At 70.5% G+C, this 45,130-nt stretch carries 41 protein-coding genes and 1 tRNA gene; 18 read left to right on the forward strand and 24 right to left on the reverse strand.

Features of this window, described 5'->3' with window-relative positions; all coding sequences use genetic code 11:
- Window positions 1-108: 108 nt before the first annotated feature.
- The 6 genes from AC4NMM_RS12540 to AC4NMM_RS12565 form a co-directional block, all read right to left on the reverse strand.
- Window positions 109-1,263 carry a multicopper oxidase domain-containing protein gene (locus AC4NMM_RS12540; protein WP_491924401.1) on the reverse strand — a complete coding sequence of 385 codons (1,155 nt, stop codon included), beginning with the start codon at window positions 1,261-1,263 and terminating at the stop codon, window positions 109-111.
- A 121-nt stretch (window positions 1,264-1,384) separates the two neighbouring features.
- Window positions 1,385-2,455: an ABC transporter ATP-binding protein gene (locus AC4NMM_RS12545; RefSeq protein ID WP_096393959.1), complete on the reverse strand. Its 1,071-nt coding sequence runs from the start codon at window positions 2,453-2,455 to the stop codon at window positions 1,385-1,387.
- A complete protein-coding gene (locus AC4NMM_RS12550) occupies window positions 2,452-3,795 on the reverse strand; it encodes an ABC transporter ATP-binding protein (protein WP_491924402.1) in 1,344 nt (447 codons plus the stop codon). The genes AC4NMM_RS12545 and AC4NMM_RS12550 overlap by 4 nt, the downstream gene beginning before the upstream one ends.
- The gene (locus AC4NMM_RS12555; protein WP_096393958.1) at window positions 3,792-4,811 is read right to left on the reverse strand and encodes an ABC transporter permease; all 1,020 of its coding nucleotides are present in this window, start codon (window positions 4,809-4,811) and stop codon (window positions 3,792-3,794) included. The genes AC4NMM_RS12550 and AC4NMM_RS12555 overlap by 4 nt, the downstream gene beginning before the upstream one ends.
- A gap of 1 nt (window position 4,812) precedes the next feature.
- A complete protein-coding gene (locus AC4NMM_RS12560) occupies window positions 4,813-5,805 on the reverse strand; it encodes an ABC transporter permease (RefSeq protein ID WP_096393957.1) in 993 nt (330 codons plus the stop codon).
- 36 nt (window positions 5,806-5,841) lie between these two features.
- Complete coding sequence (locus tag AC4NMM_RS12565; RefSeq protein ID WP_096393956.1) at window positions 5,842-7,479, reverse strand: ABC transporter substrate-binding protein; 1,638 nt, start codon at window positions 7,477-7,479, stop codon at window positions 5,842-5,844.
- A 180-nt stretch (window positions 7,480-7,659) separates the two neighbouring features.
- Between AC4NMM_RS12565 and AC4NMM_RS12570 the strand changes: the two genes are divergently transcribed.
- The 7 genes from AC4NMM_RS12570 to AC4NMM_RS12600 all read left to right on the forward strand — a co-directional run bounded on the left by AC4NMM_RS12570 (window position 7,660) and on the right by AC4NMM_RS12600 (window position 15,024).
- Window positions 7,660-8,115 carry a DUF7529 family protein gene (locus AC4NMM_RS12570; protein ID WP_096393955.1) on the forward strand — a complete coding sequence of 152 codons (456 nt, stop codon included), beginning with the start codon at window positions 7,660-7,662 and terminating at the stop codon, window positions 8,113-8,115.
- A gap of 132 nt (window positions 8,116-8,247) precedes the next feature.
- The gene (locus AC4NMM_RS12575; RefSeq protein WP_007344990.1) at window positions 8,248-8,961 is read left to right on the forward strand and encodes a phosphoribosyltransferase family protein; all 714 of its coding nucleotides are present in this window, start codon (window positions 8,248-8,250) and stop codon (window positions 8,959-8,961) included.
- A gap of 126 nt (window positions 8,962-9,087) precedes the next feature.
- Window positions 9,088-10,467 (forward strand): NCS2 family permease, encoded by a 1,380-nt coding sequence (locus AC4NMM_RS12580; RefSeq protein WP_096393954.1) that lies wholly within the window; start codon window positions 9,088-9,090, stop codon window positions 10,465-10,467.
- Window positions 10,468-10,957: 490 nt separating this feature from the next.
- A complete protein-coding gene (locus AC4NMM_RS12585; RefSeq protein WP_491924403.1) occupies window positions 10,958-12,487 on the forward strand; it encodes a glycerate kinase type-2 family protein in 1,530 nt (509 codons plus the stop codon).
- A 20-nt stretch (window positions 12,488-12,507) separates the two neighbouring features.
- Window positions 12,508-13,566 carry an ornithine cyclodeaminase family protein gene (locus tag AC4NMM_RS12590; protein WP_491924404.1) on the forward strand — a complete coding sequence of 353 codons (1,059 nt, stop codon included), beginning with the start codon at window positions 12,508-12,510 and terminating at the stop codon, window positions 13,564-13,566.
- Window positions 13,567-13,739: 173 nt separating this feature from the next.
- The gene (locus tag AC4NMM_RS12595; protein ID WP_491924405.1) at window positions 13,740-14,273 is read left to right on the forward strand and encodes a hypothetical protein; all 534 of its coding nucleotides are present in this window, start codon (window positions 13,740-13,742) and stop codon (window positions 14,271-14,273) included.
- Window positions 14,274-14,427: 154 nt separating this feature from the next.
- Window positions 14,428-15,024, forward strand: a complete 597-nt coding sequence (locus tag AC4NMM_RS12600; protein WP_491924406.1) for a dihydrofolate reductase — start codon at window positions 14,428-14,430, stop codon at window positions 15,022-15,024.
- A gap of 61 nt (window positions 15,025-15,085) precedes the next feature.
- Here AC4NMM_RS12600 and AC4NMM_RS12605 read toward each other — a convergent pair whose 3' ends face one another.
- From AC4NMM_RS12605 to gatB, 6 genes are all read right to left on the reverse strand, one after another.
- On the reverse strand, window positions 15,086-17,674 hold the full coding sequence (locus AC4NMM_RS12605; RefSeq protein WP_491924407.1) for a methyl-accepting chemotaxis protein: 2,589 nt from the start codon (window positions 17,672-17,674) through the stop codon (window positions 15,086-15,088).
- 143 nt (window positions 17,675-17,817) lie between these two features.
- Window positions 17,818-18,609 (reverse strand): SAM-dependent methyltransferase, encoded by a 792-nt coding sequence (locus tag AC4NMM_RS12610; RefSeq protein WP_491924408.1) that lies wholly within the window; start codon window positions 18,607-18,609, stop codon window positions 17,818-17,820.
- 153 nt (window positions 18,610-18,762) lie between these two features.
- A complete protein-coding gene (locus AC4NMM_RS12615) occupies window positions 18,763-19,212 on the reverse strand; it encodes a hypothetical protein (protein ID WP_096393948.1) in 450 nt (149 codons plus the stop codon).
- Window positions 19,213-19,292: 80 nt separating this feature from the next.
- Window positions 19,293-19,781: a GNAT family N-acetyltransferase gene (locus AC4NMM_RS12620; RefSeq protein WP_096393947.1), complete on the reverse strand. Its 489-nt coding sequence runs from the start codon at window positions 19,779-19,781 to the stop codon at window positions 19,293-19,295.
- Window positions 19,778-20,011: a ubiquitin-like small modifier protein SAMP2 gene (samp2, locus tag AC4NMM_RS12625; RefSeq protein ID WP_096393946.1), complete on the reverse strand. Its 234-nt coding sequence runs from the start codon at window positions 20,009-20,011 to the stop codon at window positions 19,778-19,780. The genes AC4NMM_RS12620 and samp2 overlap by 4 nt, the downstream gene beginning before the upstream one ends.
- A gap of 563 nt (window positions 20,012-20,574) precedes the next feature.
- The gene (gene gatB, locus AC4NMM_RS12630) at window positions 20,575-22,062 is read right to left on the reverse strand and encodes an Asp-tRNA(Asn)/Glu-tRNA(Gln) amidotransferase subunit GatB (protein WP_491924409.1); all 1,488 of its coding nucleotides are present in this window, start codon (window positions 22,060-22,062) and stop codon (window positions 20,575-20,577) included.
- A gap of 290 nt (window positions 22,063-22,352) precedes the next feature.
- Between gatB and AC4NMM_RS12635 the strand changes: the two genes are divergently transcribed.
- Complete coding sequence (locus AC4NMM_RS12635; RefSeq protein ID WP_491924410.1) at window positions 22,353-25,703, forward strand: PAS domain-containing protein; 3,351 nt, start codon at window positions 22,353-22,355, stop codon at window positions 25,701-25,703.
- A gap of 61 nt (window positions 25,704-25,764) precedes the next feature.
- Window positions 25,765-26,313: an orotate phosphoribosyltransferase gene (pyrE, locus tag AC4NMM_RS12640; RefSeq protein WP_491924411.1), complete on the forward strand. Its 549-nt coding sequence runs from the start codon at window positions 25,765-25,767 to the stop codon at window positions 26,311-26,313.
- A gap of 634 nt (window positions 26,314-26,947) precedes the next feature.
- Here pyrE and AC4NMM_RS12645 read toward each other — a convergent pair.
- Window positions 26,948-27,910 (reverse strand): AAA family ATPase, encoded by a 963-nt coding sequence (locus tag AC4NMM_RS12645; protein WP_096393942.1) that lies wholly within the window; start codon window positions 27,908-27,910, stop codon window positions 26,948-26,950.
- 172 nt (window positions 27,911-28,082) lie between these two features.
- Here AC4NMM_RS12645 and AC4NMM_RS12650 point away from each other — a divergent pair.
- Window positions 28,083-28,167: transfer RNA gene (locus tag AC4NMM_RS12650), tRNA-Ser, on the forward strand.
- 59 nt (window positions 28,168-28,226) lie between these two features.
- Here AC4NMM_RS12650 and AC4NMM_RS12655 read toward each other — a convergent pair.
- Genes AC4NMM_RS12655 through AC4NMM_RS12665 form a run of 3 tightly spaced genes read right to left on the reverse strand, consistent with a single transcriptional unit; the run spans window position 28,227 to window position 31,499 of the window.
- On the reverse strand, window positions 28,227-28,850 hold the full coding sequence (locus AC4NMM_RS12655; RefSeq protein ID WP_491924412.1) for a dolichol kinase: 624 nt from the start codon (window positions 28,848-28,850) through the stop codon (window positions 28,227-28,229).
- A gap of 3 nt (window positions 28,851-28,853) precedes the next feature.
- Window positions 28,854-30,650, reverse strand: a complete 1,797-nt coding sequence (gene glyS / locus AC4NMM_RS12660; protein ID WP_096393940.1) for a glycine--tRNA ligase — start codon at window positions 30,648-30,650, stop codon at window positions 28,854-28,856.
- Window positions 30,651-31,499, reverse strand: a complete 849-nt coding sequence (locus AC4NMM_RS12665; protein ID WP_096393939.1) for a CBS domain-containing protein — start codon at window positions 31,497-31,499, stop codon at window positions 30,651-30,653. It abuts the gene before it with no gap.
- A gap of 300 nt (window positions 31,500-31,799) precedes the next feature.
- Here AC4NMM_RS12665 and AC4NMM_RS12670 point away from each other — a divergent pair, with 300 nt between their 5' ends.
- On the forward strand, window positions 31,800-32,021 hold the full coding sequence (locus AC4NMM_RS12670) for a DUF7556 family protein (protein ID WP_096393938.1): 222 nt from the start codon (window positions 31,800-31,802) through the stop codon (window positions 32,019-32,021).
- Window positions 32,022-32,084: 63 nt separating this feature from the next.
- Here the strand turns inward: AC4NMM_RS12670 and AC4NMM_RS12675 are convergent, their stop codons facing one another.
- The 3 genes from AC4NMM_RS12675 to AC4NMM_RS12685 all read right to left on the reverse strand — a co-directional run bounded on the left by AC4NMM_RS12675 (window position 32,085) and on the right by AC4NMM_RS12685 (window position 35,255).
- Window positions 32,085-32,981 (reverse strand): ketopantoate reductase family protein, encoded by an 897-nt coding sequence (locus AC4NMM_RS12675; RefSeq protein WP_491924413.1) that lies wholly within the window; start codon window positions 32,979-32,981, stop codon window positions 32,085-32,087.
- A gap of 82 nt (window positions 32,982-33,063) precedes the next feature.
- Complete coding sequence (locus AC4NMM_RS12680; RefSeq protein ID WP_096393936.1) at window positions 33,064-34,299, reverse strand: pyridoxal-phosphate dependent enzyme; 1,236 nt, start codon at window positions 34,297-34,299, stop codon at window positions 33,064-33,066.
- A complete protein-coding gene (locus AC4NMM_RS12685; RefSeq protein ID WP_096393935.1) occupies window positions 34,299-35,255 on the reverse strand; it encodes a succinylglutamate desuccinylase/aspartoacylase family protein in 957 nt (318 codons plus the stop codon). Before AC4NMM_RS12685 ends, AC4NMM_RS12680 begins: the two co-directional genes overlap by 1 nt.
- 151 nt (window positions 35,256-35,406) lie before the next feature.
- On the opposite strand from AC4NMM_RS12685, the gene AC4NMM_RS12690 reads away from it, so the two are divergent.
- Window positions 35,407-37,566, forward strand: a complete 2,160-nt coding sequence (locus AC4NMM_RS12690; protein ID WP_491924414.1) for a caspase family protein — start codon at window positions 35,407-35,409, stop codon at window positions 37,564-37,566.
- On the opposite strand, the gene AC4NMM_RS12695 is transcribed toward AC4NMM_RS12690, so the two are convergent.
- The gene (locus AC4NMM_RS12695) at window positions 37,563-37,694 is read right to left on the reverse strand and encodes a DUF7503 family protein (RefSeq protein WP_491924415.1); all 132 of its coding nucleotides are present in this window, start codon (window positions 37,692-37,694) and stop codon (window positions 37,563-37,565) included. The genes AC4NMM_RS12690 and AC4NMM_RS12695 overlap by 4 nt on opposite strands.
- Before the next feature lie 217 nt (window positions 37,695-37,911).
- On the opposite strand from AC4NMM_RS12695, the gene AC4NMM_RS12700 reads away from it, so the two are divergent.
- Together AC4NMM_RS12700 and AC4NMM_RS12705 are read left to right on the forward strand one after the other, a co-directional pair.
- The gene (locus tag AC4NMM_RS12700) at window positions 37,912-38,160 is read left to right on the forward strand and encodes a hypothetical protein (RefSeq protein ID WP_096393933.1); all 249 of its coding nucleotides are present in this window, start codon (window positions 37,912-37,914) and stop codon (window positions 38,158-38,160) included.
- A 94-nt stretch (window positions 38,161-38,254) separates the two neighbouring features.
- The gene (locus AC4NMM_RS12705) at window positions 38,255-39,052 is read left to right on the forward strand and encodes a helix-turn-helix transcriptional regulator (protein ID WP_096393932.1); all 798 of its coding nucleotides are present in this window, start codon (window positions 38,255-38,257) and stop codon (window positions 39,050-39,052) included.
- Window positions 39,053-39,070: 18 nt separating this feature from the next.
- Here AC4NMM_RS12705 and AC4NMM_RS12710 read toward each other — a convergent pair whose 3' ends face one another.
- On the reverse strand, window positions 39,071-39,199 hold the full coding sequence (locus AC4NMM_RS12710; protein ID WP_269459582.1) for a hypothetical protein: 129 nt from the start codon (window positions 39,197-39,199) through the stop codon (window positions 39,071-39,073).
- A 97-nt stretch (window positions 39,200-39,296) separates the two neighbouring features.
- Window positions 39,297-39,830, reverse strand: a complete 534-nt coding sequence (locus tag AC4NMM_RS12715) for an inorganic diphosphatase (RefSeq protein WP_096393931.1) — start codon at window positions 39,828-39,830, stop codon at window positions 39,297-39,299.
- Between the two features lie 354 nt (window positions 39,831-40,184).
- Here AC4NMM_RS12715 and AC4NMM_RS12720 point away from each other — a divergent pair, with 354 nt between their 5' ends.
- Window positions 40,185-40,535: a PadR family transcriptional regulator gene (locus AC4NMM_RS12720; protein WP_096393930.1), complete on the forward strand. Its 351-nt coding sequence runs from the start codon at window positions 40,185-40,187 to the stop codon at window positions 40,533-40,535.
- Window positions 40,536-40,630: 95 nt separating this feature from the next.
- On the opposite strand, the gene AC4NMM_RS12725 is transcribed toward AC4NMM_RS12720, so the two are convergent.
- Together AC4NMM_RS12725 and rnhA are read right to left on the reverse strand one after the other, a co-directional pair.
- Window positions 40,631-41,401, reverse strand: coding sequence for a DUF7108 family protein (locus tag AC4NMM_RS12725; protein WP_096393929.1), 771 nt, complete (start codon window positions 41,399-41,401; stop codon window positions 40,631-40,633).
- Window positions 41,388-41,984 carry a ribonuclease HI gene (gene rnhA, locus AC4NMM_RS12730; protein ID WP_096393928.1) on the reverse strand — a complete coding sequence of 199 codons (597 nt, stop codon included), beginning with the start codon at window positions 41,982-41,984 and terminating at the stop codon, window positions 41,388-41,390. Before rnhA ends, AC4NMM_RS12725 begins: the two co-directional genes overlap by 14 nt.
- Before the next feature lie 141 nt (window positions 41,985-42,125).
- On the opposite strand from rnhA, the gene AC4NMM_RS12735 reads away from it, so the two are divergent.
- The 3 genes from AC4NMM_RS12735 (at window position 42,126) to AC4NMM_RS12745 (ending at window position 44,924) form a co-directional block, all read left to right on the forward strand.
- On the forward strand, window positions 42,126-43,121 hold the full coding sequence (locus AC4NMM_RS12735; RefSeq protein ID WP_049897700.1) for a transcription initiation factor IIB: 996 nt from the start codon (window positions 42,126-42,128) through the stop codon (window positions 43,119-43,121).
- 129 nt (window positions 43,122-43,250) lie between these two features.
- On the forward strand, window positions 43,251-44,579 hold the full coding sequence (gene nreA, locus AC4NMM_RS12740; protein WP_491924416.1) for a DNA repair protein NreA: 1,329 nt from the start codon (window positions 43,251-43,253) through the stop codon (window positions 44,577-44,579).
- 60 nt (window positions 44,580-44,639) lie between these two features.
- A complete protein-coding gene (locus tag AC4NMM_RS12745; protein WP_096393926.1) occupies window positions 44,640-44,924 on the forward strand; it encodes a preprotein translocase subunit TatA in 285 nt (94 codons plus the stop codon).
- The last annotated feature ends 206 nt before the right edge of the window (window positions 44,925-45,130 follow it).

Genomic DNA, 45,130 nt, shown 5'->3' on the forward strand with positions numbered 1-45,130 from the left:
CCTGTGTCCTCGGTTGTGGATGCAAAGCGCGTCGTGGAAACAGGAAGCCCCACCCTCAAGCGCGAGGGCGTCAGCCCAAGCGGTAGGGTGGGGTAGTTCACCCGGTCCTCAAAGTTCGTATCCCGCCTTCTCCATGAGGTCCGCGAACACGTCCGTCCCCATCGCCCCCTCGTAGACGACGGCGGTGAGCATCCCGCCGGGGTAGATCCCGCCGTTCTGGACGTGGTCCACCTTGTGGCAGTGCATCGGGTAGATACCGGGGTCCGCGTTCGCCTCGAACTCGACGGTGTACCGCTCCGCGGGCGCGACGTTCACCACGTCCTCCGGTAACTGCAACACCTCGGGGTACTCGGCGCCGTCCTTCTCGACGGTGCGGAACCGGTGGTTGTGCGTGTGCATCGGGTGGGCCATGAACCCGGCGTTGACCAGGTGGAGCCGCACCGTGTCCCCTTCGCTGACGACGATCGGCGAGCCGTGGTCCGGGTTGAGCGTGTACGGCGCGACGCGCCCGTTGATCGTGAACGCGTCCGGCCGCCGGTTCTGGACGTCGTAGCTCGCGTCCTCACCGCCGTACGACCGGGAGAGCCGCGTGTCCCAGTCTTTCAGCGTCATGAACTGCTCGACGTCGGCCGCCTCGTACCCCTCGGGGTCGATCCGGAGGATCCCGTACATCCCCATGTCCATGTGCATCGGGGTGTTGAAGTGGCAGTGGTAGAGGTGGGTGCCGGGCACGTCCGCGCCGATCTCGTAGGTGTGTCTCTCGCCGGGCATCACGGTGATCCCCGTCGTCGACGGGACCCCGTCGTCCTTCCACGACTTCGAGACGCCGTGGAAGTGGAGCGTGTGGGGCATCTCCGCGTCGGTGTTGTCGAGCGTGATCGACAGGTCGTCGCCCTCGGTCGCCCGGAGGACCGGTCCGGGCACGCTCGGCGTGCCGTCGTCGGCCTGGAACGCCCACGTCACCGGTATCTCGACCGGCCCGCCCAGCGAGCTGCCGGGATGTGCCGCGTGGCGGGCGCGGACCGAGCGCAGCGTCACCTCGCGGCCGCGCTCGTCGAGGTCGACGACCTCCGGCGACCCCGTCTCCGGGAGCGCGGGCTCCTCGTCGTCGGTCTGCGTCGGCCCCGCACCGTCACCGGTCGCGGCGGTGTTGACCGTCTGGCTCATGCAGCCCGCCAGTCCGGCGACGCCCGAGAGCCCCGCCGCCTGGAGGATCGTTCGCCGCGCGAAGCCGCCGTCGGAGCCGGAGTCGCTGTGCGTCATGTCTCAAGCGAGGGGAAGCGGCGGCATAACCGGGTCGCGGCTTCTCGCCTCGGGGTAGGACTGACGAACTGGTTCGGGCCGTAGTATATAAACGAAGGGACGACCGCGGAACCGAAGGCGATCAGTCGTCCGCCGGTTCGCCGGCGTCGGGCGCTTCCTCGGCCGCCTCGTTCTGGCCGATCGGCTCGCTGTCCCAGTACGCGTGGTCGTCGTCCGCCCGGAAGCAGGTCGCCGTCCGGCCGTCGCCCACGTCGTACCCCGGCGGCGCCGACTCTCGGCAGGCCGCGCGCGCCTCCGGACAGCGCGTGTGGAACCGGCAGCCTGCGGGCGGGTTCCGCGGCGAGGGCACGTCGCCGTGGAGCGTCTCGAACTCCTCGTCGCGCGCCTCCGTGCTCGCCCGCGGGACGCTCGATAACAGCGCCTTCGTGTACGGGTGCGCGGGGTCGTCGAAGATCTCCTCGACCGGGCCGATCTCGACGATCTCCCCTAAGTACATCACCGCGACGCGGTCGCAGACGTGCCGGACCACGCCGAGGTTGTGCGCGATGAAGAGGAACGTGAGCCCGAAGTCGTCCTGGAGGTCCTCCAGCAGGTTGAGGATCTGCGCCTGAACGCTCACGTCGAGCGCCGACACCGGCTCGTCGAGGACGACGAAGTCGGGGTCCAAGGCGAGCGCCCGAGCGATCCCGATCCGCTGGCGCTGCCCGCCGGAGAACTCGTGCGGGTACCGGTCCACCTGGTCGGCGGAGAGCCCGACCCGCTCTAACAGCTCTCGGGCCGTCTCGCGGCGCCCCTGCCTGTCCTCGACGTCGTGGATCCGGAGCCCCTCCGTGACGATGTCGCCGGTGGTCATCCGCGGATCGAGACTTGAGAACGGGTCCTGGAACACGATCTGCGCGCGTCGCCGGAACTGGTTCAGCTCCGCGTCGGTCATCCCGCGGACGTCGGTCCCGTCGAAGGTGATCTCGCCCTCGGTCGGCTCGCGGAGCCGCAGCACCGTCTCGCCGGTCGTCGACTTCCCGCAGCCGGACTCGCCGACGAGCCCGAGCGTCTCGCCCTCCCGCACGTCGAAGGAGACGCCGTCGACCGCCTTCACGCTCTCCGACTCCTCCCCGAGCAGGCGGTCGATGAGCGACGGGTCGTCCGCGTAGTACTTCTTCAGTCCCTCGACGGAGAGCAGCGAGTCGCTCATTCGTCGCCACCCCCGTCGGTCGCGGCCGGGGCACCGTCGTCGGGATCGGCCGCCTCTCCGGCATCGCCGAAGTAGCCGTCCGGGAGCGCGTCTGCCGGGTCGTACTCGCGGTCGGCGAGGACGCACTTGGCGCCGTGGTCGGCGGCGGCGTCGACCGTCGCCTCGGGCGGCCTGTCGAGGCACGCGTCCATCGCCTTCGGGCACCGGTCCGCGAAGTAACACCGGTCGTCCATCTCGGCGTCGACCAGGCTCGGGACGTTGCCGGTGATCGGTTCGAGCCGCGCCCGCGGGTCGTCGACGTCGGGGATCGAGCCGAGTAACCCCTGCGTGTACGGGTGAACCGTGTCCTCGAACACCGAGTCGAGCGTGCCGCGCTCGACGACCTCGCCCGCGTACATCACACAGACGCGGTCGCACATCTCGGCGATGACGCCGAGGTCGTGAGTGATGAGCACGATGCTCATCCCGCGGTCGGCCTGGATCTCCTTCAGCAGGTTCAGGATCTGCGCCTGGATCGTCACGTCGAGCGCGGTCGTCGGCTCGTCGGCGATCAGCACGTCGGGCTCGCCGGCGAGCGCCTGCGCGATCATCGCGCGCTGGAGCATCCCGCCGGAGAACTGGCCGGGGTACTCGTCGACGCGCTCCTCGGGGTCGGGGATCCCGACCTGCCCGAGCAGGTCGACCGCGCGTTCCATGCTCTCCTCGCTCGTGTAGTCGCGGCCGGGGACGATCCCGTCGAGGAGGTACTTGCCGAGCCCGTACCCCTGCGTCCGCGAGCGCGTCGAGCGCGGGTTCGCCCGCGCCCGGCGCTGTACCTCGACCGCCTCGGCGATCTGCTCGCCGACCGTGATCGAGGGGTTGAAGCTGCTCATCGGGTCCTGGAAGATGACGCTGAACGAGGGCCCCCGCAGCGATCGCCGGACGCGCGGCGGCACCGTCCGGAGGTCGACGTGGTCGCCGTCGACCCGCACGGCGTCGTCCCCGCGGAACTCCTCGGCGAGGTCGGGGTCGCGGTACCACACCTCGCCGGCGGTGACGCGACCGGGCGTCTCGACGAGGTCGACGAGCGACAGCGCGGTCACCGACTTGCCGGAGCCGGACTCGCCGACGACGCCGAGGATCTCGTCCTCCCGGAGGTCGAACGACACCGACTCCACCGCGTTGATCTGCCCCTCCTCGGTGAAGAATCGGGTCGAGAGGTCGCGGACCGAGAGCACGTCACCGGCCGCGGGCGTCCCCGTCGGGGCCGCGTCGCCGGTGCCGAGGGCGTCGGCGGCGTCGCTCGCGCCGCCGTCGGTCGCCGCGTCGGGCTCGTCGACCGGCCGCTCGGCGTCGCTCATGCGGCACCCCCTTCGCCCTCGATACCGGGGTCTAAGGCGTCACGCAGCCAGTCGCCGAGCAGGTTGATCCCGATCACCGACAGCATGATCGCGAGCCCGGGGATGGAGGCGATCCACCACTGGCCGGAGGAGACGTAGTCGCGCCCCTGCGCGATGTCGAAGCCCCACGACAGCGTCGTCCCGGAGAAGCCGAGGAACGACAGCGAGCTCTCCAAGAGGATGATCGCCGCCACCTGCACCGTCCCGAGGACGATGATCGGCGTGATCGCGTTCGGGAGGATGTGCCGGAGGATGATCGTGTTGTCGTCCGCGCCGAGCGCGCGCGACGCCTTCACGTACTCCTGCCCGCGCAAGGAGAGCGCCTCCCCGCGGGCGACCCGGGCGAACCACACCCAGTTGACGAGGCCGACGACGATCACCACCGTTATCGGCAACACGAAGCTCTCGGGCATCTCCGGCGCGAGCCCGGCGGCGACGAACGGGTCGGGGATGTCCACCGCCGCCCGCCCCCACAGCCCGATCAGCGCGACCGCCAGCACGAGCGAGGGGAACGCGAGACTCACGTCCGCGATCCGCATCAGGACGTCGTCGACGCGCCCGCGGTGATAGCCGGCGAGCAGGCCGACCGGCACGCCGATCGACGCCGCCAGCAGCGTGCCGAGGACGCCGACGACGAGCGACGTCCGAGCGCCGTACACCACCCGCGAGAACATGTCGCGGCCGAGCCCGTCGGTGCCGAACACGTGGTCGGGGTCGGCGCTGATCTCGACCTCCTCGGTGACCGTCTGGATCTCGCCGTCGACCATCTGCGAGGTGGTCCGCTCCTCCGTCTGCGAGAAGCCGATCGGCGGCAGCTCGCTCTGGTTGAGCTGTTGGTCGGTCGGGTTGTGGGGCGCGATGAACGGGGCGAACACGGCTGTAAGCACGATTATCACCACCAGCGCCAGCCCGAGCTTCGCGAGCCCGCTCTGTCTGAACTCCTTTTTGAGGTTTCGAATGACACGTGAAGAGACCATATTAGTCGGTTATTACCTCCGGGTCGAGATACGCGTACACCACGTCGACGAGGATGTTGACGAGGACGAAGCTCGTCCCGATAACGATGAGACTGCCCTGTAGCGTCGGCCAGTCTCGGGTGTTGATACTGTCGATGACGAGCGAGCCGAGCCCCGGCCACGAGAACACCGCCTCCGTGATGACGGCGCCGCCGATCAGTGTCCCGAGCTGGAGGCCGAGGACGGTGATCACCGGGATCAGCGTGTTCCGGAGCGCGTGTTTGTACCGGATCAGGGTCTGCGGGAGCCCCTTGGCCCGCGCGGCCTGAACGTACCCCTTGCTGAGTTCGTCCAACATCCCCGAGCGCGTCAGCCGGGTGATGAGCGCCATGAAGTACGTGCCGAGGGCGATCGCGGGCAGCGTGATGTACGCGAGCCACGTCAGCAGCGTCCCGAACACCGGCTCCGGCCCGACGACCGACAGCGCGACGTCGACGACGGTGACCCCGCGACCGCTGGTGTTGAAGATGTTGAACTCCACGGCGAACACGAGGATGAGCATGATCCCGAGCCAGAAGTTCGGGGTGGAGATGCCGCCGAGCGAGAGCAGCGTCGCGCCGTAGTCGACCGGCTCGTTGCGGCGGGTCGCGCTGATCACGCCCAGCGGGATGGCGAGGACGATGGCGACGACGCTGGCGGCGAGCGCCAGCTCGACCGTCGCGGGGAGGCGACCGAACACGAGCGTCGCGACGTCCTGTCCCTTGATGTACGAGAACCCCATGTCGCCGCGCAGGAGGTCGAAGATGTACTGGCCGTACTGGACGTACAGCGGCTGGTCGAGCCCCAGCTCGGCGGCGATCGCCTGTCGCGTCTCCTGAGAGGCGTCGAGCGGTGCGACCGCGTTGATCGGGCTGCCGGGCGTGACGAACCGGAGCGCGAACACGACGGTGACGACGCCCCAGACGACGCCGATCCCTTGGAGGCTTCTTTTGAGTGCGAATCTTCCGAGTGACATTAATAACGATGTAGAGCGGTAGGGGTAGGGGTCGCGTTACTGTTGCGTTGCGGTGTCCGGGTCGATGAACTCGTCGGCCCGCGGCTCCCAAGAGATATCGCTGGAGACGCCGTAGACGCTGAACTGCTGGTGCATGAACACCCACGGCGCGAGGTCGTGGGCGAGCTGGTTCGCCTCCTGAAGGATGTCGACGCGCTCGTCGGGATCTCGGGTCGACTCCGCCTCTTCGAGGAGGCCGTCGAGCTCGTCGTTTTTCAGGATCGTGAGCGCACCCTCGGAGGAGAGCAACGGCGTCAGGGTCTGACTCCCGTCGAACTCGGCGTTCCCCCACCCGAGGAGGGTGAAGTGCGGGCGGTCCTCGATGTTCGGCGCGGTGACGTCCTGGACGAGCGAGGAGAACTCGCGCTGTTGCAGCTCACAGGAGACGTTCGACAGCGAGTCGATCTGGTTGGCCGCCGCCTGCGCGATCTCGACGTCGCGGAGGTAGCGCCCGATCGGCGTCTGAAGCGTGATCTCGACGCCCGCGTGTCCCGACTCCTCGACGAGCCGCTCGGCCTCGTCGGGGTCGTACGGGTATGGGTCGATGTCGGGGTTGTACCCGACGTGACCCTCGAGCGTCGGCTGGGCGGTGAGGTTCCCGAAGCCGTTGAGGACGTTCTCGATGATGCTCTCGACGTCGACCGCGTGGTTCATCGCCTGCCGGAACTGCTGGCTGGAGAACGGCTCCACGTCGTAGCGCATCTGGAGGAAGATGATCCGCGCGCTCGCCACGGAGTTGATCGTCGCGACGTCGGAGCTGTTCACCCGAGAGACCTCGTTCGGCGGGACGTTCGTCACGATGTCGGTCTCCTCCGCGAGAAGCTGGTTGACCCGCGTGCTCGACTCGCTGGAGGCGCTCATGGAGAGTTCGTCGACCGCCGGCGCGCCGTCCCAGTAGTCCTCGTTCGGCCCGTAGCGGACCACGTTGCCCGACTGGTACTCGGTGAGACGGAACGGTCCCGTCCCGTTCGCGTTCCGGTTGATGTAGTCGGTGCCGTTCTCCTCGACCCACGACTGCTGCATGATGTCGCCGTTCGTCGCGAACAGCTGGAACGCGATCGGGTTGTACCCCTCGAAGGAGACCGTCACCTCCCCGTCGCCGGTCGTGACCTCCGAGACCGGACCGAGGTCGTTCGTCTGCGGACTGACGATTCCGACGTCGTTGAAGACGATCCGGCGGATGCTGAACCGGACGTCCTCCGCGGTCAGGTCGTCGCCGTTGTGGAACGTGACGCCGTCGCGCAGCATGAACCGGACGCTGCCGTCGTCCGTGCGCTCCCACTCGTTGGCGAGGCCGGCGATGATGCCGCCCTCCTTGTCGCGGTCGAGCAGGCCCTCGTACATCTGGCCGGTGATGATCTCGGTGTTCGTCTCGGCGTGGTCCTGCGGGTCGAGGCCGGAGTCCATCTGGCCCATGGTGACGCCGAGTTCGAACGTGTCGTCGCCCCCGTCGGAGCCGTCCTCGCCGTCCGAGCCGTCCCCGCCGTCCATACCGTCCTCGCCGTCCGAGCCGTCCGAGCCGTCACCGCCGTCGCCGCCGTTTCCGGAACAGCCAGCGAGGCCGACCGCACCGGCCGTTCCCGCGTACTTGAGCACCGTCCGCCTGTCGACGTGATCGTCGTTGTCAGTAGGCATAGGCGATACCAAACCATAGAGCGTTATGAACCTACCGGCAGGGGTCGCTCCTTTTTCGACCGGCCGCCGGAGACCGGTTGACGAAACGACACACCGGAGTTCGGGTGTGAGGGGGAAAGCGGGAACCGACGCGAAGGGAAACCGACGCCTATGTAGGGGGGCCGGCGGTAGGCGAGCGGTATGGACGCACCCGATCCCGGACCGCGGTGGGACGCGGTCGAGGAGGACGCGGAGTCGACGGCGGCGGCGTACCGAGAGCGCGGCTGGACCGCGATCGCCGGGCATCCCGGACAGGTGAACCCGGTCGCGGACGCCGCCCGGATCGACGTACTCTTACCCGAGTCGGAGTTCGACGCGGCGCTTTCCGCGGTCGACGACGCCGCGATCGACGGCGTCGACGTGTACGCGGGCGCCGCCGACGACACCGCGTACCGGCTGGTGGTCGCGACCGACGAGGCGGCGCAGGTGGCGCTCTGCGTGCCGACGTACCTCGCGAGCGACGACCTCGCCGCGCTGCGCGCGGCCGCCGAGGCTGCGGGGGCGCTTACCGTCCGGCTGCGCCCCCTCGACGACCGCGACCACGTCGAGATCGCGATCGACGAGCCCGCCGTCTTCTTCGACGCGCCCGAGGCGTGAGGCGGTCGTGAGGATCGGCGTCGAGGTCCGTCGCCCGCCGTCCGAATCCGCGGCCGTGTGACGCACGCACGTGGGTATCCATGTCGCACTTGACTTCGACGTATTCATAGTTGTGCGATCGCGATCATCCGTATGAACCGCGCAGAGAAGGCGGCCCTCCAGCTACAGGCGGTCGCCGTGTTGCGGATGCTGAAGGAGACGCGAACGTACGAGGAGCTCTCGGAGGTGACCGGGCTGCCCGCGGGGGACCTGAACCGGTACGTGAACGGGCACGTGTTACCGGGGACCGACCGCGCGAGCGAGGTCGTCGAGTCGGTCGGCCGCGAGGCGCTCGCCGACGAGCTGGTCGCGCGCGTCGAGTTCGACGACGAGGGGTACGTCGACAACTCCGGCGTCGTCTTCGACCAGTCGTTCCTCGATCTGGTGGCGCCGGTCGCCGCGGAGACGTTCGAGTTCGAGTCGCCCGACGTGGTGCTGACGGCCGCGACCGACGGGATCACGCTGGGCGCGGCGATGGCCTCCTTCTTCGACGCGCGCCTGGCGTACGCGAAGAAGTCGAAGGAGACCGCGGTCGAGGAGTTCATCGAGTCGCGCCAGCGGCTCGCCTCCGGCATCGAGCTCACCTACTACCTCCCCGCGAGCGCGATCGACGCCGGCGACACGGTGCTGGTCGTCGACGACCTGATCCGGTCGGGCGAGACCCAGGAGCTCCTCCTCGACATCGCCCTCCAGGGCGACGCAGACGTCACCGGCGTGTTCGCGCTCATCGCGGTCGGCGACGAGGGGATGGACCGCGCGCGAGCGATCACCGACGCGCCGGTCGGGGCGCTGACGACGTTCGAGTAGCCACGTTCGCGCATACTCTCCGCGAAAAAATCCATTTGAGAGGCATTTTGATCCATATATACGGATCGTATTCCGGTTCGTTCAGCAAGGCTTATCACCCGATCCGCGGGAACACCCACCCGTTCAATGGGCCTTTCAGACACGCTGGCCGCGCGGTTCGACGTGGAGTCGCTCGGGTCGGACGTCCGCACCGAACTGGTCGCCGGGCTGACGACGTTCCTCGCGATGTCGTACATCATCGTCGTGAATCCCGCCATCCTCTCGGAGGCGATCCAGATCGAGGGGTACGGGCAGGGGGAGGTGTTCCAGATGATCGCCATCGCGACGGCGCTGTCGGCGGCGATCGCGACCCTCGTGATGGCGCTGTACGCCAACCGGCCGTTCGGGCTCGCGCCCGGGCTGGGACTCAACGCCTTCTTCGCGTACACGGTCGTGCTCGGGCTCGGCGTCCCGTGGCAGACGGCGCTGGCCGCGGTGTTCGTCGAGGGCGTCCTGTTCATGGTCCTGACCGCGGTCGGCGCGCGGGAGTACGTCATCCGGCTGTTCCCGGAGCCGGTGAAGCGGTCGGTCGGCGCCGGTATCGGGCTGTTCCTGCTGTTCATCGGCTTTCAAGAGCTCCAGATCGTCGTGCCCGACGAGGCGACGCTCGTCACGCTGGGCGGCGTGTTCGGGAACCCGTGGGCGATACTGGGACTGCTCGGGCTCGTGTTCACCTTCGGCCTCTGGGCGCGGGGGATCACGGGCTCGATCGTGATCGGGATCGTGGCGACCGCCGCCGTCGGCTGGGGGCTCACGCTCGCCGGGGTCTTCGGGCGCGGCACGGTCACGCCGGAGTCGCTCCCGAGCGCGCAGTACGACATCTCGCCGCTGGCGGGGGCGTTCGTCGACGGGCTCGGGGGGATCGACCCGCTCACGTTCGTCCTGGTCGTGTTCACCTTCTTCTTCGTCGACTTCTTCGACACCGCGGGGACGCTCATCGGCGTCTCGCAGTTCGGTGACTTCCTCGACGAGGACGGCGACCTCCCCGACATGGACAAGCCGCTGATGGCCGACGCGGTGGGGACGACCGCGGGCGCGGTCCTGGGTACCTCCACGGTGACGACGTACATCGAGTCGTCGACCGGCGTCGAGGAGGGCGGCCGGACCGGCCTGACGGCGCTGGTCGTCGCGCTGCTCTTCCTCGCGTCGCTCGTCCTGATCCCGCTCGTGGCCGCGATCCCGGCGTACGCCTCCTTCATCGCGCTGATCGTCGTCGGCGTGATGATGCTCCAGGGGCTCGTCGAGGTCGACTGGACGGACCCGGCGTGGGCCGTCTCCGCGGGGCTCACGGTCACCGTGATGCCGTTCGCCTACTCCATCGCCGACGGGCTCGCGGCCGGCATCGTCGCCTACCCGCTGATCAAGGTCGCGGTCGGCGAGTACGACGAGGTCGCGCTCGGGCAGTACGTCATCGCGGCGCTGCTCGCGGCCTACTACGTGCTCCAGACGCGCGGCGTCATCCTCTAAAACGGCCGACGAGCCGCGTGATATTTCCGCACACCGCCTTTTGAGCTTATAGATACCCACGGGCGAGCGCTGCGGCTTTTATAAAAGAGGATGCGGTGGCGCGCGCCGACGAGCGCCCGACAGGGCGCGAGTCGTCCGCGCGAGGGAGTCGCTGGCGCCGTCGGCGCCAGCGACGAGGCTGGGGAGGTGTGAGGCTGCGGTGCTGTGCGGTCGGGTGGGACTCGAAGGGGCAGTCGCGAGGCGGGCGCAGGGGACGTAAGTACCGCAGCGAAGGAGCGTCAGCGACTGAGCGAGGAACGCAACGAGCGTGCGCCCGCCTCGCGACTGGGGCTTCGGCGGTGGCCGTGTCGATCGGAGATTTATAAGTAAATACGTAGAGCCGAGCGACTGGGGCTTTGACGGTGTCGTCCGTCAGTCTGGTAGCAACTATTTATAACGCCAGAACGCTCTTGGGGCGCCGGCGCGCATCCCGACCGAGGCGACCCAACCGATGCCCGATCAGTCCGCCGACACCGCCGTGACCGTCGCCGAGCGCGAGCGACACGTAAGCGACCCGGCCCGCGAACTCGCGCTCGACTGCGTCACCGCGGGGATCGAGGCCGCGCACCCGGAACGCGTCGTCGCGGACGCCCTCTCCCTCGACGACGGCGTCCTGACGGTCACCGGCGTCGACGACGAAACCGCGACCTACGACCTCGCTACCTACGACCGCGCCCTCGTCGTCGGCGCGGGCAACGCGGCGGGCCACTTCGCGGCCGCGGTCGAGGAGCTCCTCGGCGACCGAATCGACGGCGGCGCGGTCGTCACGGACGACCCGACCGACACCGATCGCATCTCGGTCCTCCCCGGCGACCACCCCACCCCGAGCGAGGCGGGCGTCGAGAGCGCCCGAGAAGTCCGCGAGGTCGCGGCCGACGCCGGCGCGGACGACCTCGTGGTCGGGCTGCTCACCGGCGGCGGGAGCGCGCTGCTGGCCGCGCCCGCCGAGGGGATCGGACTCGCCGACCTCCGCGAGACGACCGAGGCGCTGCTGGCGAGCGGCGCGGCCATCGACGAGATCAACGCGGTCCGAAAGCACCTCTCGGCGGTGAAGGGCGGGCGGCTGGCGCGGGCGGCCGCGCCCGCCGACGTCCTCGGGCTCGCGATAAGCGACGTGACCGGCGACGACCCGGCCGTGATCGCGAGCGGCCCGCTGTCGCCCGATCCGACGACCTACGCGGACGCGCTCGCGGTCCTCGACCGATACGGGATCGACGCGCCGGCGGCCGTGACCGACCGGCTGGAACGCGGCGCCGCGGGCGACCTCGCGGAGACGCCGGGACCCGACGACTCCCCGTTCGACGGCGACGGCGTCGACGTCCGGATCGTCGCGAGCGCGCGCACCGCCCTCGGCGCCGCTCGGGAGGTCGCCGCGGCGCGCGGGCACGAGCCGCTCGTCCTCTCCTCGCGGGTGCGCGGCGAGGCGCCGGAGGCGGCGAAGACGCACGCGGCGGTCGCCGAGGAGTGCCGCGCGGCCGGTGAGCCGGTCGAACCGCCCGCGGTCCTCCTCTCGGCCGGCGAGGTGACGGTGACGCTCGGCGACGACGCCGGCGCGGGCGGCCCGAATCAGGAGTTCGCGCTGTCGGCCGCGGTCGAACTCGGCGGCGCAGGGGCGATCGGCGTGGGGACCGGCGACGCGGCCGCGGTCGCCGTCGCGAGCGTCGACACCGACGGGATCGACGGCGCCACGGACGCCGCGGGGGCGCTGGTCGACGACCGGCTCGTTGGGGGCGGCTCCGACGGCGGCGACGGTGACGGCGACACCGGGAGCCCGCTGGCCCGCGAGGCGGCCGCGGACGCCCTCGACGCGAACGACGCGTACCCGGCGCTCGACGCGGCTGGCGCGCTGCTCCGGACCGGGCCGACCGGGACGAACGTCAACGACCTGCGGGCGATCGTGGTCGCCGAGCGCGACGCCCGTTCGGCGAGTCCCGACGCCCGTTCGGAAGGCCCCGGCGCGTCTTCGGAAGACACTAAGTAGCGGCTGGCAAATTCTGCGACATGCAGACGCTGCTTCTCAACGCGGACGACGTCGACGAGAACGCCGAGATGGACCGCGTGATCGACGCGGTCCGCGGCGCGTTCACGGCCTACGAGCGCGGCGACGCCAAGATGCCGGCGAAGTCGTACATCGACCTCCCCGAGTACAACGGCGACTTCCGGTCGATGCCGGCGTACCTCGACGTGCGCGAGGAGGACGTCGCCGAGGAGACCGCGACCGGCGACGGCTGGGACGCGGCCGGGATCAAGTGGGTGAACGTTCACACCGACAACCCCGCCGACCACGACCTCCCGACGGTGATGGGGACGATGATCTACTCGGACCCGGAGACGGCGTTCCCGCTCGCGGTCCTCGACGGGACGACGCTGACGATGAAACGCACCGGCGCGGCCGCCGCGGTCGCGACCGACCACCTCGCGGTCCCCGACGCGACGAGCCTGGGGATCGTCGGCGCGGGCGTCCAGTCGTACACGCAGCTGGAGGCGATCTCGACGGTGCGAGACATCGAGGAGGTCGTCGTGAGCGACCTCGACGAGGAGCGCGTCGCCGACTTCGTCGACGCCTTCGAGGACCGGTTCGACGTGCGCGCGGGCTCGGTCGCCGAGGCCGGCCACTGCGACGTGCTCTCGACGGTGACGCCCGTCGAGGACCCGATCGTCGGCCCCGACGACGTGGGCGAACACACCCACATTAACGCGATGGGCGCGGACGCGGCGGGGAAACACGAGCTCGCGGACGAACTCCTCCTCGACGCCACCGTCGTCATCGACGACCACGAGCAGTGCACCCACTCCGGCGAGATCAACGTCCCCTACGCCGCGGGGACGCTCACCGACGACGACATCTACGGCGAGATCGGCGAGATCGTCGTCGGCCGCCGTGCGGGCCGTCCGGGCACCCCCGGGACGCCGGCCGACGCCGACGGCGTGCGCGGCGTCAGCGTCTTCGACTCGACCGGGCTCGCGATCCAGGACGTGGCGGCCGCGCGCGTCGTCTACGAGCGCGCCGACGAACTGGACAACGGCTACCCGTTCGACCTGCTCGGCCTCGACGACTGAGTGCGATCCGTTTTCGGGTCAGTCCCGTCGAGCCGGGTCTGTCCGACCCGTACGGCCACCGGTTCGCTCGCCTTCGAATAGCCGGGTCGAGATCACGACCGCCTCGGTCGTCGCTCGGCACCGTCCGAGGGTCCGGCCGGTTAGAATATGACCGGGGAGACGAATACGACGGTATGAGTACGGCTTTCGTGAGGAGCGCCGGGAGGTTCTGTAAACGCTACGGCCCGGGGCGGCTGCCCGGCGCGAGCCGACCGGCCGTCGGCGCCGGCTACGCCGCCGCCGCCGCGGCACTGGCCGCAGCGGTGGCGTTCGCCGTCGTGACTGGTATCCGGACGCTGCTCGTTTTCGGGTCACTTACGACCACGGGCGGACTCTGGTACTTCGGGCTGCTGGCGATTCCGCTTGTCGTCCCGGCCGCCTTCGTCGGCGGCGCCGCGGCGTGGCGACTGCTTCCCGGGTCGATGTCGTACCGCGGGCCCTTCACCGGCCTGTTCGCGACGGTGCTGACCTACGTCGTCGCGACGCTGCTGGTCGTCGCAGTGCTACTGGGCGTCTTTTTGCTCGACGGCGGCCCCGAACCGGTGAGGGGATCCGTGGTGGTCGGTCTGCTCTACGGCGGATTCGGATTCGCCTACACGTTCTGGCTGACCCTCCCCGTCGGCGCCGTCTGCGGCTGGATTCACCAGCGGGCGGTCACCGAGCACTGACTGTTACCGGCAGATTTCGCTGCGATCGATTCGTAGCCCTCATCGTGGCTGTTTCGGGTGAGGGTCCGTCTGAAGAACGGAGCATCGACAGCGCCGTCGAGCTCATTCGACGCCGGACGCACGGATTTTTCAGCGCAGACCCCGTATCCGGCCCGTGAGACTCGTCAGCGTCGCCGCGCTCGCGGAGAACCGGGTGATCGGGAACGAGGGGGAGGTACCGTGGCCCCACATCGAGGCGGACGTTCGGCAGTACCGCGAGCGCGTCGCGGGCTCGCCGGTAATCCTCGGCCGCCGCACCTTCGACTCGATGCGCGACGACCTCCCCGGCAGCCGGCAGATCGTCGTGAGCCGGAGCGTCGAGGCGGTGGACGCCCCGACCGCGGTCGTCGCGAGCGGCGCCGAGGCGGCGCTCGACCTGGCCCGCGACCTCGTCGGAACGGCCGCCCCGACGGCGGACGCCGAGGCGGCCGGAGCGGGCGCCGACGCGGACCGGGTCGCCGCCGAGGCGGATCCGATACCCGAGGAGTCGACGGACGCCAACGAGGCCGACGACCCCGTCTACGTCCTCGGCGGGGGCGGGATCTACGAGCTGTTCCAGCCGCACCTCGACGGGATGGTCCTCAGCCACGTCGACGGCGTCTACGAGGGGGACACGTACTACCCCGAGTGGGACGAGAGCGAGTGGGAGATCGCGGCGGAGACGGCGTACGACCGGTTCACGCTGCGCGAGTGGACGCGTCGGGAGCGCTGAACGGCCGAGCGGTCGGTTTCGGTTCCGCGGGGTCGGCAGCTTCCCCATATCGGCGGCGACGCTACGAGCCGTCGGCGCGCTCCTCGGCGTACCGTTCGAGCTGCAGGGCGGTGCTGTCGGCGAGCCGTTCGACCGCGGAGTCGACCCCGTGCTCGCGGGCGTCGACGGACGCCTCGGCGACGAGCGTCCGGACCGTATCGAACGGGCCGATCCGGGCGCCGGTCGTGGCGACCGCGTCCTCGGCGTCGAGCAACTGGTTTATCGCGGTGCGGTAACCGGGGTTCTCGTCGAACCACCCGTCGCGGTCGAGCCGGTCGACCGCGCCCTCGTGGACCGGGAAGTAGCCGGTCTCGCGGTGCCAGCGCGCCTGCCGCTCCGGCGCCGCGAGCCAGCCGAGGAACGCCGCGGCCGCGCGCTGCTCGGCCGTCGACGCGCCGTCCGCGACCCACAGCGACCCGCCGCCGACGACGACGCCGTGCCGCTCGTCCGCGACCGGGAAGTAGCCGACCCCGACGGGGAAGGAGGCCCCCTCCCGGACGTCGACCATCGCGGAGGTTGAGCCGATCAGCATCCCGGCGCGCCCCTCGTGGAACGCCTCGCGGGCCTGCCCGCGGGCCTCGATGCCGGGGTCGTGGTAGAGGCCGTCGGCCGCCATGTCGGCGATCCAGCGGTAGACCCGCTCGCCGACCGGCCCGTCGAGCCGGCTCTCGGTCGGCGTGCCGCCCCGCCCGTTGTCGGCGTCGACGAGCGGCTCGCCGGCCTCGGCGAACCACTGCTCGACGAACCACGAGTACGTCGCGAACGTGATTCCCGTCTCCGTCGCGCCGCGCTCGACGAGCCGCTCCGCGCAGCGGCGGACCTCGTCGAACGTCTCCGGCGGGTCGTCGGGGTCCAACCCGGCGCGCTCGAACGCCGCGCGGTCGTAGTACAGCACGGGCGTCGACGCGTTGAACGGCATCGAGTGGAGGACGCCGTCGGTCCGGTAGTAGTTGGCCACGGGGTCGAGCAGGTCGTCGGGCGAGAACCCCGAACCCGGGCCGCCCGCGGCGTCGGTCGGCCCGACCCCCGCGTCGGTCCCTCCGACGCTGCCGGCGCCGCCCGCGTCGAGGAGGCGCTCGACGGGCGTGAACGCCCCGCTGTCGAGCGCGCGCTGGGTGCCGATCTCGTAGAGGTGCGCGATCGCTGGCGGGTCGCCCCGGTCCGCCGCCGCGAGCGTCGCCTCGAACACGCCGCGGTAGCTCCCCTTCGAGGAGGGCCGGACCGCGATCCCGTCAGTCTCGGCGGCGAACTCGGCCGCGAACTCGTCGAGGAGCCGGGCCTTGCGGCCGCCGAACGCGTGCCAGAAGTCGAGGACGACCGCGTCGTCGGCCGCCGTGCCGTCCGCGTCGTAGGCGTCGAGCGCGTCGTCGAGGGTGCCGGTCCGGTCGGCGAGCGTCGACGCCCCGGCCGCCACCTCCGCAAGCGACGTCTTCTGCGCGTGCGCGACCGCGGTGGCGTCGCCGGCGTCGGCGGCCGTCTCCTCGGCGAGGTCGCCGACCGACTCGACCGCGTCGACAACCGCCTCGATCGAGGTCGCCTGGTCGTCGGTGGCGTCGCGGATCTCCTCGACGCCGCTCGTCGTCTCCTCGACGTCGGCGGCGAGGTCGGTGAACGCCTCCAGCGCCTCCTCGGCGGTGGTTATCCCCTCGTCGGCGCGCTCGCGCATCTCGGCCATCTCGTCGACGGTCGCGTCCGTCTCGGCGCGCACCGACCGGATCGACGACTCGATCTCGCTCGTGGCGTCCCGCGCCTCCTCGGCGAGGCTCTTGACCTCCTCGGCGACCACCTCGAAGCCGGCGCCGGCCTCGCCGGCGCGGGCGGCCTCGATCGACGCGTTGAGCGCGAGGATGTTCGTCTCGTCGGCGATGTCCTGGATCAGGTCGGTGACGTCCTCGATCGCCGCGACCTCCGACTCGAGCGTCTCGACCCGTTCGAGGGCCTCCTCGGTCCGCTCGTCGACGACGCGGAGCTCCTCGATGGCGGCAGTCGCGGCGTCGGTCCCCTCGTCGGTCCGTTCGGCGACGCCGGCCGCGGTCTCGGCCACCTCGTCCGCGGAGGCGGCGACCTCCTCGGTGGCGGCCGAGACGGTCTGGAGCTCGCTCGTCGCGGCCGCGATGTCGTCGCGCTGGCGGGTCGCGGCCGCCTCGATGTCGTCGACCGCGGCGTACACCTCGTCGCTCTGCGCCTTCGCGCGGTCGACGTTCGACCGGACGTGTTCGGTCGCGCCCGCCACCTCGTCGCCGAAGCCGTCGACGGCGGAGACGGTCTCGGCGACCCCGTCGACGAACTCGTTGAGCGTCGCCGCCAGCGCCGCCGCCTCGCCGTCCGCCTCCTCGGCCGGGAACCGCGCTCCGAGGTCGCCGTCGGTCAACCGTTCCGCGGCCTCGCGGAACGCCGAAACGGGAACGTCGCCGCCCGCGGCGGCGCTGGAGGCCGCCGCCGTCTCGTCGGACGCGACCCCGCCGTCGGTGGTCGCGTCCGCGTCCGTCGATGCCGCCGAACGGTCCGCGTCCGTCGATGCCGCCGAACGGTCCGCGTCCGTCGATGCCGTCGAGCCGTCCCCGTCGGCGGAACCGCTCTCGGACCGGGTCCTCGCGTCGTCGCTGTTCATTCGTCGTCACTCGCCCGCGGGGGTATATAAGAATCAGAGTCGAATTATCCCGGCTGATAGCGGCGCCCCCGGGCCCGGTCGGCTGGCGAGCGGTCGGGCGGCCGCGGCGCCGCCGTCGCGAGCGGTCGCCCGACCGCGACAGCTCAGTTCGACGCGTCCGAGCCGTCCCCGTCGACGGGCTCGGCGAAGCCGAACCGCGGCTTGACGTCGGTGACCTCGACCGTCAGCGTCTCGCCCACGTCGCCGTCGACGAACAGCGTGTACCCCTCGACGTAGGCGATGCCGTCGCCCTCGTCGCCCTCCTCCTCGACCGTCACCTCGACGCGGTCGCCCTCGGCGACCGGCGAGGTCGTGTACCCCTTCGCGACGAGGTACACCTCCGAGGAGGCGTCCCGCGAGGCGGGCGGCGAGACGGTCCGCACGTACTGGAACGACTCGCTCACGTCGTCGCGGAAGGCGTCGAGGTCCTCGCCCTGGAAGGCCTTCACGACGAAGTCGCCGCCGGGCGCGAGCAGCTCGTCGGCGGCGTCGAACGCCTGCCGCGCGAGGTGGATCGACCGGGCGTGGTCGAGGTTGTACTCGCCGGTCATGTTCGGCGCCATATCCGAGAGGACCGCGTCCGCGCCGCCCTCGCCGACCGCCTCGCGCAGGTAGTGGCGGGTGCGCTCCTCGGTCATGTCGCCGCGGATCGTCTCGACGTCGTGGTCGTCGAACTCGTCGATGCGCTGGAGGTCGACGCCGACGACGGTCCCCGACTCGCCGACTTCCTCGGCGGCGATCTGAAGCCACCCGCCGGGCGCGGCGCCGAGGTCGACCACGGTGTCGCCGGGGTTGAGGAGGTCCGCCTCCTCGTCGAGCTGTTTCAGCTTGTAGGCGGACCGGGCGCGGTACCCCTGTTGCTTGGATCGGTTGTAGTAGTCGTCTTTGCCGCTCATGTCTCGATCACCGCGGCTCGGAAGGGAGTCGCCGAAATCGAGGGCGAAGTAGCGCTCATACCCGTAACGACGGGGGCGACCGGGAAATGAACGTCGAATGCGGGCGCGGGCCGTCTCCGCGGTCGGGTTCGCCGGAAGGCCGGCAGCGGGCGGCTACTCGCGGCCGGGTCGCAGCCGCCCCGCTACCCGTCCGACGCCGGACGCGACCGCGGCGAGGAGTCCCCGTCCGTCGCTCGGCTCCGGCGCCGCGGCGTCCGTTTCGGACGGGCGGTCGGGCGCCCGTCGGGCCGCGACGATCGACTCGTAGTTGTCGATCACCTGCTGGCGCTGCCGCTCCTTCGACTCGACTTCCGCCTCCAGCGCCGCGACCTCCGCTTCGAGCGCGGCCACTTCGTCCGCGAGCCGCTCGACGCGGTCCTCGGGGAGGTCGCGCTCGGTCTCGGAGGCGTCGCCGCGGACGCGTCGGTCCGCGGCGGGCCGGTCCGCGGTGCTCGGGCTGTCGTCCGCGGACGCGGTCGATCGGAGCCGGGGACCGTCGATCGAGTCCACCGCTTCGACGTCGATGCTACCGGGGTCGGGCGAGCCGGGCGCTGAGGGCATCATCTGTGGGGGAAACATGTGTACTCATACCATACTGAAAAAGATCAGTCAGCCGCGAGTCGGACGCGCCGCTTACGGTCGGTTCACGCCGACTCGCGGCCGCCCACCGACAGTTTCCCGTCGAGGCGATCCGAGCCTCGGTCCGCGGCGTCTCCCGCCGCTTCCTCCGACCGGATCGTGAACCCCAGCGCCTCGTAGAACGCCCGCAGATCGGCGTCGAACCGGGCAGTGACGGCCTCGATCGCGGGATCTGATTTACCTCGGTCGACCGCGGCCGCGACGAGCGCGGAGCCGATCCCCCGACCGCGTCGCGCCCGCCTGACGGCGACGGCGTCGACGTGAAGCCGGTCCGAGGCGGGTCGCACGGCGACTAAGGCACCGACGACGCCGCCGGTCCGCGTCGAGCGCGCGACGAGGACGTCGCCGGCCGCGATCCGGTCGTCGACCGCGTCCGCGTCGGTCTCCAGCATCGCCGCGTCGAGAATTCGGAGGACGTCGAGGCGGTCGTCGGGGACTGCGGGCTCGACGGTCACGTCGCCGGGCGGGCCGGGGAGATCGTACTCGTCGGTCACGCGTCGCCGTCCGTCGCGTCGCCGTCCGTCGCGCCGCCCTTTATCAATCGGAGGACCCGGACCCGCTCGGCGTCGACGACGCGGTCGCCCGGGACCGGCGAGCCGTCGACCAGCGCCGACGCCTCCTGCGGGTGGTAGCCCGCCTCGCGGATCAGGTCGTCGTACGTCGCGTCGGCGGGGAGGCTGTACTCGGCGGTCCCCTCGCCGACGACCTCGACGGTCACGTCCATGAGCGCCGTAGCGGGCGCGGCGGCGTCAATCGCACGGTTTCGGCGCGCTCAATAGTACGTAGCCTCCGCGGTGAACCACTCCAAATCCTCGAATACTCGCTTATAAACAATTGACCGGAGATCGACGGCGAAGACCTCCAAAGCCCCAGTCGCTCATTTATAAATGGGTGTTGGCACATCGGCGGCGAAGACCTCCAAAGCCCCAGTCGCGAAGACTCGCGCGGCTCGGTGCGCTCCTCGCTCGTTCGCTCCGCTCACTCGCTGCGGTGCTTCCGTCGCCGTGCTTCGTCCTCGCGACTGCCCCTTTGAGTCCCGCCCCGCACCGCTCCGCACGGCACCTCACGCCTCCCCAGCCTCGTCGGCGGTCCTCCGCGTTGCTCCGGACCGCCGACTCCCTCGCGCGGTGCCGTTCGCGGCCGCCAGTGGCGGCCGCTCACGGGCACGCGCCGACCAAATCGTCTTTTATAAGCTATCGTCGCCGCAGCTCATGTGTATTTAAATACCGTATCGCCGCCACAGATCCGATTAGTCCGCTCCCGAAATCGTTCGAGGTCGGCCCCGTCTCAGCCGTCCAGCTCCTCGCGGAGCAGGCCGTTCACCTGGCCGGGGTCGGCGCTGCCGCCCGTCGCCTGCATCACCTGGCCGACGAGGAAGTTGATCGCGCCCTCGTCGCCGTCGCGGTAGTCGGCGACGGCGTCGGGGTTCTCGTCGATGGCGGCCGCGACCGCGGCCTCGACCTCGCCGCTCTCGGCCTTCCCGAGCCCCTCGCGCTCGATGACGGTCTCGGGGTCGTCGCCCTCGTCGAGCATCTCGCGGAGGACGACCTCCTCGGCGTTCTTGACGGTCAGCTCGTCGGCCGCGACGAGTTCGATCAGGCGCGTGAACTCGTCGAGCCTGTCCTCGACGTCGGTGATCTCCATCTCGCGGTAGTTGAGCTCGCCGAGCAGGTTGTCGGCGACCCACGTCGCGGCGAGGTCGGGGTCGAACTCGCTCGCCACGTCCTCGAAGAAGTCCGCGACCGCCTTCGTGGAGGTGAGCTTCGAGGCGGCCTCGCGGTCGAGCCCGTACTCCTCGCGGAAGCGCTCGCGGCGGGCGTCGGGCAGCTCCGGGATCGCGATCTGCTCCTTCCAGTCGGCCACCTCCAAGGCGGGGAGGTCGCCCTCGCGGAAGTAGCGGTAGTCCTTCTCCGCCTCCTTCGAGCGCATCCCGACGGTGACGCCGCGGTCCTCGTCCCAGTGACGGGTCTCCTGTTCGATCTCGCGGCCGCGCCGGAGGACGTTCTCCTGTCTGGTGACCTCGTAGGCGAGCGCCTGCTCGGCGCCCTTGTGACTGGAGATGTTCTTCACCTCGGCGCGGCTCACGTCGTCGAGCGCGTCGGCGTCGATCGTCCCGTCGTCCGCGACGTGCTCGTCGGGGACGAGGGAGACGTTGGCGTCGACGCGCAGGCTGCCGTCGCGGCCGGGGTCGAACACGCCGAGGTATTCGAGGACCTCCTCCAGCTTCGCGAGGAACGCGCGCGTCTCGGCCGGCGAGCGGAAGTCCGGCTCCGTGACGATCTCCATCAGCGGCGTGCCCGCGCGGTTGTAGTTGACGAGGGTGTGCGTCGCGGATTCGATGGAGCCGCCGGCGTGCTGGAGGCTCCCGGGGTCCTCCTCGAGGTGCGCGCGGGTGATCCCGATCGCCCGCGGGTCGCCGTCGACGCGGACCTCTAACTCGCCCGACTGGCAGATCGGCGCGTCGTACTGGGTGAGCTGGAAGTTCTTCGGGAGGTCGGGGTAGTAGTAGTTCTTCCGGTGGAACGTCGTCGTCTCGGGGATGTCGGCGTCGATCGCCTTCCCCACCTTCACGGCGGCCTCGACGGCGGCCTCGTTGAGGACGGGGAGCGCGCCCGGCAGCCCGAGGCAGGTCGGGCAGGTGCGCGTGTTCGGCGCCTCGTCGTCTCCGGGCTCCGTCGAGCAGCCGCAGAAGATCTTCGTGTCGGTCTCGAGCTGGACGTGGACCTCCAGCCCGATCACGACTGTCCGGTCCGCCGTCGCGGCCTGCGTACTCATTACCGGCCCGTTGTGAGCGGGCCGCCTAAATCGTGTCGGGACGATCGCCGCCGAGGCGGTCGCCGGACGGCGCTCTCAGATCCGAAAAATCGGAGGGAACGATTATCAGGGGGCCGTCCGTAGCAGTCGCGATGAGCGAACCGATGACCGCTGGAAGCACCGGCCCCGAGCGTGCGACGGGCCCCCGCCGGGCGCCCGGCCGAGCGCGTGAGACGAGGGGGCCGCGGCGGGAATGACCGCCGCGGACCGCCCTCGTCGCGGACGACCGCCGCGGAACGTACTCGTCACGGATGACCGCTGAGTCGACGCTTCACGTCGGCGAGCCCGTCGACGCCGCCTGGGGAGCGCTCCCCGAGGAGACGCGCGTCCGCCGAGCGGGCGACGTCGCGGGCGACGGGGACGCGGATTCGGGCGCGACCGGCCGCCCGGACGCGGACGCCGACTCGGACGCGGCCGCCGGTCCGGAGCGCGTCGTCGTCCGACTGTGCGACGACGACGGGGACCTCGGTGACGACGCTGCGTCCGAGCTGAACGGCGGCGGACCCGGACCGAGCGGCGACGGCGGGTCCGGACCGAGCGGCGGGGGCGCCGCGAACGCCGACCTCGCGGCCGGGAGCGACGCGGTCGCGCTCGACCGCCTCGGGGCGGTCAGCGACCGCTACCCGGACGCGACGGTACTCGCCTACTCGGTGCGAGACCGCCCCGACGCCGGCATCGACGCGAGCCGGCTCGGGGTCGAGTACGTCTCCGGGCGGCGGCTCGCGGCCGACGGCGAGACGCTCGCTGACAGGCTGGCCGAGGGATCGGATGAGAGACGCGTGCGTGAGCGGGACGCCGAGGAGGAGCCGGTCCTCGAACCGTTCATCCGGGTCGTCTCGGACCGGACGACCGACCTCGACGAGAAGCTCGACCGGCTGCTGGAGCTGGGCCGCGACCGGCTCGGGCTGTCGATCGGCTACTCCTCGCGGGTCGACGGCGACCGGCTCGAACTCCGGCGGTACAGCGACGGGACGGGGCTGCTGGACTCGCTCGGCGAGCGCGACCTCGACGACGACGGGACGATCCCGCTCGAACTGACCTACTGCCAGCGGACGGTGCGGAGCGACGACGTGGTCGCGTTCACGGACCCCGAGGCCGCGGGCCTCGGGGACGACCCGGCCTACGAGGCGTTCGGCTTCGGCAGCTACGTCGGCGGGCGGGTCGTCGTCGACGGCGAGACGTACGGGACGCTCTGTTTCCTCGACCCCGAGCGCCGCGACCGCCCGTTCGACGAGTCGGAGCGGCTGTTCGTCGAGCTGCTCGCCGACTGGCTGGGACGCGCGATCGAGCGGCGGATCGCCCGCGAGGAGCGCGAGGCGGCGGTCGAGCGGTTCGAGGACACCCTCGAACGGATCGACGACGCGTTCTTCGCGCTCGACGCCGACTGGCGGTTCACCTACGTCAACGAGAAGGCGGCGTCGCTGCTCGACCGCGAGCCGGACGAGCTGCTCGGCGCCGACGTCTGGGAGGAGTTCCCGGCCGCGATCGGCGAGGAGTACGAGGAGAACTACCGCCGGGCGATGGAGACGCAGGAGCCGGTCTCGTTCGAGGACCGCTACGAGCCGCTCGACCTGTGGACCGAGGTGACCGCGTACCCCTCGCCCGACGGGCTCTCCGTGTTCTTCGCGGACGCCTCGGAGCGGAAGCGCCGCGAGCGCATCCTCGAACGGCTCCTCGGCACCGTCGAACGAATCCAGCGCGCCGACGACAGGGAGGCGGTCGCGGACCGGCTGATCGAGGCCGCCGACGAGGTCCTCGGCTACGAGATCAGCGGCGTCCGGCTGTACGATCCCGAGACGGATCGCCTCCGGCTGGTCGCCACGAGCGACGGGCTCGGCGACCGGTTCGCGGACAGCCGCGGGCCGCGCCGCCCCGGCGAGGGGCTCACCGGCGGGGTGTTCGAGACGGGGGAACCGCGGGTGGAAGACGACCTCGCGGCGGTCGACGACGGGCGGTCGTACCACGGGATGCGCTCCGTCGCGGCGGTTCCGCTCGGCGGGCACGGCGCGTTCATCGTCGGCGCCGTCGAGCCGAACGCCTTCGACGAGAGCGACGTCTCAGTCCTCGAACTGCTGGCGACGAACGCGGTCGCCGCGATGGACGCCGCCGACCGTCGCCGACGGCTCCGCACCTACGAGGACGCGCTCAAGAACGTCGACGACATGGTGTGCGTGCTCGACGGCGACGGCGCCGTCAGCTACGCCACCGCGCCGTTCCTCGCGTGGATCGGCGCCGACGACCTCGACGACGTCGCCGGGGAACCGCTCGACGCGCTCGTCGACGAGGCCGACGCGCCCCGGGTCGCCGACGCGGTCGCGGCGCTCACCGACGCGGCGACCGAGGCCGGCGGGACGCCGGAGCCGACCCGGACGGTCGACCTGACCGCCGACCGCGACGGCGACCGCCGGCCGCGACACGGCGAACTGCGGCTGTCGCGGCTCTCCGACCGCGGGGCCGGCGTCGTCGGGTCGCTGTCCGACACGACCGACCTCCGCCGGACGCGCACGGAGCTGTCCGCCGAGCGCGACCGCTTCCGGCGGCTGTTCGACCGGATCCCGGACCCGGTGATGGAGGTCATCTTAGAGGACGAGGAGACCGTCATCGACGGGGCCAACCCCGCGTTCGAGACGCAGTTCGGCGTGGACGAGGCGACGCTCCGCGGCCGGTCGATCGGCGCGTTGGACATCCACGACGACCGGCTCGGTGACCCCGAGGAGCGCGGCGGGGTCGTGGCGACGGACCTCGACTCGCTGGTCCGCGAACGCGGGTTCGCGACCGAGGAGGTGCGCCGGCAGACCGTCGACGGGACGCGCGAGTTCCTCTTCCGCGGGTTCAGCTACGAGACCGAGGGGACCCGCCGGGCGTTCGGCATCTACACCGACATCACCGACCGGAAGCGCCGCGAGCGGTACGTCCGGATCGTCAACCGGATCCTCAGACACAACCTGCGAAACGAGCTGAACGTCGTGTTCGGCTTCGCCGCCGAGATCGCCGATCGGACCGACGACGATCGAATCCGTGAGTTCGCTGAGCGGATCGAGGCCACCGGCAAGCGGCTGAGCGGCGTCGCCGAGGGAGCCGCCACCCTCCGTCGCGTCGTCGAGAACGGGTACGTCACCGACCCGGAGCCGATCGACGTGGGCGCCGTCGTCGCGGAGGTCGTCGAGCGGCACGCGAGCGAACGCGCGGACGCCCGGATCACCGCCGACGTGCCGGAGGGGCTGGCGGTGCGCGGGGACGACCGCCTCTCGATCGCGGTCGACCACCTCGTGGAGAACGCCGTCGAACACGGGGGCGACGCCCCGCGCGTCGCGGTGAGCGCCGAGCGCGATCCGGACGCCGGGGCAGTGACGCTGCGCGTCGCCGACGACGGACCGGGGATCGCGACCGCGGTTCGGGAGGTGATCACCGGGGACCGCGAGGTGACGCAGCTCCGGCACAACACCGGCGTCGGGCTGTGGATCGCCGCCTGGGTCGTGGAGGCGTACGGCGGCGAGATCCGGTTCGACACCGGGATCGACGGCGAGGGGACGACCGTGGCGCTCGTCCTCCCGGCGGCAGAGGGGGGCGGGCCGGAGTTCGCCGACGAGGCGGAGCGGTAGCCGACCCGCGGCGTCCGCGCGTTCCGACCCGTTTATTGTCGCCGGCGGCCCTCCTCCGGGTATGACCGACGACGACCGACGACGCGAGCTGATCGCCGCGCTCACCGCGGCCGACGCCGTCCGGTTCGGCGAGTTCGAGCTGTCGCACGGCGGCACGAGCGACTACTACGTGGACAAGTACCTCTTCGAGACCGACCCGGACGCCCTCCGGCTCGTGAGCGAGGCGTTCGCCGACCGGCTCGCCGACGCGGACGCGAAGCTGGCGGGCGTCGCGCTGGGCGCGGTGCCGCTGGTGGCCGTCACGGCCGCCGAGCTGGGTCGCCCGTACGTCATCGCGCGAAAGCAGGCGAAGGAGTACGGCACGGGGAACCGGATCGAGGGCCGGCTCGACGAGGGCGAGGAGGTCGTCGTGATCGAGGACATCGCGACGACGGGGCAGTCGGCGGTCGACGCGGTCGAGGCGCTGCGCGAGGCGGGGGCGACAGTCGACCGCGTGCTGGTCGTCGTCGACCGCGAGGAGGGCGCCGCGGAGCTGCTCGCCGAGCACGACGTGGAGCTGGAGTCGCTGCTCACGGCGACGGAGCTGCTGGCGGAGCGGGACGCGGAGTAGATCGCGGCTTCTTCGGCTTTGTTAAAAATCCTATTCTTCAGACATATTCTCATCTGAAACAGCCGTTCGATGAGAATTGCTTATTGATCGGTTTCCGGAGTAGGTACAGTACGTCGTGAGTGAGGCCGTTTATAAATGGAATCTCGATGTTAGCGTTGGCTGTTTATAAGTGACTGACGCTGCCGGGATGATGATCTTCAAAGCCCCAGTCGCGACGGCTCGCGCGCCTTGCTGTGCTCCTCGCTCGGTCGCTGTCGCTCCCTCGCTGCGATGCTTGCTACGGCGTGCTTCGCCCTCGCGACTGCCCCTTTGAGTCCCACCCCGCACGGCACCGCACCTCACGCCTCCCCAACCTCGTCAGTCGCCGCCGCTTCGCTCCGGCGACTGACTCCCTCGCGGGCTGGCTCGCGGCCGCCGGTGGCGGCCGCTCGCAGGCGCGCCACCGCACCGCCGTGTTCTTTTATAAGCGATCGTCGCCATCGCTCATCGCTTTTTAAATATGCTCCCGCCACCGCCGATCTGCGATACCCACTCCCGCAATCGCTCGCCGCTACCTCTGTACTGAGCGATTGAGGGAGTGAAACTGTCAGATTCTGAGATTTTCAACAAAGCCGATTCTTTTTAAATTGACGCCTCACGCCTCCGGCGCCTCGACCGTCGGCACCGCGACCCGGTCGAGCACGTCGGCGATCACGTCGCGCTCGTCGACGTCGTTGACCGCGGCGTCGGGCGTCAACACGAGCCGGTGGGCGAGCGTCGGCTCCGCGACGCGCTTCACGTCGTCCGGCGTGACGAACTCGCGGCCGGCGATCACCGCCGCCGCGCGGGCGGTCTCGAAGAGGCGCTGCGTGCCGCGGGGGGAGACGCCGGCCTCGACGCGGCGGTCCTCGCGGGTCGCCCGCGCGAGCGACGCCGCGTAGCGCAGCAGGTCGTCCTCCACCCGGACGGACTCGGGCACCTCCCGCAGCGCCGCCACGGCGTCGGGGTCGAGGACGCGGTCGACCGTCGGCGACTGCTCGACGCGGCCGGCGCGCCGGCGAAGCAGCTCTAACTCGCCGTCCTCATCCGGGTAGCCGATCGAGGTCTTGATCGTGAACCGGTCGAGCTGCGCCTCCGGCAGCGGGAACGCGCCCTCGCTCTCGACCGGGTTCTGCGTCGCGATGACGTAGAACGGGCTCGGCAGCTCGTGGGTGTCGCCGTCGACGGTCACCTGCCCCTCCTCCATCGCCTCCAGCAGCGCCGCCTGCGTCTTCGGCGGTGCGCGGTTGATCTCGTCGGCGAGGACGACGTTCGCGAATATCGGCCCGGGCGAAAAGGAGAAGGAGCCGTCGCTTTCGTCGAACACGTTGGTCCCGGTGACGTCGGCGGGCAGGAGGTCCGGGGTGAACTGGATCCGGGAGAACTCCAGGCCGAGCGCGGTCGCGAACGAGCGCGCCGAGAGGGTCTTGCCGGTGCCGGGCACGTCCTCTAAGAGGACGTGGCCGCGGGCGAGGATGCCGAGCGTGACGCGGTCGAGGAACTCGCGGTCGGCGACGACCGCGCCGCCGACCTCGTCGACGACGCGGGAACAGGCGTCGGCCGCTTCGGGGACGTCCATACCGACCGCACGGGGGCCGGGCCGAAAAGCGTTGCCGGCGGCGGGCGCCGACCGAGCCGGCGGCGGCGAGCGACCGGGACGACGCCGGGCGCCGACCGGGACGACGCCGGACCGCGGACCGCGCGAAAGCGATCGAAACGCATAACAGCGGAACCGGCCAACGACGAGACGAGCCGAGGTAGCCTAGCCTGGCCAAGGCGGTAGATTCGAAATCTACTGTCCATTCGGACACCGGAGTTCAAATCTCCGCCTCGGCGCTTCTCTCAGTCCCGTTCGGAGAGCGACGGCGCTTCCGTGCCCGTCGCTCGATCGTCCTCTACGCGATCAGCGACGCCGCGAGGAACATTCCGCCCGCGGCCGCCGGCGGGATGGTGAGGTTGTCGTCGACGGCCACGCCGCGGACGAGCGGCGGGAGCCCGTCGGCGATTGCCGCGGGGATCGCCCCCGCGAGCGCGACGATCACGCCGGGGTCGGGGCCGAACTCGGGGATCGCGTACGGGACGGCGATCCCGAAGCAGACGAACACCATCGCCGCCACCACGGAGAGCCGCTTGGGCTCCGTCGCCGCGTTCTCGCCGAGGCCGCCGCTTATCGGGTCGCCGACCGAGAGCATCCACATCGCGGGCACGGCGAACACCGGCGCGAACGTAAGCGCGGCCGCGGCCATCCCGACCTGGTACAGCGCGTAGCCCGCGATCCCGTCGGCCTCGTACTCGCGGACGAGCGCGTCGTACAGCGGTTCGAGCGGGCCCGCGGAGCCGGAGAGCCGCAGCGCTTCGAGGACCCCCGCGACGACGACGCTGAGGATCATCAGCCGCCCGGTCGTCTCCCAGGATATCCAGCCCAGCAGGTACGGGACCGGGTAGAGGGTGCCGCTCGCGTGGACCAGCCGCCGCTCGAACTCCACGCGCTCGCGCCACGCGGCGTCCGGGAGGGTCACCCCTCAGTTCCCCGCCGTCTCGACGTCGGTGTCGACCGCGTCGTACCGGTCCGCCACCGACGCGAACGGCTCGCCCCCGCGCAGCGCGGTCAGCTCGTCGGCGAGGTCGGCGACCGGGATCCGGACCTGCGCCGCGGAGTCGCGCTCGCGGAGCGTGACGGTGTCCGGGCCGTCGCCCTCGATCCCGTCGCGGTCGACCGTGACGCAGAACGGCGTGCCGACCTCGTCCTGCCGGCGGTAGCGGCGGCCGATCGAGCCGGAGTCGTCGTACGCGACCGCGAGGCCCGCCGCCCGCAGGTCGGCCGCGACCTCGTCGGCGAGCGCGGTGAGGCGCTCGTCGTTGGTCACCAGCGGGAAGACGGCGGCGTCCTGCGGCGCGACCTCGGGTTCGAGGGAGAGGTAGGTGCGCTCCTCGCCGTCGACCTCGTCCTCGCTGTAGGCGTGCGCGAGCAGCGTCTGGACGGTGCGGCCGACGCCGAACGACGGCTCGACGACGTGCGGGGTGATGTGCTCGCCGCTCTCGGTGGTCTCCTCGACCGAGAAGTTCGCCACGTCGGCGTCGACCTCGACCTCGCGGTCGCCGTCACCGAGCGTCACCTCGACGGTGTCGCCCTCGAAGGCGTCCGGGTCGCGCTCGGCGAGCGATTCGAGCGCCTCGGCGACCGCGGCGGCGTCGCCGCCGAACTCGGGCCCGAGAACGGACATGTCGGGGTCGACGGTCGCGCGCTCGACGGTCTTCGGCTCGTCGTAGCGCTTGAACACCGTGAACGAGTCGTCGCCGTACTCGTCGTGCTTCGAGAGGTCGTAGTCGCCGCGGTAGGCGAAGCCGGCGATCTCGATCCAGTCGCCGCCGACCTCGCTCTCGGCGTCCCAGCAGTCGGCCGCGTAGTGGGCGCGCTCGCCGGCGAGGTGCTGGCGGAACCGGAACCGGTCGAGGTCGACGCCGACGCGCTCGTACCACTCCTGCGCGACGCCGAGGTAGTAGCCGACCCACGGGGAGCCGATGACGCCCTCGTCGACCGCCTCGCCGACCGTCGTGTCGAGGTAGTCGCCGTCGTCGGCCTCCTGCTCGGTCGCGGGGTACAGCCGGACCTCGACGTCGCGGACGCGGTCGAGCGGCGGCTCGTCTTCCTCGGGGTCGATGAACTGCTCGAGCTCGGCCTGCGTGAACTCGCGCAGGCGGAGGAGGCCGCCGCGCGGCGAGATCTCGTTGCGGTAGGCGGGGCCGATCTGGGTGATGCCGAACGGGAGGTTCCCGCGGGCGTACTCCTTCAATCGCGGGAACTCGACGAAGATGCCCTGCGCGGTCTCCGGGCGGAGGTAGCCGGGCTGGGCGTCGCCGGGACCGATGTCGGTGGCGAACATGAGGTTGAACGCCTCGACCGGCTGACCGGCGAGCTCGGTGCCGCAGGCCGGACAGGCGATCCCGTTGTCGGCGATGAGCTCGGCGACCTCCTCGCCGGGGAGCGCCTCGGCGTCCTCGATCTCAGTGGCGTCCTCGACGAGGTGGTCGGCGCGGTGGGACGCGCCGCACTCGGGGCACTCGACGAGCATGTCGTCGAACCCCTCCAGGTGGCCGGAGGCCTCGAAGACGGCCTCGGGCATCACCGTCGGCGCCTCGATCTCGCGGTTCCCCTCGCGGATAGTGAACCGGTCTCGCCACGCGTCCTCGACGTTCCGCTTGAGGGCGGCGCCCTGCGGGCCGAACGTGTAGAAGCCGGCGGTGCCGCCGTACGCGCCGTTCGAGCCGAAGAAGAACCCGCGGCGCTTCGCGAGTTCGGCGAGCGCGTCCGCGGCCATCTACAGCCCCTCCAGCAGGTCGACGTCCCGGACGATCCCGTCGAGGTCGGTGCCCGAGACGAGCGGGACCTGCTCGATGTCGTTGCTGATGAGTTCCTGTGCCACCTCCTTGGCCGTCCGCGTGGCGTTGACGGTGACGAGGTCCGCGGTCATGAAGTGGCGGACCGCCTCCGCCGGGATCTCGACGTTCCGGGTCGGGAGGTAACGGGCGCCGGTCGCCTTGATCCCCTCCCAAGACCACTCGGAGTCCTCCTCGGCGATCGAGTCGCCGGTACTCGCCTCGCCCTCGACGACGCGGGCGACCGCTAAGATGTCGACCTCGGTGAGCATCCCGGCGACCGCGGCCTCGTCGTCGAGGACGACCGCGTACGGGACGCCGGAGAGCGCGATCTCGCGCTCGGCGACCGGCAGCGGCGTCCCCGCGTGGGTCGCGTTGACCTCGCGCGTCGCGAGCTCGCCCACCTCGGTCTCGCCGTCGACCTCGCCGCGGGCGATCGCCCGCACAACGTCGGTGACGGTGAGGATGCCGACGAGCTCGTCGCCGTCGACCACGGGGAGCCGCCGCGACCCCTCCGCGACCATCGTCCGCGCGGCGTCGACGATGTCGTCGGCGGCCCCCGCGGTCGGGACCTCGCGCATCAGCAGCGCGAGCTGGTCCTCGTCCGGCTGGTCGATCAGGTCGTCGCGCGTGACGAGCCCGCGGTACACCTCGTCGCCGTCGACGTCCTTCACGACCGGGACCGAGGAGAACCCGTGCTCCTGGATGTACTCCAACACGTCGTTCCGGCTCCCGGGGATCTCGACGACGACGAGCTCCGACCGGGGCGTCATGGCGTCTGCGACGTTCATGCCCGTCTTTCAGCGTGCCACCTCTTGTATACTGCGAAGGTGTGCGGAGCCGGACCGCCGACCCGCGGCGTCGAGCGGCGGCGTCCGCCTCCGTCCGCCCGAGCGCGGCGACCGCCCCGTCCGCGGGCGTGGTACCGAGACCCGAGAGCCGATGAGAAACTCGACACGTTCGGGCATATCATCGCCCGAGCGGCGGTTTTTCGGGAGATACGTCGGCGGGCAGTACCCGGAATCCCCGATTCGACGACCGACTCCGCGCGCGTTCGCAACTCTTATACGTACTGTGAACTATTCACAACCATGTCACGGAGTTCCACCCCTTGGGACGACCCGGACCCCGACCGCCGTCGGACGGCGCTGCCGACGGACCCGGCGCTCGACGCCGGGAACGAGCCGGACGTGATGGCGTCCATCGACTCCTCGTCGTCGCGACCGGAGCTCGTCATCGCGGACGTCTCGCGGGAGGACGCGTGGGTGTCGGTCGACGAGACCGACGCGACCGTCCTCGAGGAGTGGTGTTGAGAACGTAGCCGCCCCGCTCGCTTTTCTCCGGCCGCCGCGCCTACAGCGCAGGCGGCGCCCCGCTCACCGCAGCCCGCTCGCCGCCTCCCAGCCGCGGATCAGCGACCCGATCGTCCGACACGTCGGCGCCGAGACGCCGTGTCGGTCCGCGCGCTCGGCGACCGCGCCGTAGATCGCGTCGACCTCGGTGCGTCGCCCGTTCGCGACGTCCTCGTACATGGACGACCGGTTGGCGGCGGTGTCGGCGGCGACGCGCTCGACGGCCTCGACCGCCCGCTCGTCGGGGAGGTCGACCCCGACCGCCCGGGCGACGCGGGCCGTCTCGCGGGCGGCCTCGCGGGCGACCCCGCTCGCGGGGCCGTCGAGCGTCGGGCCGTTCTCGGTTCGGGCGAGCGCCGAGGGGCCGTTGATCCCGGCGTTGACCGCGAGCTTCTCGAAGCGGCGCACCGGCATATCCTCGGCGACGACCGCCTCGATACCGGCCGCGTCGAAGGCCGCGCCGACCCTGTCGGCGGCGGGGCTCGCGCCGTCGGAGAGCGCGCCGACCGTCACCTCACCGACGCCGGTACAGGTGACGCAGCCGGGTTCCGCGAACCGGGCGCCGTAGCTCGCGGTGCCGGCGAGCACCGTCGCGTCGAGCGCGGCGACCAGCCGCCCCTCGGTGAGCCCGTTCTGGAGCGAGCAGACCACGTCGTACTCGCCGGTGGCGAGCGCCCGCGCCGCCGCGTCGGTGTCGTACGCCTTCGTCGTGACGAGTGCGAGGTCGGCCGCGCGGTGCGTCCCGTCGGTGAGCGCCCGCGGGGAGACCCGCGCGTCCACCTCGCCGTCGATCCGGAGCCCGTCCTCGCGGATCGTCCGCATGTGCGGGTCGCGCCCGACGAGCGTCACGTCGTGTTCGCGCGCCAGCAGCCCGCCCACGAGGCTCCCGAGCGCGCCGGCGCCGTAGACGAGCACCTCCATGTGAGAACCGAGTACCGCCGATCGAATAGGGGTAACGGTGCGGCCGGTCGCCGTCCCGCGCGCACCGGGCAGAGCGCCCGGCTCAGCCCTTCAGGCCGCTCCCCGTCAGCGGCACGACGGCGTCCTCGTCGGGACCGATCTCGCCGCGGTCACGGAGGGTCCGCAGCGCGGCGGGCGCGACCGCGCAGGTCGGCTCCGTGTAGAAGCCGGCGGCGTGGAGCCGGTCGAGCTCGCGCGTCGCGGTCGCCTCGGTGACGGCGAGCGCGTCGCCGCCGGTCGCGTCGATCGCCGCCCGGATCTCGCGGTCGCGGACCGGTTCGGCGATCTGGATCCCGTCGGCCGCCTCGTTGACCGCGCCGTCCGGGTCGGCGGCGTCGGGGCCGTGAAGCGCTCGCACGACGGGCGCGACGCCTGCCGCCTGCGCGCCGTAGAGCCGCGGGACCGAGTCGATCCAGCCGGCCCGTTCGAGCCGCCGGAATCCGCGGTAGGCGCCGAGAAAGAGCGTTCCGTGGCCGAGCGGCGTCACGACGGCGTCGGGGGCGTCCCAGCCGCGCTGGTAGGCGATCTCGTACGCGACCGTGGCGGTCCCCTCGAAGAACGCCGGGTTCCAGGCGTGGCTGGCGTACCAGGCGTCGGTCGGCGACTGGTCGCCGTCCTCGCCCGCGCCCGAGCCGCTCGCGCCCGAGTCGCCCTCAGCGAGCGCCGCGACGCAGGCGTCCGTCACGTCCTGACGGCTCCCCTCGATCCGGACCGGCTCGGCGCCGGCGCGGCGGATCGCCGTGAGCTTCGACTCCTTGACGTCGGCGGGGACGTAGATCTCGGCCGCGATCCCGGCGCGGGCGGCGTACGTCGCGATCGCGGCGCCCGCGTTGCCCGAGGAGTCCTCGACGACGCGCTCGACGCCCAGCTCGCGGGCTCGGGTCAGCGTTGCGGTCGCGCCGCGGTCCTTGAACGAGCCGGTCGGGAAGACGTACTCCAGCTTGAACGACGCGTTCCACGGGGGAGCGTCGTCGTCTCGGGCGGCGCCGTCCGACGTCCCCGCGTCCGCGTCGACGAGCGGCGTCATCCCCTCGCCGAGCGTCACCCGGGCTCGGGGGTCGTCGCCGACGGCGAGGAAGTCGTCGAACGCCCACAGGCCGTCGCGCACGTCGAACGACCCTGAATCGGGCGCCGCACCCTCAGGGGTCGGCGGGGCGGCGAAATCGAGGGGCGCGCCGCACCGACAGCGCCAGCGGTCGCGGTACGTCTCGCCGCACTCGGCACAGCGGAGCCGGCGGGGAGCGCGCGCTCCCCGATCCGATTCGTCAGAGGACCCCATCAGTACTCGTCGACGTTGGTCCCGATCGAGCAGACGTACTCGCCGGCGGCCACCTGCGGGAGCCGGCGCGTCCGCCAGAAGATTCCGTCGGTGTCGGCGGTGACGCGGCCTTCCAAGGCGCCGAACGTGTCGGTCACCTCGAAGAGGACGTCGCCGGCCGAGACGCGCTCGCCGAGCTCGCGCTCGAAGCGGACTAAGCCGCCGGCCGGCGAGCCGTACTGGTCGAATCCGCGGGCGCGCGTCTGCGATTCGAGGGATGCGTCGCCGTCGAGGAACCCGTAGTGGCGGAGCACGTTGAACACGCCCTCGACGCCGTACTGAATCGACTCCTCGTCCCAGCCGACGCAGCCGCCGAGCTCCGGGTCGACGGTGGGGATGCCGTGCTCCGGACCGGCCCTAGCGAGCTGGCCGTCCGGGCCCTTGATGTCGAGGACGTGCCCGCAGCCGAACGCCTTCGCGAGCTCTAAACAGTCCCCGTGGAGGCGGTGGCGGACGCCGCAGCGCACGCGCGTCTCGTTTATCATCCGGCTCGTCGACCCCTGGTGGAGGTCGAGGATGTAGTCCGCGCGCTTGGCGACCTGGAACGTCTGGTGGGCGATCCGCTCGCTCGTCGTCCCGTCCGCGTCGCCCGGGTAGCCGCGGTTCATCTTCCGGTCGTCGACGGGGTTGCGGTGTTCGGCGGCCTGGAACGCGAAGTGGTTCACGATGCCGACGACGAGGACGGACCCCGACAGCTCGGCCGGGTCGAGCCGTGGGACGACGCGGTTGACGACGCCTAAGCCGTTCAGCTCGTCGCCGTCGCTCACCGCCTGGACGTACAGCGTCGGCCCGTCGGTCGCACCGTTGATCGCGGCGACCGGCAGCCGGACGGGGCTCCCGTCCCGCATCTCCCCCACCTCGAGACGGCCCGTGTCCGTCTCGCCCGGAGAGGCGCGGGCCGTTCCCAGCGTTATCATTACGCGGAGATGGGGCGGCCGGGACTTTATCCGTTCGGTCCGCGGCGATCCGACCGACGCAAGCTTTATCGCCGCTATCGCCCAACCGGACGGTACTACCCCCCGCGGCGTCGGTTCACGCCCGCCCCGACGACCGCCGCGGCGAGTCCCCATGAGCATCGACATCGACCCGCTGCGCGAGGCCGACGGGATCACCGTCACCGACCACATCGAGAACACGCAGTTCGAGGTGTACACCGACCGACCCGTCGACCCGCGCCCCCGCTCCGAGACCGACCACTACTTCCCGGTCGACGCCAGCGTCGCGGTCGAGACCGGCGCGATCGAGATCCCGCGCGTCGCGGTCGTTCAGGCCCGTGACGGTGACGGGGTACTGTTGACCCGGGGCGACTGTTACGAGATGCCGCGGGACACGTACCACGTCGGAATCGACCCCGCCCCGACGAAGCTGTACCTCACGTTCGAGGCCGGGTTCTCTGTCTCCACGACCGACCGGACCACGCGGATCGATCTCGACACCCCGGGGGCCGTCGGGCTCGGCTTCCGGTCGCTCCACCAGACGCCGGCGGGGACGATAACCACCCCGACCGATCCGGAGTCGCTGATGGACGCCGTCTCGCTGCTCGGGTCGGCGCTCCAGACGACGAGCCCCGAGCGGTCGTTCCCGACCCTGCGCGGGCATCCGCCGCTGATCGAGCCCGGTGACGAGTTCCGCGTCCCCGAGCGGGTGGAGCCGGTCGACAGCGGCGTCCGGATCGTCGTCCCCCCGGAGTACCGCTACCTCTACCCCGTCGTCTCGCTGGCGTACTACTTCGCGGCCGAGGTCGTGCCGGGCGACGCCCCGCGGATCGAGGGCGACGGGTGGACGTATCCGCTCGAACCGGGGTTCGAGGAACGGACCGCGCAGGTGCTCAGGCAGTCGTTCCACATGGACTGTCTCGCCCGCACGGAGGGGTTCTACCCGGTCGACCTCCACGAGCGCGAGACGACCGGCCTCGACCTCGACTGGGAGCGGCTGTACGACCTCCCGCTCGCGGAGCGGCTCGGCGAGTACCTCGACGTCCCCTTCGAGGCGGTCGAGCCCGAGCTGCCGCAGTGGACGCTGACGACGGACGTCCGTCCCGACCCGGAGAACGTGGAGATGCTCCCATTCGTCGCCGGCGAGCTGTCGATCGTCCGCTCGCCGGAGACCGTCACGCCGGTGGACGACGACGGCGGCGTCGGCGTCGGCTTCTTCGGCGGCGCGGACCGAAGCTCGTCGGCGGCCACGAGGCGGGAAGTCCCGGTTGGCGGCGTCGGACCCAACGGCCCCGGTGACGGCGAGTTCGTGCGCGGTGGCGCGAGCGCGAAGACTACCCGCGGTGCGGACGCCTCCACGGAACGCGGCGCCGTCGCGGCGCAGACAGACTTCGTCCGGCCGGAGCCGGTCGACACCGTCGAACACGCGTGGGTCGGCGACGGGGTCCCGCTCGACGCCAACAAGGCGACGCTCGACGCGTACCACCGGCGGCTGGAGGCCGGGCAGGTCGAGCAGTCGCGCATCTCCGTCCTCGTCGTCTGTAACGACGAGCAGATGCGAGAGGAGGGCAACGTCGCTGACCTCTACGGGCTCCGCGACATGGTCCAGTTCGACATCGAGGTGCGCCACGACCTCACCCGCGAGGAAATGCGCGAGACGCTCGAATCGGACGTCGACTTCCTCCACTACATCGGCCACGTCGACGACCGCGGGATGCAGTGCGCCGAGGAGTACCTGGACCTGACCGACGAGGACCTCGAGATCGGCGTCAGCGCCTTCCTGCTCAACGCCTGCCAGTCCTACCAGCAGGGCGAGGCCTTAGTCCACCGGGGCTCGCGAGGTGGCATCGTCACCCTCTCCGACGTGGCGAACTCGCCCGCGACGAAGCTCGGGCGGATCATCGCCCGCCTGATGAACAGCGGGTTCAACCTCCGGACCGCGCTCCACGTGGCGAAGCGCGAGCTGATTACGGGTCACCAGTACATCGTGGTGGGCGACGGGGGGACGACAGTTTGTCAGAGCCGGAGCGGATCTGTTTCTATTCTCGACATCTCAGAATCATCCCCAGATTCGTGGGGTATGGATGCAAGAATGCTTCCCAATGGACCATATGGGAAAGGATCGTTAACCGGAATAAACCTATCAAATTCAACAGATAACCACTATATTCCAACCACAATTAGCGTTAGGGATATACGGAAACAGGAGTTGACTGATTTTCTCAACTTAGAGACAGTGCCTGTTTTTATCAACGACGGACTGGGCTGGAGCGACGAAGTTGTAATCGATTAAGGGCCAGGGTCAGTAGTAGCTATATTCGCTGCTACAGGCGCCGCCTGCGACAGCAACAGCATCGCAGTGAACAGGACGCCGGCCATCTTCGGGTGCTCTGCCACGTAATCTGCCACACTTTCGTGCATATTCGAAAAGTATCAGGATAAATAAATATTAAGATTGTTCTGCGGCTGAATATAGTAGATATTTAAAGTTAGAAATAATTGTATTAAACTGGCAGAGCGGCAGATAAGCGGTATCTATCCAGTACCCGACATCGTGGACCCGGAAACGCTGTCCGCACCGACGCGGCAGATCGAGAGACAGCGTTTTTTCACCGCGCGGCGCGGAACAGACCGTGCCATGACCGACATCGAAGCCGCGATCCGAGAGGCGTTCGAGCACACCGAGTACGACCTCGGCGACGTCGCGGTCAACCGCCGACAGGTCCGCGTGCCGGTGATCCAGGAGGGCGCCGACCCCGACGCGCTCCGGGCGGTGATCGAGGAGGCGCTCGGCGCGGACGCGCTCGCGGCCGTGACGGTGACCACGGAGCGCATCGCCGGCGAGGACACCGTCGGCACCGTCGTGTCGTTCCGATACCGGGACTGACGCGGCCGACGGGCGGGCCGCGACCCGAGCGCGGCGACCCGCTCCGCGACGCGGTACGATTAACAGGGCGGTACCCGTACACAGGGATCATACGATGAGGGCCGAGGACGGACACGACGGCGCACAGTACCTCGCCGGCTCGCCCGTTCGGGTCGCGATACTCCGGGCGCTGCGCGAGGATCCGCGGCGCCCCGCGGAGTTGACCGACGCGGTCGACGCCACCCGAACGACGGTCCAACGGATCCTCGCGGGGTTCCGCGAGCGGGACTGGGTGGTGAAACGCGACGCCGACTACCGGGTGACGCCGACCGGGGAGCGAGTCCACGACGCGTACGAGACGCTGCTGACCGAGGTCGAGCGCGCCGACCGCTACGGGCGGTTCGCGGAGACCGTCGAGCGCGTCGGCGTCGACTTCCCCGCGGAGGGGATCCCCGACAGCGACCTCACGGTGGCGTCCGACCAGAACCCGCTGGCGGCCGTCGACCGGCTCACGGAGCTCCTGCGCGAGAGCGGCGGGGCCGAGATCCGGGCCGTCTCTCCCGTCGTCCTCCAGCAGTTCAACGACGCGGCGGCCGCGGCGCTGGACGGCGGCGCGAACGTGGAACTGATCATCGACCGCGACGTGGTCGACACGTCGGTCACGGAGTTCGGGCCGGCGACCGACCGCGCGCTGAACGACGACGGCGCCGAGGTGTACGTGAGCGCCGAACCGATCGAGTACGGGCTCGTCCGGTGTGACGACGTCGCGTGCGTGACCGCGTACGACGAGCGGAACAACCCGCGGTGCGTGCTCGAATCGACCGAGGAGACGGTGGTCGACTGGGTCGACGACGCGTTCGCGTCGCTCCGAGACGACGCGACGCGACTCTCCGCGGTCGTCGAACGCGCCTGAGAAGGGGAGCGGCGGCCGCTACGCGTCGTCGCTCGCGGCGGCCTCGTCCTCAGCGGCCGTCTCGACCGCCGCGTCGTCGTCCGGGTCGAAGTTCGCGGGCACGACCGTCGGGTGATCGATGCCGACGGAGGGCGTGGTGGCGCTCATGGTTCTGCGCGATCGTACGCGACTCCCGCCCTAAAAATTACCCATAGGCATAACGCATTCGGACGTGGGCGACGGATGCGCTCGGGTTATATCGGCGTTAGGCGACCTGCTCGTCGTACAGGTCCTGCGCGTGTTCGATGGCCTCCTTGGCCGCCGCCTTGTCCTCCCAGCCGAGCGTTTCGACCTCCTTGCCGGCCTCGAGGTTCTTGTAGGTCGCGAAGAACTCGTCTATCTCGTCGAGGGTCTGCTGGGGGATGTCCTCGAGGTCCTCGATGTGGTCGAACCGGGGGTCCTCGGTCGGCACCGCGATCACCTTGTCGTCCTGCTCGCCGTCGTCGTCCATCTTCATCATGGCGACGGGGCGGGCCTCGACGACGCAGCCGGGGAACGTCTGGTCCTCGACGAGCACCATCACGTCGAAGGGGTCCTCGTCGTCGTAGTACGACTGCGGAATGAAGCCGTAGTCGTACGGGTAGTGGACGTTCGAGTGGAGCACGCGGTCGAGCACGACGCCGGGGATGTCCTTGTCGTACTCGTACTTGTTCCGCTCGCCTTTGAGACACTCGACGACGGCGTAGATCTCGTCCGGCGCGTTCGGTCCCGTCTCGAGATCCTCCCAGAGGTTGACCATGTGCCCGTTGATCGGTCGATGTCGGGCAAAGTCCTTTCGGGATCGCACGGGCACAACGACAGGGTCGGCGTCGGCGACGCAGCGACGGGGAGCCTGCGGCACGGGAACGGAACCGGTCGAACGCCCGATCGCCCGGTTTCGATCGCGTGCCGTACGCGGGGCGCGACCGACGATCCGTCGGCCTATCGGCCGAAAACGGAACCGATCAGTCGAACGCGCTCCGCCGCCGGATCGGACGAGCGTCCGCCGAGAGACCGTCGATACCCAGAGATCCGGACAAACGTTAGAGGTTACGCATCGCTACGATCGTGATTGTTGAGAAAGACTATAAGTTCGGGTCCCCTCCTGTTAGGCATGTCAGAGGCACAAACAGTCACTGATGAATCGACGGCCGCGAGCGATCTCACGGCGTTCCAACAGAACATCCTCACCATCCTCGCCGAGGAGCCGATGTACGGCCTCGCCATCAAGCGGGAGCTGGAGGCGTACTACGGCTCCGAAGTGAACCACGGCCGGCTCTACCCCAACCTCGACGACCTCGTCGACCACGGGCTCGTCGAGAAGAGCGAACTCGACAAGCGGACGAACCAGTACGAACTCACCGACGAGGGCCACGACGTCGTCCTCGGCCAGATCGAGTGGGTCCTCGACCGGTTCGTCACCGACGAGACGCGCGCGGACGAGGTCCGGGCGCTGCTCGAGTAAGGCGGCGCCCGCGCGGCCCGGACGGCACCGACCAACGACCGACCTTTTGGCACACGGCGCGGCGAAAGCCGCGTTCTCTCTCCGCCGAGCGACCGCTACGCCGAGTCGCCGTCGGTGGCCGATTCTTCGCCGTCGAAGGTCTCGACGGCGACGGATTCGTCCACGTCGCCGGCGACCGACTCGATCACGGACAGCGACTCGTCGACGGCGTCGAGCTGTTCGTCGGTCGGCCACCCGTTCCGGACCAGGTACTCCTCGCGGAACTCGGCGCGCATCTTCGGCGTGGCGTCGTCGACCGGGCGGACGTAGTGGTTGCTCATGAACGTCGCGAACGTCTCCGCGGTCCGGGCGTGGACCTCGGCCTCGCGCTCGGCGACCGCCTCGGCGACCGCCTCGTTGTACGCGGCCACCTCGCGGTAGCGGTCGGCGTCGCCGGGGCCGGACAGCGACACCTCGACCGCGCGGTCGGTGTCCCCGACGCGGTCGAGCTGCACCGTCCCCTCGTCCATCCACTCGTCGGGGTACAACACGAGCGCGTCGTCCTCGTCGCGGATCCTGGCGGTGTAGCCGTACTCGGCCGCGAGCGCGTCGCGGCGCTCCCGGTACTGGTCGGCCGCCTGCTCGATCTCCGGCGTCGGCTCCGCGGACTCGGCCTCGCGGGCGAGCCGCGTGAGCCGCTCCGCCTCGTCGACGGCCTCGACCGGCACGTCGGGGACGCGCTCCTCGTCGCGGTCGGGCGACTCCGCGGCGCTCGCGGGGTCGTCCGCGTCGGCGGGGGCGTCCGCTCCCTCGTCGTTCTCCGCCGCCATCATCTCTCGCGCCCGTTCCTTCGCCCACTCCGGCGGGTCGTCGTCAGTTCGCGTCATCGAGTGCCTCGTTCGCCAGATCGTCGGCGCGCTCGTTTATCTCCCGCGGTACGTGGGCGATCGACCACCGATCGAACCGCTCCAGTAGCTCCCGGGCTCGGACGCGGCGCTCGCGGAGCTCCGGGTCGTTGGCGTCCCACTCGCCGCGGACTTGCTTGACGGTGAGCTGGGAGTCCCCCCGGACGTCGATCTCGTCGAAGCCGTACTCGTCGGCCGCCTCCAGCGCGCGGATCAGCGCCGCGTACTCGGCCTGGTTGTTCGTCGCGCGGCCGATCCGCTCGCCGCCCTCGGCGACGACGCCGTCGGACGTGACCAGACACCAGCCGACCGCGGCCGGCCCCGGGTTCCCGCGGGAGGCGCCGTCGAAGTAGACGTGCGCGCGGCCGCCGCCGTCGCGCAGCAGGGCGGTCAGTCGGGTGGGGTCGCTCCCCTGGACGACGACCTTGTCGTCGTACGCGACCGCGACGGCCCCGTCGCGCTCGGCGCGCCACCGCTCGTGGGGGGTGTTCCCCTCGTCGATCCGGACGCCCTCGCCCGCGAGCCGCTCGCGCGCGGCGGTCGGGTCGCAGTCGATCGTCGGCATTCGTCCGGGCTCCGCGCCCGGCGAACAAAGGGCTGTCCGTCCGCTGTCCGCACGAGACCGACCGGGAGCGCTCCATCCGTGGTACTCGCCCGCACAGTAACGAACTTTTAAGTTAAACCGTTTGGATACTATATAAATGCGATGACACGGCCCACCCGGCAACGGGATCACGACCGGCAGCGCGTGGGGGACGAAGACGCCGAGGAAGACGAGATCGACGTCGAGGAGGTCGAGGACATCGACGAGCTGGACCCGGAGGACTTCGATCCGGAGGACCTCACCCGGACGGCCGACGGGGAGCTGATACACGAGGAGACGGGGATGATCATCGAGGACGAGCAGATCGATCCCGGCCCGGAGTGGCGCGCGTTCAACCACTCGGAGCGGCAGGAGAAGTCGCGCGTCGGCGCCCCGACGACGAAGACGATGCACGACAAGGGGCTGACGACGACGATCGACTGGAAGGACAAGGACGCCTACGGTCGGTCAATCTCCTCAAAGAAGCGGTCGCAGATGCACCGCCTCCGCAAGTGGCAGGAGCGCATCCGGACGAAAGACGCGGGCGAGCGCAACCTCCAGTTCGCGCTCTCGGAGATCGACCGGATGGCCTCGGCGCTCGGCGTCCCGCGCTCGGTACGCGAGGTCGCGTCCGTCATCTACCGACGCGCGCTCAACGAGGACCTCATCCGGGGCCGCTCCATCGAGGGCGTCTCCACGGCCGCGCTGTACGCCGCCTGCCGCAAGGAGGGGATCCCGCGCAGCTTAGAGGAGATCTCCGAGGTGTCCCGCGTCGACCGCAAGGAGATCGGTCGCACCTACCGCTACATCTCCCAGGAGCTCGGGTTGGAGATGCGCCCGGTCGACCCGAAGAAGTACGTCCCGCGGTTCTCCTCGGAGCTGGAGCTCTCCGAGGAGGTCCAGTCGAAGGCCAACGAGATCATCGAGACGACCGCCGAACAGGGTCTCCTCTCCGGGAAGTCGCCCACCGGCTACGCCGCCGCCGCCATCTACGCCGCCTCGCTGCTCTGCAACGAGAAGAAGACCCAGCGCGAGGTCGCCGACGTCGCGCAGGTCACCGAGGTCACCATCCGCAACCGGTACCAAGAGCAGATCGAGGCGATGGGCATCCACAGCTAGGGGCGTCGGCTTCTCACGGCCTGCCTTCCTCCGGTCTTCCTCGGCTTCTCCTCCGTTGTCTCCGCGCCGCGCTTCGCGTCCCGTCGCGCCGGAAACGTTCAAGCCGCCGCGCCGCCAACGCCGATCCGAATGCGGCTCGACGAGTTCATCGAGTTCGAGGCGAACGAGCGCGCCGAGCGGCGGCGCCTCGCCGCCGAGAAGGACTACGGAATCTTAGACCACCTCGACTCCTTCGAGCGGCGCTTCGACGAACACGTCTCCGACGACGCCGTCGTCGGGAGCGTCTCGCCCTCCATCTTCGTCGGCCGCGCGGACTACCCGAACGTCTCGACCGGACTGTTATCCCCGGTCGGCCGCGAGGAGCGCGCGGCGGCGTTCGAGACCTCCGCGGTGTGGTACGACGAGGGCGTCTCGATTTCCGACGTGTTCGACCGTCGGACGAGCCTGCTCAACTCGACGCGCGGCGTCGACGTCGCGGACGCCGGTGCGACCGGCGGGGTGAAGTCGGTCGGCGGCGGGAGCGGCCCGGCCGAGAGCGTCCACGACGCGTGGGACGGCTGGCTCGGCGTTCAACGCGAGGTCGCCATCGCGGACCGCCCGGTCGACGTGGAGATCGGGCTCGACGGCCGCCCGGACCTCGACTTCGAGGTCGGCACGGAGGACATCAAGACGCCGACCGGGCCGCGGGCGGCGGCCCGCTCTGCCGACCTGGGCGAGAATCCGCACGTCCCGCGACCGGTGAAGAAGACCTTGGAGGACGACGACTGGCGCGCGGAGGGCGCCATGACGTACCTCTACCGCCGCGGGTTCGACGTGTACGAGATCAACACGATCCTCTCGGCTGGCGCGCTCGGGCGCGGCGAGAACCGCCGGCTGGTCCCGACGCGCTGGTCGATCACCGCCGTCGACGACACGGTCGGCCAGTTCCTCCGCGGCTCGATCCGCGACAACCCGACCGTCGACCGGATCGAGGTCCACCGCAACGAGTACCTCGGCAACGCCTTCTGGGTGATCTTGGTGCCGGGGCGGTGGGAGTACGAGCTCGTCGAGATGAAGTCGCCCGGCTCGATCTGGAACCCCGACCCCGAGGCGGGGGTGTACCTCGCGGCCGCGAGCGAGGGGCGCGAGGGCCGGACCGGCTACGTCGAGGAGACCGCGGGCGCCTACTACGCGTCTCGGCTGGGCGTCTTAGAGCACCTCGACGACCGCGGGCGGCAGGCGAAGGCGCTCGTCTTACGCCACGTCTCCGACGACTACTGGGGGCCGGTCGGCGTCTGGCAGGTGCGGGAGGCGGTCCGGAACGCGTTCGAGGGCGAGTTCGGGACCGCGGAGACGTTCGGCGAGGCGGTCCGCGGCGTCGCCGACCAGCTCCCCGTCTCGCTCGGACGCCTCCGGCGGAAGTCGACGATGGCGGCCGGGCTTCAGGCGAATCTCGGGGACTTCGTCGACGCGGAGTGAGCCGAGGGGCGACGGCTCGTCGCCCCGACCGTTTTAGTTGCCGGACCGAGTGGGCGGCGTATGGTCTCTCTGGTCCCCGCGTTCGGCGGTATCCCCGTCGGGCCCGAACTCCTGATAATCCTGATCGTCGCCGCCCTCCTGTTCGGCGTGCCGCTCGTCCTCGTCGCGGGCGCGGTGGTGTACCTCGCGACGCGCGCCGAGGACGAGACGGCGGACGCAGAGACGGCGGACAGCGAGACGGCTGACGACGACCGGATCGCGGAACTGGAGACGGAGGTCAAGCGCCTCCGCGAGCAGGTCGGCGACGAGTCGGACGAGCTCAAGGAGGAAGAGGAGAGCTCGTAAGCGCCCGAAACGGCCGGCGCGCGCCTCCGAGCGGCCGACAGGCCGCGAGGAGAACGTGCGAGGGACGCGGTGAGCGCTCGAAGAGCGCGAACCGCGAGGCTGGGGAGGCGTGAGGTGCGGTCGCCGTGCGGGGGCGGTCGACTCGAACCTCCAGGACGTGTTCCAGGACGTTATGCAGAAGGGGAACACCTTCGGCGAGTCGCAGT

Source organism: Halorubrum sp. SD41 (assembly GCF_058630335.1).

What these genes read in the sequence shown, in the direction of transcription:
- AC4NMM_RS12540 (WP_491924401.1), bottom strand. Translation starts at nt 1,263, where the DNA reads ATGACGCACAGCGACTCCGGCTCCGACGGCGGCTTCGCGCGGCGAACG.
- AC4NMM_RS12545 (WP_096393959.1), bottom strand. Translation starts at nt 2,455, where the DNA reads ATGAGCGACTCGCTGCTCTCCGTCGAGGGACTGAAGAAGTACTACGCG.
- AC4NMM_RS12550 (WP_491924402.1), bottom strand. Translation starts at nt 3,795, where the DNA reads ATGAGCGACGCCGAGCGGCCGGTCGACGAGCCCGACGCGGCGACCGAC.
- AC4NMM_RS12555 (WP_096393958.1), bottom strand. Translation starts at nt 4,811, where the DNA reads ATGGTCTCTTCACGTGTCATTCGAAACCTCAAAAAGGAGTTCAGACAG.
- AC4NMM_RS12560 (WP_096393957.1), bottom strand. Translation starts at nt 5,805, where the DNA reads ATGTCACTCGGAAGATTCGCACTCAAAAGAAGCCTCCAAGGGATCGGC.
- AC4NMM_RS12565 (WP_096393956.1), bottom strand. Translation starts at nt 7,479, where the DNA reads ATGCCTACTGACAACGACGATCACGTCGACAGGCGGACGGTGCTCAAG.
- AC4NMM_RS12570 (WP_096393955.1), top strand. Translation starts at nt 7,660, where the DNA reads ATGGACGCACCCGATCCCGGACCGCGGTGGGACGCGGTCGAGGAGGAC.
- AC4NMM_RS12575 (WP_007344990.1), top strand. Translation starts at nt 8,248, where the DNA reads ATGAACCGCGCAGAGAAGGCGGCCCTCCAGCTACAGGCGGTCGCCGTG.
- AC4NMM_RS12580 (WP_096393954.1), top strand. Translation starts at nt 9,088, where the DNA reads ATGGGCCTTTCAGACACGCTGGCCGCGCGGTTCGACGTGGAGTCGCTC.
- AC4NMM_RS12585 (WP_491924403.1), top strand. Translation starts at nt 10,958, where the DNA reads ATGCCCGATCAGTCCGCCGACACCGCCGTGACCGTCGCCGAGCGCGAG.
- AC4NMM_RS12590 (WP_491924404.1), top strand. Translation starts at nt 12,508, where the DNA reads ATGCAGACGCTGCTTCTCAACGCGGACGACGTCGACGAGAACGCCGAG.
- AC4NMM_RS12595 (WP_491924405.1), top strand. Translation starts at nt 13,740, where the DNA reads ATGAGTACGGCTTTCGTGAGGAGCGCCGGGAGGTTCTGTAAACGCTAC.
- AC4NMM_RS12605 (WP_491924407.1), bottom strand. Translation starts at nt 17,674, where the DNA reads ATGAACAGCGACGACGCGAGGACCCGGTCCGAGAGCGGTTCCGCCGAC.
- AC4NMM_RS12610 (WP_491924408.1), bottom strand. Translation starts at nt 18,609, where the DNA reads ATGAGCGGCAAAGACGACTACTACAACCGATCCAAGCAACAGGGGTAC.
- AC4NMM_RS12615 (WP_096393948.1), bottom strand. Translation starts at nt 19,212, where the DNA reads ATGATGCCCTCAGCGCCCGGCTCGCCCGACCCCGGTAGCATCGACGTC.
- samp2 (WP_096393946.1), bottom strand. Translation starts at nt 20,011, where the DNA reads ATGGACGTGACCGTCGAGGTCGTCGGCGAGGGGACCGCCGAGTACAGC.
- gatB (WP_491924409.1), bottom strand. Translation starts at nt 22,062, where the DNA reads ATGAGTACGCAGGCCGCGACGGCGGACCGGACAGTCGTGATCGGGCTG.
- AC4NMM_RS12635 (WP_491924410.1), top strand. Translation starts at nt 22,353, where the DNA reads ATGACCGCTGAGTCGACGCTTCACGTCGGCGAGCCCGTCGACGCCGCC.
- pyrE (WP_491924411.1), top strand. Translation starts at nt 25,765, where the DNA reads ATGACCGACGACGACCGACGACGCGAGCTGATCGCCGCGCTCACCGCG.
- AC4NMM_RS12645 (WP_096393942.1), bottom strand. Translation starts at nt 27,910, where the DNA reads ATGGACGTCCCCGAAGCGGCCGACGCCTGTTCCCGCGTCGTCGACGAG.
- glyS (WP_096393940.1), bottom strand. Translation starts at nt 30,650, where the DNA reads ATGGCCGCGGACGCGCTCGCCGAACTCGCGAAGCGCCGCGGGTTCTTC.
- AC4NMM_RS12665 (WP_096393939.1), bottom strand. Translation starts at nt 31,499, where the DNA reads ATGAACGTCGCAGACGCCATGACGCCCCGGTCGGAGCTCGTCGTCGTC.
- AC4NMM_RS12670 (WP_096393938.1), top strand. Translation starts at nt 31,800, where the DNA reads ATGTCACGGAGTTCCACCCCTTGGGACGACCCGGACCCCGACCGCCGT.
- AC4NMM_RS12675 (WP_491924413.1), bottom strand. Translation starts at nt 32,981, where the DNA reads ATGGAGGTGCTCGTCTACGGCGCCGGCGCGCTCGGGAGCCTCGTGGGC.
- AC4NMM_RS12680 (WP_096393936.1), bottom strand. Translation starts at nt 34,299, where the DNA reads ATGGGGTCCTCTGACGAATCGGATCGGGGAGCGCGCGCTCCCCGCCGG.
- AC4NMM_RS12685 (WP_096393935.1), bottom strand. Translation starts at nt 35,255, where the DNA reads ATGATAACGCTGGGAACGGCCCGCGCCTCTCCGGGCGAGACGGACACG.
- AC4NMM_RS12690 (WP_491924414.1), top strand. Translation starts at nt 35,407, where the DNA reads ATGAGCATCGACATCGACCCGCTGCGCGAGGCCGACGGGATCACCGTC.
- AC4NMM_RS12695 (WP_491924415.1), bottom strand. Translation starts at nt 37,694, where the DNA reads ATGCACGAAAGTGTGGCAGATTACGTGGCAGAGCACCCGAAGATGGCC.
- AC4NMM_RS12700 (WP_096393933.1), top strand. Translation starts at nt 37,912, where the DNA reads ATGACCGACATCGAAGCCGCGATCCGAGAGGCGTTCGAGCACACCGAG.
- AC4NMM_RS12705 (WP_096393932.1), top strand. Translation starts at nt 38,255, where the DNA reads ATGAGGGCCGAGGACGGACACGACGGCGCACAGTACCTCGCCGGCTCG.
- AC4NMM_RS12710 (WP_269459582.1), bottom strand. Translation starts at nt 39,199, where the DNA reads ATGAGCGCCACCACGCCCTCCGTCGGCATCGATCACCCGACGGTCGTG.
- AC4NMM_RS12715 (WP_096393931.1), bottom strand. Translation starts at nt 39,830, where the DNA reads ATGGTCAACCTCTGGGAGGATCTCGAGACGGGACCGAACGCGCCGGAC.
- AC4NMM_RS12720 (WP_096393930.1), top strand. Translation starts at nt 40,185, where the DNA reads ATGTCAGAGGCACAAACAGTCACTGATGAATCGACGGCCGCGAGCGAT.
- AC4NMM_RS12725 (WP_096393929.1), bottom strand. Translation starts at nt 41,401, where the DNA reads ATGACGCGAACTGACGACGACCCGCCGGAGTGGGCGAAGGAACGGGCG.
- rnhA (WP_096393928.1), bottom strand. Translation starts at nt 41,984, where the DNA reads ATGCCGACGATCGACTGCGACCCGACCGCCGCGCGCGAGCGGCTCGCG.
- AC4NMM_RS12735 (WP_049897700.1), top strand. Translation starts at nt 42,126, where the DNA reads ATGACACGGCCCACCCGGCAACGGGATCACGACCGGCAGCGCGTGGGG.
- nreA (WP_491924416.1), top strand. Translation starts at nt 43,251, where the DNA reads ATGCGGCTCGACGAGTTCATCGAGTTCGAGGCGAACGAGCGCGCCGAG.
- AC4NMM_RS12745 (WP_096393926.1), top strand. Translation starts at nt 44,640, where the DNA reads ATGGTCTCTCTGGTCCCCGCGTTCGGCGGTATCCCCGTCGGGCCCGAA.